This window comes from Rothia sp. P7181, assembly GCF_048513015.1.
Taxonomy (GTDB): domain Bacteria; phylum Actinomycetota; class Actinomycetes; order Actinomycetales; family Micrococcaceae; genus Rothia.
Genome location: NZ_JBLXXZ010000001.1, coordinates 57,672 through 115,118 on the forward strand (window position 1 = coordinate 57,672; position 57,447 = coordinate 115,118).

53 protein-coding genes, 2 tRNA genes and 1 riboswitch (2 of these 56 running past the window's edge) are annotated in these 57,447 nt (G+C 47.7%); of the genes, 22 read left to right on the top strand and 33 right to left on the bottom strand.

What is annotated here, in order from left to right; all coding sequences use genetic code 11:
• The 3 genes from ACN08Z_RS00275 to nth all read right to left on the bottom strand — a co-directional run.
• Positions 1-406, bottom strand: the 5' portion of a protein-coding gene (locus ACN08Z_RS00275; RefSeq protein WP_419102652.1) for a type II secretion system F family protein. It extends 323 nt beyond the left edge of the window; the window shows 406 of its 729 coding nt (coding positions 1-406); its start codon is at positions 404-406; its stop codon lies beyond the left edge, outside the window.
• The gene (locus ACN08Z_RS00280; RefSeq protein WP_419102653.1) at positions 391-1,623 is read right to left on the bottom strand and encodes a TadA family conjugal transfer-associated ATPase; all 1,233 of its coding nucleotides are present in this window, start codon (positions 1,621-1,623) and stop codon (positions 391-393) included. The genes ACN08Z_RS00275 and ACN08Z_RS00280 overlap by 16 nt, the downstream gene beginning before the upstream one ends.
• 309 nt (positions 1,624-1,932) lie before the next feature.
• A complete protein-coding gene (gene nth, locus ACN08Z_RS00285; RefSeq protein ID WP_419102654.1) occupies positions 1,933-2,823 on the bottom strand; it encodes an endonuclease III in 891 nt (296 codons plus the stop codon).
• Between the two features lie 137 nt (positions 2,824-2,960).
• On the opposite strand from nth, the gene aroQ reads away from it, so the two are divergent.
• Entirely contained in the window at positions 2,961-3,416 is a 456-nt protein-coding gene (gene aroQ, locus ACN08Z_RS00290) for a type II 3-dehydroquinate dehydratase (protein ID WP_419102655.1), read from the top strand.
• A gap of 38 nt (positions 3,417-3,454) precedes the next feature.
• Here the strand turns inward: aroQ and ACN08Z_RS00295 are convergent, their stop codons facing one another.
• The gene (locus ACN08Z_RS00295) at positions 3,455-4,711 is read right to left on the bottom strand and encodes a MarP family serine protease (RefSeq protein ID WP_419102656.1); all 1,257 of its coding nucleotides are present in this window, start codon (positions 4,709-4,711) and stop codon (positions 3,455-3,457) included.
• Between the two features lie 327 nt (positions 4,712-5,038).
• Between ACN08Z_RS00295 and ACN08Z_RS00300 the strand changes: the two genes are divergently transcribed.
• Positions 5,039-5,716 (top strand): Crp/Fnr family transcriptional regulator, encoded by a 678-nt coding sequence (locus ACN08Z_RS00300; protein WP_419100979.1) that lies wholly within the window; start codon positions 5,039-5,041, stop codon positions 5,714-5,716.
• A gap of 119 nt (positions 5,717-5,835) precedes the next feature.
• Here ACN08Z_RS00300 and ACN08Z_RS00305 read toward each other — a convergent pair whose 3' ends face one another.
• The 3 genes from ACN08Z_RS00305 to ACN08Z_RS00315 form a co-directional block, all read right to left on the bottom strand.
• Complete coding sequence (locus tag ACN08Z_RS00305) at positions 5,836-6,819, bottom strand: NUDIX hydrolase (RefSeq protein WP_419102657.1); 984 nt, start codon at positions 6,817-6,819, stop codon at positions 5,836-5,838.
• Entirely contained in the window at positions 6,812-7,300 is a 489-nt protein-coding gene (locus ACN08Z_RS00310; RefSeq protein WP_419102658.1) for a RidA family protein, read from the bottom strand. Before ACN08Z_RS00310 ends, ACN08Z_RS00305 begins: the two co-directional genes overlap by 8 nt.
• Before the next feature lie 83 nt (positions 7,301-7,383).
• Positions 7,384-7,587: a hypothetical protein gene (locus ACN08Z_RS00315; RefSeq protein WP_419102659.1), complete on the bottom strand. Its 204-nt coding sequence runs from the start codon at positions 7,585-7,587 to the stop codon at positions 7,384-7,386.
• Between the two features lie 208 nt (positions 7,588-7,795).
• Here ACN08Z_RS00315 and ACN08Z_RS00320 point away from each other — a divergent pair, with 208 nt between their 5' ends.
• The 3 genes from ACN08Z_RS00320 (at position 7,796) to ACN08Z_RS00330 (ending at position 11,114) form a co-directional block, all read left to right on the top strand.
• On the top strand, positions 7,796-9,934 hold the full coding sequence (locus ACN08Z_RS00320) for a transglycosylase domain-containing protein (RefSeq protein WP_419102660.1): 2,139 nt from the start codon (positions 7,796-7,798) through the stop codon (positions 9,932-9,934).
• A gap of 53 nt (positions 9,935-9,987) precedes the next feature.
• On the top strand, positions 9,988-10,938 hold the full coding sequence (locus tag ACN08Z_RS00325) for a metallophosphoesterase (RefSeq protein ID WP_419102661.1): 951 nt from the start codon (positions 9,988-9,990) through the stop codon (positions 10,936-10,938).
• Positions 10,939-11,040: 102 nt separating this feature from the next.
• Positions 11,041-11,114 (top strand) — tRNA-Pro (locus ACN08Z_RS00330).
• Between the two features lie 149 nt (positions 11,115-11,263).
• Here the strand turns inward: ACN08Z_RS00330 and ACN08Z_RS00335 are convergent.
• Positions 11,264-13,411, bottom strand: a complete 2,148-nt coding sequence (locus ACN08Z_RS00335; RefSeq protein ID WP_419102662.1) for an MMPL family transporter — start codon at positions 13,409-13,411, stop codon at positions 11,264-11,266.
• A gap of 233 nt (positions 13,412-13,644) precedes the next feature.
• Here ACN08Z_RS00335 and ACN08Z_RS00340 point away from each other — a divergent pair, with 233 nt between their 5' ends.
• Positions 13,645-15,033 (top strand): cation:proton antiporter, encoded by a 1,389-nt coding sequence (locus ACN08Z_RS00340; protein ID WP_419102663.1) that lies wholly within the window; start codon positions 13,645-13,647, stop codon positions 15,031-15,033.
• A gap of 88 nt (positions 15,034-15,121) precedes the next feature.
• Here ACN08Z_RS00340 and ACN08Z_RS00345 read toward each other — a convergent pair whose 3' ends face one another.
• From ACN08Z_RS00345 to ACN08Z_RS00355, 3 genes are read right to left on the bottom strand one after another with little or no spacing between them, the layout of a single operon-like run.
• The gene (locus ACN08Z_RS00345) at positions 15,122-15,763 is read right to left on the bottom strand and encodes a LutC/YkgG family protein (protein WP_419100986.1); all 642 of its coding nucleotides are present in this window, start codon (positions 15,761-15,763) and stop codon (positions 15,122-15,124) included.
• Entirely contained in the window at positions 15,763-17,397 is a 1,635-nt protein-coding gene (locus ACN08Z_RS00350; RefSeq protein ID WP_419102664.1) for a LutB/LldF family L-lactate oxidation iron-sulfur protein, read from the bottom strand. Before ACN08Z_RS00350 ends, ACN08Z_RS00345 begins: the two co-directional genes overlap by 1 nt.
• A 2-nt stretch (positions 17,398-17,399) precedes the next feature.
• Positions 17,400-18,200: a (Fe-S)-binding protein gene (locus ACN08Z_RS00355; RefSeq protein ID WP_419102665.1), complete on the bottom strand. Its 801-nt coding sequence runs from the start codon at positions 18,198-18,200 to the stop codon at positions 17,400-17,402.
• Positions 18,201-18,687: 487 nt separating this feature from the next.
• Here ACN08Z_RS00355 and ACN08Z_RS00360 point away from each other — a divergent pair, with 487 nt between their 5' ends.
• Together ACN08Z_RS00360 and ACN08Z_RS00365 are read left to right on the top strand one after the other, a co-directional pair.
• A complete protein-coding gene (locus ACN08Z_RS00360; RefSeq protein WP_419102666.1) occupies positions 18,688-20,373 on the top strand; it encodes an L-lactate permease in 1,686 nt (561 codons plus the stop codon).
• Positions 20,374-20,484: 111 nt separating this feature from the next.
• The gene (locus ACN08Z_RS00365; protein ID WP_419102667.1) at positions 20,485-21,243 is read left to right on the top strand and encodes a FadR/GntR family transcriptional regulator; all 759 of its coding nucleotides are present in this window, start codon (positions 20,485-20,487) and stop codon (positions 21,241-21,243) included.
• Between the two features lie 109 nt (positions 21,244-21,352).
• Here the strand turns inward: ACN08Z_RS00365 and ACN08Z_RS00370 are convergent, their stop codons facing one another.
• The gene (locus tag ACN08Z_RS00370) at positions 21,353-22,285 is read right to left on the bottom strand and encodes a phosphoribosylaminoimidazolesuccinocarboxamide synthase (RefSeq protein WP_419102668.1); all 933 of its coding nucleotides are present in this window, start codon (positions 22,283-22,285) and stop codon (positions 21,353-21,355) included.
• 78 nt (positions 22,286-22,363) lie between these two features.
• Positions 22,364-23,647 carry a phosphoribosylamine--glycine ligase gene (gene purD, locus ACN08Z_RS00375; RefSeq protein WP_419102669.1) on the bottom strand — a complete coding sequence of 428 codons (1,284 nt, stop codon included), beginning with the start codon at positions 23,645-23,647 and terminating at the stop codon, positions 22,364-22,366.
• 246 nt (positions 23,648-23,893) lie between these two features.
• Between purD and ACN08Z_RS00380 the strand changes: the two genes are divergently transcribed.
• From ACN08Z_RS00380 to purM, 5 genes are all read left to right on the top strand, one after another.
• Positions 23,894-24,892: an asparaginase gene (locus tag ACN08Z_RS00380; RefSeq protein WP_419102670.1), complete on the top strand. Its 999-nt coding sequence runs from the start codon at positions 23,894-23,896 to the stop codon at positions 24,890-24,892.
• Between the two features lie 9 nt (positions 24,893-24,901).
• A complete protein-coding gene (locus tag ACN08Z_RS00385) occupies positions 24,902-25,294 on the top strand; it encodes a sterol carrier family protein (protein ID WP_419102671.1) in 393 nt (130 codons plus the stop codon).
• 102 nt (positions 25,295-25,396) lie between these two features.
• Entirely contained in the window at positions 25,397-25,711 is a 315-nt protein-coding gene (locus tag ACN08Z_RS00390; RefSeq protein WP_419102672.1) for a hypothetical protein, read from the top strand.
• Between the two features lie 150 nt (positions 25,712-25,861).
• Positions 25,862-27,589 (top strand): amidophosphoribosyltransferase, encoded by a 1,728-nt coding sequence (purF, locus tag ACN08Z_RS00395; RefSeq protein WP_419102829.1) that lies wholly within the window; start codon positions 25,862-25,864, stop codon positions 27,587-27,589.
• A complete protein-coding gene (gene purM / locus ACN08Z_RS00400) occupies positions 27,579-28,721 on the top strand; it encodes a phosphoribosylformylglycinamidine cyclo-ligase (RefSeq protein WP_419102673.1) in 1,143 nt (380 codons plus the stop codon). Before purF ends, purM begins: the two co-directional genes overlap by 11 nt.
• Before the next feature lie 180 nt (positions 28,722-28,901).
• Here the strand turns inward: purM and ACN08Z_RS00405 are convergent, their stop codons facing one another.
• The 5 genes from ACN08Z_RS00405 to ACN08Z_RS00425 form a co-directional block, all read right to left on the bottom strand.
• Complete coding sequence (locus tag ACN08Z_RS00405) at positions 28,902-29,111, bottom strand: DUF3073 domain-containing protein (protein ID WP_419100997.1); 210 nt, start codon at positions 29,109-29,111, stop codon at positions 28,902-28,904.
• 270 nt (positions 29,112-29,381) lie between these two features.
• Positions 29,382-30,317: a Sir2 family NAD-dependent protein deacetylase gene (locus tag ACN08Z_RS00410; RefSeq protein ID WP_419102830.1), complete on the bottom strand. Its 936-nt coding sequence runs from the start codon at positions 30,315-30,317 to the stop codon at positions 29,382-29,384.
• A 26-nt stretch (positions 30,318-30,343) separates the two neighbouring features.
• Positions 30,344-30,469 carry a hypothetical protein gene (locus ACN08Z_RS00415; RefSeq protein ID WP_419102674.1) on the bottom strand — a complete coding sequence of 42 codons (126 nt, stop codon included), beginning with the start codon at positions 30,467-30,469 and terminating at the stop codon, positions 30,344-30,346.
• A gap of 23 nt (positions 30,470-30,492) precedes the next feature.
• Entirely contained in the window at positions 30,493-33,081 is a 2,589-nt protein-coding gene (gene clpB / locus ACN08Z_RS00420) for an ATP-dependent chaperone ClpB (RefSeq protein ID WP_419102675.1), read from the bottom strand.
• 153 nt (positions 33,082-33,234) lie between these two features.
• Positions 33,235-33,801, bottom strand: coding sequence for a hypothetical protein (locus tag ACN08Z_RS00425; RefSeq protein ID WP_419102676.1), 567 nt, complete (start codon positions 33,799-33,801; stop codon positions 33,235-33,237).
• Between the two features lie 85 nt (positions 33,802-33,886).
• On the opposite strand from ACN08Z_RS00425, the gene ACN08Z_RS00430 reads away from it, so the two are divergent.
• The 3 genes from ACN08Z_RS00430 to ACN08Z_RS00440 all read left to right on the top strand — a co-directional run bounded on the left by ACN08Z_RS00430 (position 33,887) and on the right by ACN08Z_RS00440 (position 36,370).
• Positions 33,887-34,552, top strand: a complete 666-nt coding sequence (locus ACN08Z_RS00430) for an HAD family hydrolase (RefSeq protein ID WP_419102677.1) — start codon at positions 33,887-33,889, stop codon at positions 34,550-34,552.
• A gap of 114 nt (positions 34,553-34,666) precedes the next feature.
• Entirely contained in the window at positions 34,667-35,170 is a 504-nt protein-coding gene (locus tag ACN08Z_RS00435) for a Dps family protein (RefSeq protein WP_419101001.1), read from the top strand.
• A gap of 96 nt (positions 35,171-35,266) precedes the next feature.
• The gene (locus ACN08Z_RS00440) at positions 35,267-36,370 is read left to right on the top strand and encodes a VIT1/CCC1 transporter family protein (RefSeq protein ID WP_419102678.1); all 1,104 of its coding nucleotides are present in this window, start codon (positions 35,267-35,269) and stop codon (positions 36,368-36,370) included.
• 28 nt (positions 36,371-36,398) lie between these two features.
• On the opposite strand, the gene ACN08Z_RS00445 is transcribed toward ACN08Z_RS00440, so the two are convergent.
• The 10 genes from ACN08Z_RS00445 to ACN08Z_RS00490 form a co-directional block, all read right to left on the bottom strand.
• Complete coding sequence (locus ACN08Z_RS00445) at positions 36,399-37,331, bottom strand: DUF389 domain-containing protein (RefSeq protein ID WP_419102679.1); 933 nt, start codon at positions 37,329-37,331, stop codon at positions 36,399-36,401.
• 127 nt (positions 37,332-37,458) lie between these two features.
• Entirely contained in the window at positions 37,459-38,718 is a 1,260-nt protein-coding gene (locus tag ACN08Z_RS00450) for a dicarboxylate/amino acid:cation symporter (RefSeq protein ID WP_419102680.1), read from the bottom strand.
• Positions 38,719-39,009: 291 nt separating this feature from the next.
• Positions 39,010-39,927, bottom strand: a complete 918-nt coding sequence (sucD, locus tag ACN08Z_RS00455) for a succinate--CoA ligase subunit alpha (RefSeq protein ID WP_419102681.1) — start codon at positions 39,925-39,927, stop codon at positions 39,010-39,012.
• 14 nt (positions 39,928-39,941) lie between these two features.
• A complete protein-coding gene (gene sucC / locus ACN08Z_RS00460) occupies positions 39,942-41,126 on the bottom strand; it encodes an ADP-forming succinate--CoA ligase subunit beta (RefSeq protein ID WP_419102682.1) in 1,185 nt (394 codons plus the stop codon).
• A 203-nt stretch (positions 41,127-41,329) separates the two neighbouring features.
• Entirely contained in the window at positions 41,330-41,947 is a 618-nt protein-coding gene (locus ACN08Z_RS00465) for a hypothetical protein (protein ID WP_419101007.1), read from the bottom strand.
• A 114-nt stretch (positions 41,948-42,061) separates the two neighbouring features.
• Positions 42,062-44,644, bottom strand: a complete 2,583-nt coding sequence (pcrA, locus tag ACN08Z_RS00470; RefSeq protein WP_419102683.1) for a DNA helicase PcrA — start codon at positions 44,642-44,644, stop codon at positions 42,062-42,064.
• A 155-nt stretch (positions 44,645-44,799) separates the two neighbouring features.
• A tRNA-Arg gene (locus ACN08Z_RS00475) sits at positions 44,800-44,872 on the bottom strand.
• Positions 44,873-44,932: 60 nt separating this feature from the next.
• Positions 44,933-45,157: a hypothetical protein gene (locus ACN08Z_RS00480; RefSeq protein ID WP_419102684.1), complete on the bottom strand. Its 225-nt coding sequence runs from the start codon at positions 45,155-45,157 to the stop codon at positions 44,933-44,935.
• A gap of 206 nt (positions 45,158-45,363) precedes the next feature.
• The gene (locus ACN08Z_RS00485) at positions 45,364-46,089 is read right to left on the bottom strand and encodes a C40 family peptidase (protein WP_419102685.1); all 726 of its coding nucleotides are present in this window, start codon (positions 46,087-46,089) and stop codon (positions 45,364-45,366) included.
• A gap of 3 nt (positions 46,090-46,092) precedes the next feature.
• Positions 46,093-46,250, bottom strand: a riboswitch (cyclic di-AMP (ydaO/yuaA leader).
• Positions 46,251-46,852: 602 nt separating this feature from the next.
• Positions 46,853-47,545, bottom strand: a complete 693-nt coding sequence (locus ACN08Z_RS00490; protein WP_419102686.1) for a metal-dependent transcriptional regulator — start codon at positions 47,543-47,545, stop codon at positions 46,853-46,855.
• A gap of 342 nt (positions 47,546-47,887) precedes the next feature.
• Here ACN08Z_RS00490 and serC point away from each other — a divergent pair, with 342 nt between their 5' ends.
• Positions 47,888-48,988 carry a phosphoserine transaminase gene (serC, locus tag ACN08Z_RS00495; RefSeq protein ID WP_419102831.1) on the top strand — a complete coding sequence of 367 codons (1,101 nt, stop codon included), beginning with the start codon at positions 47,888-47,890 and terminating at the stop codon, positions 48,986-48,988.
• 116 nt (positions 48,989-49,104) lie between these two features.
• On the opposite strand, the gene ACN08Z_RS00500 is transcribed toward serC, so the two are convergent.
• Positions 49,105-50,388, bottom strand: coding sequence for an MFS transporter (locus ACN08Z_RS00500; RefSeq protein ID WP_419102832.1), 1,284 nt, complete (start codon positions 50,386-50,388; stop codon positions 49,105-49,107).
• Between the two features lie 161 nt (positions 50,389-50,549).
• On the bottom strand, positions 50,550-51,086 hold the full coding sequence (locus tag ACN08Z_RS00505) for a DUF3027 domain-containing protein (RefSeq protein ID WP_419102687.1): 537 nt from the start codon (positions 51,084-51,086) through the stop codon (positions 50,550-50,552).
• 61 nt (positions 51,087-51,147) lie between these two features.
• Here ACN08Z_RS00505 and ACN08Z_RS00510 point away from each other — a divergent pair, with 61 nt between their 5' ends.
• From ACN08Z_RS00510 to ACN08Z_RS00525, 4 genes are all read left to right on the top strand, one after another.
• A complete protein-coding gene (locus tag ACN08Z_RS00510) occupies positions 51,148-51,402 on the top strand; it encodes a hypothetical protein (RefSeq protein WP_419102688.1) in 255 nt (84 codons plus the stop codon).
• Positions 51,403-51,468: 66 nt separating this feature from the next.
• A complete protein-coding gene (locus tag ACN08Z_RS00515; protein WP_419102689.1) occupies positions 51,469-52,173 on the top strand; it encodes a response regulator transcription factor in 705 nt (234 codons plus the stop codon).
• 12 nt (positions 52,174-52,185) lie between these two features.
• On the top strand, positions 52,186-53,661 hold the full coding sequence (locus ACN08Z_RS00520) for an ATP-binding protein (protein WP_419102690.1): 1,476 nt from the start codon (positions 52,186-52,188) through the stop codon (positions 53,659-53,661).
• Between the two features lie 162 nt (positions 53,662-53,823).
• Positions 53,824-54,114 carry a WXG100 family type VII secretion target gene (locus tag ACN08Z_RS00525; protein ID WP_419102691.1) on the top strand — a complete coding sequence of 97 codons (291 nt, stop codon included), beginning with the start codon at positions 53,824-53,826 and terminating at the stop codon, positions 54,112-54,114.
• A gap of 92 nt (positions 54,115-54,206) precedes the next feature.
• Here the strand turns inward: ACN08Z_RS00525 and ACN08Z_RS00530 are convergent, their stop codons facing one another.
• Positions 54,207-55,133 (bottom strand): RNase H family protein, encoded by a 927-nt coding sequence (locus ACN08Z_RS00530; RefSeq protein ID WP_419102692.1) that lies wholly within the window; start codon positions 55,131-55,133, stop codon positions 54,207-54,209.
• 111 nt (positions 55,134-55,244) lie between these two features.
• Here ACN08Z_RS00530 and ACN08Z_RS00535 point away from each other — a divergent pair, with 111 nt between their 5' ends.
• Complete coding sequence (locus ACN08Z_RS00535) at positions 55,245-56,069, top strand: 4'-phosphopantetheinyl transferase family protein (protein ID WP_419102693.1); 825 nt, start codon at positions 55,245-55,247, stop codon at positions 56,067-56,069.
• Positions 56,070-56,087: 18 nt separating this feature from the next.
• Here ACN08Z_RS00535 and ACN08Z_RS00540 read toward each other — a convergent pair whose 3' ends face one another.
• On the bottom strand, positions 56,088-57,167 hold the full coding sequence (locus ACN08Z_RS00540; protein WP_419102694.1) for an isochorismate synthase: 1,080 nt from the start codon (positions 57,165-57,167) through the stop codon (positions 56,088-56,090).
• 71 nt (positions 57,168-57,238) lie between these two features.
• A protein-coding gene (locus tag ACN08Z_RS00545) for an SDR family oxidoreductase (RefSeq protein WP_419102695.1) crosses the window boundary here: on the bottom strand, positions 57,239-57,447 show its end. Its footprint extends 568 nt past the window's final position; 209 of the gene's 777 nt are visible here — the last part of the coding sequence; its start codon lies off the right edge, out of view; it ends in the stop codon at positions 57,239-57,241.

Consider the following 57,447-nt stretch of genomic DNA (forward strand, 5'->3'; position numbering starts at 1 on the left):
CGATATACCAACACGAAATTAGCTCTAAACACCGCTGATAAGAATAAGAACGTGCAAGAGATAGGTCTTTAAGAACAGTTACCATCGGAGCCCCTGTATATGCTGCTTGATACATCCGTTGTAAGAGACGTATAGCATCTTCTAAGGCAAGGTAATAGGCTCGTTGCTCTCGCCGTGAAAAGAGAATGTGCGTTTGAGTATGGAGCGGATGTTCACTCAATAAGTTCTCAATGTGTTGGTGCACTGTCTTGAGAATGTTCGGTAGGCGTAACCCCGCTCGAAGTAAAGAACTCATACGCCACGTCATATCTGGCCATAGTTCTTGTTCTTGAACGCTGGGTGTGGTGCTTTCTAAAAGATAGTTTTTCCGACGTTGAGGAACCATATTTTTCAACTGTTGCAGCATAGAGGGTTCCTTTGAACGGTTAAGGTATCTATTTGGGCGTTGCCTTGCTCGGTAGTGATATCTTGTGCAGTGTCTTGAACAGTTTGGTCACGCCAGCTGGCATATTGTTCAAGGAAGATGTGTCCTTCTTCAGACCACATTTCGCAAGAATTTGTACCTTCAGAAGGCGCTGTATATAGCGAGCGTGTTTGAAGTTTCCCATGAGTAAAAACGAGGGTTGAGATGTTGCTCAAAATCCTTTGTTGTCCCCGACGGCTCAGATGAATGATGTAGTCGATTGCGGTATCGGCTTGTAGGCATACAGCGTTTTCGTGCAAATTTCCCATGGCACCCATAGCCATAAGACGTGCCGGAACGGCTTGGGCAGAATTTGCGTGAAGTGTTCCGCCCGCTCCGGTGTGTCCGGTGTTCATTGCGGTGAGCATGTCAATGAGTTCTGCACCACGGCATTCTCCGACGACGAGTCGGCTAGGACGCATCCTTAAAGCATGACGAATAAGAGTGCTGAGAGTGACTTCCCCTTTGTTTTCGCTGTTATGTTGTCGTGTTTGCAAAGAGATGACATGTGGGTGGGTGGGACGTAGCTCTGTTGAGTCCTCAATAATAATGAGACGTTCATGCTCCTGACATTCTGAGAGCATAGCGTTGAGCAGTGTTGTTTTTCCGCTTCCTGTGCCACCGCTAATTAAGAAGTTAGCGCGGAGAGAAAGAATATAACGCAAGATATTTGTAAGTTGAGGGTCTAACATTCCTTGCGTTTCTAGTTCTGCCAGTGAGAACCGTTGAGATGGTTGCACACGTATAGAAAGGTGTGTGCCTCGTTCACATAGCGGTGGTAGTACCGCGTGGATACGATGTCCTCGTGGATTCGTAATATCGGTGCTGAGGTTGCTTTCATCAAGTCGTCCTCCACCAGCTACGATTAGTCGTGTTGCCAAGGCTCGTATTTCTTCTTCGCCGTCAAAGGTAATGGTGGTGCGTTGGAGAGTTCCTGACTTTTCGATCCATACTTCTTGCGGTCCATTGACGTAAATATCGCTCAAGCCTTTTTCATAGAGTAGGGGCTCGAGTTTTCCTAGATGGAAGATGTCGTGTTCTGAAGTGATTTCTAGGTCAGAAAATATGGGTGAGGTGTCTAGCCGTTCCGTTGTAGTGTGCTGTTCTGGTCGGAACTTTTTGAGGAGCATCATTTCGTGCTGGTATGGTGGGGTTTTCACGGGTGCACTATCCTCCTAGACCTGGATATTCGTTGCTGTTTATACATTGAGTCTTCTCGTTGTGGAGCAAGAAAAGTAGTATCAGAGCACAATCTGTGGATAGAGCAGTACCGTAAGAGAAGAGTTTTGAGCTGGTTAGGAGTTCTCCACAACTATAGGGTGAGAAATTTCTAGAGTTTAGGCATAATAGTCATACATTTATGCGTTTTAAACAGCAGAACGGCCCCGCTATGATGGCAGGGCCGTTCTCAGTGATATTTTGGGACCTGTTTTTACACCTTGTATAACAAAAGTTGAGAGGATAAGGCGCTATGCGCTTAGAGTCCATCCTCGTGCCCGTAGCTCTTGACGTGTTGCACCTTGAAGAAAAGCTAGATGCAAACGTTCCCGCCCTGTAGCAAACTCATATTTGAGCAGTTTAGTTGCTTGGGCTTCGTCAGTTTCTCCCTCACCATAGCTAGGGCAAAGGTCCGCTACGGGGCATACCCCACAGGCAGGTTTACGTGAATGGCAGATTCTTCTGCCGTGATAAATCATTCGATGAGAAAGCATTGTCCAGTCTTTTGGTTCAAAGAGCGCTGCAACATCTTTTTCTACACGTTCAGGGTCTGTTGCTTCAGTCATTCCAAAACGACGCGCTAAACGACCAAAGTGAGTATCTACTGTCAGCCCGGGCATTCCAAAGGCATTACCCATGACGACGAAAGCAGTTTTACGACCGACTCCAGGTAAGATAACAAGTTCTTCGATAGTATGGGGCACTTCTCCGTCGTAACGTTCCAGCAATTCTTGAGCTAACCGTACGATAGCTGAGGCTTTAGAACGATAGAATCCCAAAGGCTGTACGATGTTCTCAATCTCGGCTAAAGAAGCTTGTGCCAAAGCTAATGCATCAGGATATGTGGCAAAGAGTGTGGGGGTAACGCTGTTAACTCGTACGTCTGTCGTTTGTGCAGAAAGGACAGTAGCGATTAATAGTTCAAACGGGTTGGTGAAATCTAGCTCTGCCACAGCATAGGGGTAGGTGTCGTCAAGGATACGTTTGATTTTTCGGACACGACGTTTTTTCCCCAGCTCACTTTCTTGAGTACGTGAGCGACGACGCGCCGCTTTTTCTGCTTCAAGGACGGACACTGAACGAATGTGCAGAAGTTCTTGTTCTTGCTCTGTTAATGGGGTGTTATCTGCCTGCTCTTTCACCTTTTTAGCCTACCTGTTCTCTTCTATGGAGTTTTTACGTGCTTGCGGTGTTCAATCTTTTTACGAGGTAAATCACCTCAACCTATAGTTTTAGAAGTATTGTTCTGATTCTCCAGTTGCTCTCGTAGAATGGTGTTATGACTCAGCAACGTATTTTTGTTCTCAACGGCCCTAATCTTAATCTTTTAGGACAGCGTAAACCGGAGGTCTATGGGACGAGCACGTTGAAAGACGTTGAACTCTCTCTGCGGCAACGTGCACAAGAATATGGCTTTGCACTTGAGTTTTTACAGACGAATCATGAAGGTGTTTTAGTAGATCAGGTGCAACGTGCACGCGCTGAGGCTGCTGGAATCATTATTAATCCCGCGGCGTATACTCATACGTCGGTCGCTTTACATGATGCGCTTGAGGCTGTGGATATTCCGGTGGTAGAAGTCCATCTATCGAATATTCATCGTCGTGAACAATTTCGGCATCATTCTTTTGTATCACTTCAGGCAACAGCTGTTTTTGCTGGAGCTGGTGCTTATGGGTATCTGCTTGCCTTAGATTTTCTTGCACATCATTTAGGTAAAGATACCGCATCATAAAATATTAGGTTTCAGATACCTGTGGTGTGCCCCTTATCTTAGTGGTGTACTCGGCATGTGCCGGTCAGTACAGCTTGAGGCGTTTCAGGAATATTTGCTAAGGCCTCTTTGATGGTTGTGGCTGGAATTGCGTAGCCTATTTTGTCTCCGGCGACAGAACGAGCAAAGACCATCCCCACAGCTTCTCCATTCTCAGCGATGAGGGGACCTCCAGAGTTACCGCGAACAATATCTGCATTGATTTGATAGAGGTACTTCACACGAGATAGTTCTTGAGTTTCTGCTTCGATATTTTGGATATTTCCAAGTGCTCTCACACTTGCTGGAGTTATCGTATAAGGCCCACCGCCGGGATAGCCTAAGACGGCAAGAGCCGTTCCAGGTGTTGCATTTTCCCCGAGGGGGATTCCCCTAAGGTTGAGTGCTGGCGCGTAGAGAACGGCGATGTCTTCTTCGTGGTTGTAGTAAATAGGTGTTCCGCTCACGCTGTATCCGTCTCGTTTTTCGAGCAGAATTTGTCCTGCTCCTTGTACAACGTGTGCGTTGGTGAGAACGTACCCGTTGGATGAGACGAACCCGCTACCTTCTGAGGTGTACCCACAGCGAGGGGAATATCCATGAATTTTTACGACAGAGATTCCTGCGTCTTGGATCGTTTCACTCAGCTGTTCAGTGGTGGGAAGTTCTGTGGGTATTGCTGTTGGAAGTAACCCTGGAAGGGCTTGCCCCAAGATTTCTGGCATGTTTGGGGTAGAGCCTTGCGCTGTCTCAGAGTTGTCTATGCCGGTGGTTTTGTATAAGGTGCGGGTGAATCGGTCTTGTAGGGTGTAAATACTTTCTTTAACCGGTTCTGGTGTGTGTTCCAATAAATATGTGATGACTTTTGAGTTATTCATGTTCTGTGTGATGCTGGGAATGCCAAGCGGGAGCATCATGAGAACAACAGTCAAAAGGAGGAATAGGTAGACAACGGCGTTGCCTATTGCCCCGAGAATTCTGTTGATAGGGCGTAGAACGCTCAGCCCAAAGAGTGTTCTTAGGAGTGTTGTCAGTATAGAACCGATGAGTTTTCCGGCGAGGAGGAAGAGTATCAGCGCGAGAATATATCCTAGTTCGTGCAGTTGTTGAGGCAGATTTTGACGTATCCATGGGAATCCGAAAGCAAAGGCACACAGTAATGCGATAAATGTTGCAATAAGGTTGATGAGGATGCCAATGAATCCACGTCGTGCACCTGAAATCATACTCAACAGCAGCAGCCCTAGCAGACCGATATCTAGAATCGTCAAATCCATAATATAACGCACCTTGTCAGACGTGGTTTTATAGGTATTCGCTTGAAATACTCACTCATTATTGTTGAGGTTTTAACGGTACTGGATATCTGGCGATACGGATGTGTTTCACTCTATTTTTACCGTTTTATTGAGTATCTTTTAGTATCTATTAAGAAATCTCTTGGTGGGTTTGAGCTGTACATTGAGAGTTTTTACGGTAGTCTCATTATTGATTATGTCACACCATTTTATGGCACTGAGTGGTTCGAGCGTTATACTTGTCAGTCGGCAAACCCTAAGAATGGGTGGCTTGTAAAAAAATTATCTCAATTCTTGAGGAGAAAAATGGATATCGAGGTTCTACGTCGGGCACCTTTATTTGCCTCACTCGACGACCAAGCTTTTGCAGCACTCACTGAAGACATCACTGAAGTTGATCTCTCCCGCGGAGCCACCCTGTTCTACGAGGGTGATCAGGGCGATCAGCTATACTTCATCATTTCCGGAAAGATTAAACTTGGACGTACTGCTACAGATGGTCGCGAAAATCTTGTAGCAATTATGGGTCCTGGTGAAATTTTCGGTGAGATGGCACTCTTTGATCCTTCACCACGTTCCACCAGTGCAACCGCTGTCTCTGAAACTCGCCTTGCTGGGGTCAAGCATGAATCTTTGCGTAAGGCCATGGAAAAATCACCTCAGATTTCGGTGCAGGTTCTTCAGGCGTTGGCTCGTCGTTTACGCCGCACCAACGAAAACCTTGCTGACCTTGTCTTCTCTGACGTTCCCGGTCGTGTAGCAAAGGCTCTACTTGATTTGGCTGACCGTTTCGGTCGCCCTGCAACCGACGGTATTCTGGTTGCTCACGAGCTGACTCAGGAAGAATTGGCTCAGCTTGTTGGCGCATCTCGCGAAACCGTCAATAAGGCTCTTGCGGAGTTCGTCTCTCGCGGTTGGATTCGCCTTGAGGCTCGCGCTGTTGTTATCTTGGATCTTCAGCGTCTACGTAATCGTTCCCGCTAAAAAGATTCTAAATATTTTTTGAGGATACGTTTATGGGGTGGTAGAGAAAAATTTTTCTCTACCACCCCATATTTTTAGAATCTAGCTTAGAGGTTTAAAACTCAGTTTCCTCTAGTTGCCTACAAAGAGCATTTTTGTCTGTTCTTTGGTTTTTGAGGCAGCGTATATTTGAGGAAATATTCTCCGTCTTGTTCGACCACTTCAGCTTTTTTAGGAAGTACCTCCCGTTTTTTTGCAAGGTACGCTACTGAGGTATTAACTGCTGCAAGATCTTCGAGAATACACAGCGTGGCTGGAACAATGAGCTGTTGTAGAGTTTTTCCTCGAGTGCGTTCATGTCCGATAGTATCGCCCAATACTGTCGTTTCTTGGTGTTCAAGAAGCTCACGTACGTTCACCCAGTCACCCCATAGCCCTTTTGAGGCAAGAAGTTTGGGGTGTTGTCCAACCGGTGCAACGCTAGCAAAATAATGGGTGTCATAGCGTTTATGACGAAAATCTGGGGACTGCCAACGTGCGATCGGACGCAAGAGGTCTGTTCTTAAGGTCAGGCCTCGTTTTGTGAGGTAATCAGCAAAACTTTGGTCGCATTGAGAGATAGCTTCACGCGCAGACATCAAATCTAGTGCTTCAGAGGATGTCTCAACAGTACTTAGTTCATCGCGTCCGGCGAGAAGCATTCCTGTTTCTTCAAAAGATTCTCTCATCGCACCAACAACTGCAGCTTGGGTCGATACAGGGTCTTCTTGTTTGAAAGCGGTAGACCACGTTTTGATGTCTGGTCCAATCCAGGCAAGAGGATCTTGATCACTAGGGATGCATAGCCCTCCAGGGAATGCTAAATCACCTAATGGAGAGTGTTCTGAGCGAAGTGTCAGAATTGTTTCAAGGCCTTCTTTTCCATCTCGGACAAAGACCACAGAAGCAGCAGTTTTAGGTTGGCATGGGGTATGTTGACGGTCGTCTAACCATGCCTGAGCTGCTGATGCGTATTCGTCAGGGAGCTTAAAAAGCCTCTCAGGAGATCGAGAGATATTGGGGGTCTCGGTGGTACGTTCACGAACGACTTTTAGCGCCCCTGTATACAGTGTTTGATTAGACATATTCTACGATGAGTTCAACTTCCACGGGTGCATCAAGTGGTAAGACAGCAACGCCCACAGCAGAGCGTGCATGAACCCCTTGTTCGCCTAAGATGTCGTGCAGTAGCTCAGAAGCTCCGTTAATAACTTGAGGTTGCTGGGTAAATTCTGGGGTGGAGGCAACAAAACCGACAACTTTAACGATACGTTTGATGCGGTTGAGGTCCCCTAGAACAGAGTGGACAGCAGACAGTGCGTTCAAAGCAGCGATACGTGCACATTCTTGAGCTTGTTCTAGGGTGAGGTGTCCTTCGCCAGTGTTGTGGGAAGAAAGCTTCCCACGGTGTAAAAGCTCACCGTTAACAAAGGGCAATTGCCCAGAAGTGTATACGTAATTGCCGCTCATAACAGCGGGAACATAGGCTGCAACCGGTTGAGGTGTGGTGGGCAGGGTGTAACCTAGCTGTTCGATACGAGATTCAATAGAAATTTTTTCGCTCATCGGGCGTCCTTCTCTGTTTTTAGCTGAACAAAGACCGGCTTCATACCCTGAAGGTTATGAATCCGGTCTATGTTAACTATTTTTTATGATGACGCAACTTTACGTTTGAAGTATGCGATGGGGTTGCCCGCTGTTGGAGCAACCATATTTCCCTGAGGTGCAGCTCCAGCAGGTGCGGTTGAGGGAAGGACTGTTACCAGTTCCCAACCGTCTTGTCCCCAACTATCGAGGATCTGCTTGGTAGCGTGAATCATCAGGGGTACTGTAGCGTATTCCCATTTATCCATAGCCCCCAGCCTAATAGTTATGAGCCTAATTGAAAAGTTTTATGCTCAGAGAAGCACAAATTACTGTAGATAACCGTGTTTTTCGTAGTGTTCTGTTGAGCTTTGAGGCTCTAAATGTGTGAAATATAATGCTGGCAAACCTAAAATCTTTATCGTTATGTGCCCATCTAGACACCTATTTTTCAGGTTCTGCTTGTAGACTGTGGGAATGGCTTCATCGAAGAATGTTCGGAAAAAACGTACTCCGAGCGATTTTATTCAGTTTATTGCGCTGAGTGTTATCGCTGGTTTTGTCGCAGCAGGTATCCTCATTCCCCCTACCGTTGGTATGGGTATTGCTGCAACATCTTCTATTTCTTGGTTTAAAGGTCTTCCTGACGATCTCTCTGAGGGATCCCGTTTTAAGGCGTCAACTCTCTACGCTTCTGACGGTAAGACGAAACTTGCTAGCTTTGAGTCGCAGCGTCGTCGTGATGTTCCGCTAGATCAGATTTCAAAGTATATGAAAGATGCGATTGTCTCAGTTGAAGATCGCGATTTCTATGAGCATGGTGCAGTTTCGCCTCTAGGTATGGCTCGTGCTTTTATCAATAACTTGATTCGCCCAAATAACCGTCAGGGTGCGTCGACTCTTACCCAGCAGTATGTCAATAACCTTCTCATTGAGCAGGCAGAGTACCGCGGTGAAGAGGCAAGTACCTTAGGCTCGAATAAGGGCTATATTGATAAAATTAAAGAGATTAAGCTTGCAATCTCTATGGAGCAGAATAAGTCTAAGGACGAAATCCTTGACGGATATTTGAACATTGTGAATCTCGGTGGCACGAACTACGGTGTTGAGGCAGCTGCTTACTACTACTGGGGTATTAAGGCTAAAGACCTTAACTTGCAGCAGTCAGCACTTCTCGCTGGTATGGTGCAGTCTCCAAACCTCTACCGTCCCGATGTAAACCCTGAACTCGCTAAAGAGCGTCGTAATACCGTCTTAGGTACGATGTTGCGAGATAAAAAAATTACTGAAGACCAGTTCAATCTTGCGGTCAGTTCTGAACTTGATCTTGATATTCACACATCTAAAACAGGCTGTATTACTGCAGGAGATGCAGCATTCTTCTGTGATTACGTCACCGCAAAGATTTATCAGGATGAAGCGTATGGTGCTACCCCTGAAGATCGTCAGAAGAACCTCTACCGCGCCGGTTACACCATTATCTCTACCATGAGCGTAAGCGCACAGAAGGACGCCAAAGCAGCAGTCGAACAGACTCAGCCATCTACCAATAACTTCGATGATGTTAATGCTGCTTTAGTATCGGTAGAGCCTTCTAACGGCAATGTGGTTGCGATGGCTCAGAACTCTCGGTACGGCACAGCCGATGACTTCTCAGCTTCGCTGTATAACTACAACGTTGATTATCAAGATGGTGGAACTCCTGGGTTCCAGCCCGGTTCAACGTTCAAACCGGTTGTTCTTGCTGAATGGCTCAAAGAAGGAAAAGGTATTAACGCAACCATTGACGGTACAGCGTTGAATTATCCGAATTCTTTCCCTTGGCGTGCTTCATGCCTTGAAGGTGGAGTCTTCCACTATGCAGATACACCAGATGGTTTTAGCTTTGCTAACGCAGAAGAAGGCTTCCAACGCTGGGGCACTATTGCTTTTGGTATCAAGAACTCCATTAACTCCTTCTTGTACAGCATGGCGTCTAAAGAAGACCTCTGCGGTGTTCAGGAGATGGCTAAATCTCTTAAAATCTTGACCCCTAAAGTAGGCAAGAGCGGTGGAGAGGTCGCCTTCAACCCTCGCTTCTTGGCTTCTTTGATTGGTGGTTCATCTCAGGTTTCTCCTTTGACGATGGCCTCAGCTTACGCCACCTTCGCAAATGATGGTGTCTATTGTGCTCCCCGCGCGATTAGCACTGTCAAGGATCGTTCTGGCGAAAAGATTAAAACCTACGATAAGAAGTGTCATCAAGCTATTAGTAAAGAAGTAGCTAATGGCGTGAGCTATGTTCTCAAGCAGGTTTTGGTCAGTGGCTCTGGTTATCAGCGTGGTATTGGTTTGCCAGATGCTTCGGCAGCGAAAACTGGTACAACAGACTATTCTCGTCAGACATGGATGATTGGTTACACGCGTGGCCTTTCTACTGCTTCATGGGTTGGTTCTTTGAATAGTGGTTCTCGCTCTCTCAACGGGCTCTCCATTAACGGTAAGCGTCTGAAGTATGTCGATGGTGCAACATATGCTGGTGCTCAGTGGCAGACCTTTATGAAGGAGCAAGCTAAGAACTATAACACTGATAAGTTCCCGCTTCCTCCCAATGAGATGTTAGGAACTCAGCAGTAAATGTGCTTGCTGTTGTTTCTTACAGATAAAACGTTTAAGGAGTTTCCTGTTTGATGGTAACTACCAACACCGTGGCGGTTTCTTCCCGTTCTGTAGCCCGTTCTCTTGCACGAGTAACGGCTGCTGGAGCGTTGGCAGGGGCCGCCACAGTGGCTTATGCCCACTTTTATGAGCTTAACCATTTTACGATTCGTCATGAACAGCTCCCTGTCTTACCTGAAGGCGCTCAAGATTTTAAGATTTTGCATATATCAGATATGCACATGATTCCGGGCCAACAGAAAAAGATTCGTTTCATGCATTCTTTGGCCGAGTTAAAACCTGATTTAGTTATTAACACCGGAGATAATCTTTCTCATCTTGAAGGGTTGCCCAGTCTTTTAGAAGCTCTTGATCCTCTTTTTGATTTTCCAGGTGTGTTTGTACCCGGCTCTAATTGCTATTATGCGCCGATAATGAAAAACCCTGCACGCTATTTGTGGAAGCAAAGCACCGCAGATGAAGGCATTGATGATGCTCGCGTTAAACTTCCGACAGAGCAGATGCATGAGGCTTTTGAACGCCGCGGCTGGGTTGGTCTCATCAATCGTTTTGATGTGATGAACTTTGAGAAGCTACGTCTAGAGTTTTCGGGCGTAGACGACCCTCATATTGGTTATGATGAGCACCCGGGTTTCTCCCCTAGTGCTTTTTCTTCTGATGATTCTCCCTCCGTACGTTTGGGGGTATGCCATGCACCGTATTTACGGACGCTCAAGAGATTTGTTGAGGATGGGGCTCAAGCCATTTTTGCGGGACATACCCATGGTGGGCAGATTTGTCTTCCAGGAGGGCATGCTCTTGTGTCAAATTGTGATTTACCGCCGTCTCGCGCTAAAGGTGTGAGCCTAGAAGATGATGTTCCGGTTCATGTTTCGGCTGGTCTTGGAACTTCTCGTTTTGCTCCGGTTCGGCTTTTTTGCCCCCCTGAGGCGGTTCTTGTGACACTCACGGCCCGTTCATAGCTGTATAACTATGGCAAGGTTATTCATGTTGTCTCTTGTTGCTCTGGTATCTTCTATCAGCTATCATTGAACAGTTGCTTAGGGGCTATACCTAAGAGCAATCGGGATGTGGCGCAGCTTGGTAGCGCGCGTCGTTCGGGACGACGAGGTCGCAGGTTCAAATCCTGTCATCCCGACTTTGTGATTCACTAAGATTTAATAATCTTTATGGTGATGATATACGGTCAATATATGTTTTAGGCTCTCAGATTCTTCTGAGAGCCTAAAACATATCCCCCATAGCATTTTTGGGTTTTAGGGTATTTATTGGAGTTTCAGCGCTGCATTATTCCACATCTAGGGTTTTTGCGGGCCACCATAGCTTCTCCCCTAACTCAACGTAGCTAGCTGGAAGCAACACCATATGAATTAAAAGCACTTGAAGGATTACTGCGCAGGTGAGAATACACGCTAGCTGGGCTAAGAACGTTAGCGAAATAGCAAGAAGATAGATGAATACGGAAAGAAGTATCGCACCGCTTGAAAGCAAGACGGGAATCATCATTCTTAGTGCGTTTCGGGTACCTTCGTCCCAACCGTGGTGAGCGTTTTCCTCTTGAACTCGAGTGAAGAAGAAAACACTATAACTGAGAGAAAGAACCATCATCACAATGAACCCATAAAGGCTCACGTTGGGGTCAGCTCCAGCTCCTGACCATAGAAACTGGCACAGTGGTGAAGATAGTCCTAGGCTCGCTGCATAAGACACTGCAGTAATAACAATCATCAATAGAGCAGGAATAATGGCTCTCAAGCTGATAAAAAGCACAAGGAACATGACGGCGAGCATGAGTGGAATGATGATCTGTTTATCTTGTTGTGCACTCATTTTTACGTCAAGTTCTTTGGCGATTTCTCCGCCGACCATTGCGGTACTGTCGATATTGTTACGGAGTTTTTGACGTATTTCTTTGACGCTCGTGAAGGCCTCTGGCGTACCCGAAAAATACTGTAGGTAGACGTTGAGGAAAACCTTCTTATGCGAGACGTAAGGTGTTTGCTCTGAAGAGATATGTTCTTTGACTTTTCCGTCTTCTGCTAAGACAATCTGCCCTGTTGCTGAGGTGCGAGAGGGAGAAGTAACACGCTCTACCCCTTGGACAGTTGTGAGAGTTTCTACAGTTTTTTTGAGGTCTTTTTCTGAGACGATAACTTGAGCCAACGGTATCATGGGCGCATCAAAATGGTTTTGATAGATTTCTTGCCCAATACGCGCTTGCGAGGTTCCCATAACTTTCTGGTTCTCGGCGGTTCCCATCGAAGGGAAGCTAATGGCTAAGGTTGAAAGAATGAGGACAGGTAGAGCAACTGCCAACCATGTTTTACGAGGTTTGTGGTGTACCTGTTGGATAAGTTTTTCTCGTAGGCTTTGGGCTCTACCCATAAGTTCTGGACGTTGTGGTGTTCTTGCGGGTAAGAGTGAGAATCGGGTGAGTAAAGCAAGTATCGCTTGAAGAAAGCTCAATGAGGCAAGCGTCGCAAAGAGCATACCGATACTGCCCGTAATGCCGAGAGCTTTTGTTGCTTGTATTTGGGAGAACGCGAGGCATAACAACGCAATAGCAGATGTGCCCCCAGAGATGAGGATAGGTCGCCATGTACGAGAGAACGCATGCTGTGCAGCGCGCGATAATGAACGATGCTGTTTGAGCTCTTCACGATACCGCCACACATAAAGGAGTGAGTACGTCATGGAGGCGGTAAAGACGAGAACTAGTAGAGTGCCTTGGGTGGGTGCTTGGATATAGATGACTCCGTGTTCAGCAAGAATCCATAGCGTTAGCAAAGAAGCACAAAGGGCTGCTACGGTGCTAATCATCACCATTAAAGACACTAAGAATGAGCGGAAAATAACCGCTAATAAGATGAGTACGACGGCAACCGCGTACATCATGAAAGTAATATTCATGGACTCTAAGGAGTCAGAGAGGTCTACGGTAAAGGCGGCCGGTCCAGTAACATACCCTTGGATATTTCCGGGTGGGTTCGCAATAGCTCCTTGTATCTTATGGATACTTTTTCGGAGGTTTTGATCTTTTGCGATTGGAATAGTAATTTTTGCGGATTCTTGGTCTTTTGAATATTCCAAAGAGCGCACATTTTTGATATCTAGCCCTTGGTCGCGTAGATATTGAGGTATTCCTTCTAGATAGGCATAGTCAATATTTTGAAATGGCTGGTCTGAGGAAAAAACAATAACTGCGGAGGTGTAGTCCTGAGCATAAAATTCGTTCTTCTCTTGAGCAACACGTGATGATTCGACCGATGACGCGAGTATCGGTTGAGGTGCGTTGATGGCAAGATCAGAGATTTTTCCAAAAAGCGAACCTCCAATAATTGTCAGGGCCGCCCAGAAGACTACTAGCGTTCCTGTGAGCACTAGTTTCCACCATGGAGTGGTTGCTTGAGCCGAAGAAAAATGTTTAGGGGACATACACTCAATCTTAAACAGAGGACAAAATATCTATGTAAAAATTTTAATATACTCACCTGAGAAACACATGAGAAATAGCAGCGTGTAGCATATTATGATGCATCTCTATATATTTCGTGGGGTTCCTTACAGACTATCCTTTCATCAACATCATTCCCACCTTTAGATTCTCACTATGTCAGACTTATAAAGAAAAGTCATGTACACATTTTATTTGCTAAGGAATAGCGCGTATGGGTTCAGTTGAACACCTGATTATTGCCAATGCCAGCAGTGAAACGGCAAATGCATACATCTCCATTTTTTGGATTGCACTTGTGGCAATGCTGTCTCCTCTTCTTTCTGCTCTAACCAAGAAGAAAATTCCTGACGTCGTGATTCTCCTTTTGCTCGGAGCAATCATCGGACCTAACGTTTTGCATCTGGCAGACACCGATAACGGTGTTGAACTCATCAAAGAACTTGGGCTCGGAATCCTATTCCTCATCGCAGGTTATGAAGTCAATACAAAAGCGATGCACTCTCGTCAAGGAGGCTTTGCTTTAGGCACTTGGGCGGTGTGTTTTACTCTTGCGCTCTTAGCATCTGCAAACTTTTTCTCTGAATTCCGCAACGGGCTCGACCATATTGCGGTGTTTGCAATTGCCATGAGTTCTACCGCTCTTGGCACGATTTTGCCCATGGTCCGAGCCAACGGGAAAACTGGTACAAAACTCGGCGACGCTATTATGGTGCACGGCGCATTAGGTGAAGTCATGCCAGTTTTTGCGATGTCAATTTTGTTATCGACTCACTCTAAAGGTTTCGCTGTCCTCATTCTTCTTGGGTTCTTACTCATTGCTCTTATTACAGCGATTCTACCTCGCCGTGCTTTTGCCCATATCCCTGGGCTAGGGCGCACCATGGCTGCCGGAGCAAACCAAACAACCCAGACAATGCTACGTCTTGCAATGTTGATTCTTTCAACTCTCATGATGTTTGCAGCGGTCTTTAACCTTGACGTTGTCTTAGGCGCCTTCGCTGCCGGTATTATTTTGCGCTCGCTCACCCCAGAGTACGCATTTGAGCCCTTTTCTGAACGTCTCGATGTTCTCGGCTTCAGCTTCTTAATTCCGCTCTTCTTCATTTGCTCTGGCATGGGAATTGATCTTAAGAGCATCGCGAAATCTCCGGTAGCTCTAATCCTCTTTGTGTTGGCGTTACTTATTCTTCGTGGCCTACCGGTGTTCCTTGCTGAACGATTCTTCGACACCGGTTCGGGGCTACAAACGCTCAATGAGAAGGTTCAACTTGGTTTATATGCTGCCGCTGGTTTGCCCATGATTGTTGCGGTAACTGAAGTGGCACTTTCTCATGAGCTCATCACAGAATCAGCGGCTTCACTATTAGTCGGCGGTGGAGCTTTGACGATTCTCATTTTCCCGCTCTTGGCCTCTGGTCTAGACGCAATTTTCCGTGATAAAGACGCTGTTATCGAAGAGAAAACAACAAAAGATAAAATTACCGAGAAGAAGCGTCAACGTCATCAGTCTTCACAATTATCGACCAGTTCGTTGCCGGTAATTTCTCAGGGTCCTGATGGTCGTGGTATTGATCCGACGAAGAAACCTGTAGAGTCCTAAGATTTTTGGGATTAAACGTATTGGGTGGTTCCCCACAAGATTGTGGAGAACCACCCAATACGTTTAATGAGTTAGTATTTCACCTCAATTATTTGAGGATAATAACGTCCAGAGTTCGTGGACCGTGCACACCCTCAACACGAATCAACTCAATATCTGAGGTTGCTGAAGGTCCAGAAATCATCGTAATAGGACGTTTATAGGAAACTCGTGCGATAGCTTCTGGAATGAGTTCTACGATGGTGTCCTCTTTAACAACACAAATATGGTGGTCGGGAACGAGTGTAATAGCTCGTCGTCCTTCATCAGGGTTCGTGTTCAAGAAGATGGTTCCTGTTTCTGCACATGAAACAGTAGAGTTAGTCACCACTGCGTCGATACGGTCAAGCTCTTTGAGCGAGAGCGTCCCCGCTTTTTGAATGTTACCAGCGTCGAAAACACGAGAACGAGTGGCGGTATCTTCGGGAAGCCAGTTCGTGTTGATACCGGTAGGCACCACGTAACGGGAAGCTTTTTCTAGAAGCTGGTCGATACGGTCAACGATGCTCTCTTCTGTTTCGTGGTAAACATTCGCTTTATAGTCGATGAGACGGTCAACGAGCATTTCGATGGTGTCTTCTTTGCTCAGTTCACTGACTCGACGATAGTTGCGGATTGGCTCAGCTGGCTGGGGGTTATCTGAAAGTGAGGCACGAATACGGGCGAGGATATCTTCTTTAGCGGTGCTCATTATTCGCTCTCCTTTGCGTGGCGCGCAGCCTGAGCTTCTCCTGCTGCTCGCGCATTAGCTTTTACTTCTTCGACCTTGCCACGGTTAGCCTCTATGAGCGCTTGAATGTCTACGCGTTCTCCGCCCACACGTTCAGCAGCAACGCCGCGTTCTTTCTTCCACCAGTTGCGGAAGGATTGTTTGGGAGGCTCTGGGATGTCACGGTATTTTGTCCATCCGCCGACAAGACCGGGAAGTTTAGAAATCTTGTGGTCTCGTCCGGTGATAATACGGGACATGGGCAGACCCTTTTCAGCCAAAGACATCAATTTGCCGGAGCTAAAGAGTACTTTAGCGCCAAACATCATAGCGTCCATCTGTGGGTGAGGATGCTTCTTGCCACCCTTGAAATCACCTTGTGCTTTTTCGAAGTCGACGGCTTTACCGCGTAGGTGAACGAGTACGTCAGGAATGTTAATCTTGACGGGGCAGGCTTCGTAGCATGCTCCGCAGAGGGAAGATGCAAACGGTAGTGAAGAGTTGTATTCGTTCTCGATACCACCAAGCTGTGGTGAGAGGATTGCACCGATAGGGCCGGGGTAGGTTGAGCCGTATGCGTGTCCGCCTGCGCGTTCGTAAACGGGGCAAACGTTCATACATGCCGAGCAACGGATGCAGTGTAGTGCTTGACGGCCTACTTCGTCGTTGAGGACGGCGGTTCGTCCGTTATCGATGAGGATGACGTGCATGTTTTGGGGTCCGTCACCGGGTGTTACACCGGTCCACATGGAGGTGTAGGGGTTCATGCGCTCACCGGTTGAGGAACGTGGCAAGAGTTGTAAGAACACTTCGTAGTCGCTGAAGGTGGGAAGAATTTTTTCGATACCCATGAAGGTGATGAGGGTATCGGGAAGGGTCAGGCACATACGTCCGTTACCTTCAGATTCAACGATAGTGAGGGTTCCGGTATCGGCGATACCGAAGTTTGCGCCAGATACTGCAACTTTAGTGTTCAAGAACTTGTCGCGAAGGCGGATACGTGATGCTTCTGCCAGTTCTGCGGGGTTATCCGAGAGGTCCACTTTGACGCCTTCAATTTTTCGTTTGAAGATGTCACGAATTTGGGTTCGGTTGAAGTGAATTGCTGGAACAAGAATATGTGAGGGGCGGTCTTCTGCCAGCTGCACGATTTCTTCTGCCAAGTCAGTTTCGATGGCGTTGATGCCTTTTTCTTCAAGAAATTCATTGAGGCCCATCTCTGCAGTTGCCATAGATTTAATCTTGATGATTTCGTCTACGCCTTCGGCTTTGATGAGGTCATAAGCAATTTGGTTTGCTTCGCTGGCGTTGCGTGCCCAGTGAACGTGTCCGCCGGCTGCGGTGAAGTTCTTTTCGAACATTTCTAGGTATTCTGGCAGGTTTGCAAGAACACGTTGTTTAATCATGGAGCCGGCGGTGCGGAGGTCTTGCCAGTCTGGCAATTCGTTGATGACGTCGGCACGTTTATTACGGATTTTGTGGGTTGCAAATCCGAGGTTTGCGCGAAGCTGTTCGTTGGTAAGTTCTTTTGCCGCGTATTTTGGGAATTCTTCGAACTCGAAGATGTTTCCTTCACCGTGATACACACGAGGCATTCCAAGTGATACTGCTGTCATAATTATTTACCTCCTGCGGCTGCTAGTTCTACGGGGCCAGAGACTTTCAGCGGGTTTTCTTTAGTGGATGCAAGAATCTCGGCGAAGTGTACGGTTTTGACAGGTGAGCCTTTTCGGCTAAGTGCACCACCGATGTTCATTAGGCATGATACGTCGCCACCGGTGCAGATACTTGCACCAGTTTTTTCGATATTGTCTGCCTTGTCAGAAACCATAGCCCCTGAGGTGTCGGCATTTTTGAATGAGAAGGTTCCACCGAAGCCGCAGCATTGGTCGAGTCCTTCAATTTCGGTGTATTCGATTCCACCAACGGTGCGTAAGAGGTCGGCTTGACGGGTGCCGAGTTTGAGTAAGCGCATGCCGTGGCAAGAGTTGTGGTAGGTGACGTGCTCTGGGAAGTATGAGTTGAGTTGTTCGGCAGCGTTAGTGATGCCGAGAACGTCGATAAGTAGCGAGGATAGTTCAAAGGTGCGGGCAGCGATAGTTTCTGCGCGTTGAGCTAGTTCTTCGTCTCCTGCTCGGCGAGCAATCATGGGCTGTTGGTGCCCAAGGGAGGCAACACATGATCCGGAGGGGGCGACTGCTACGTCGAAGTCCCATGAGTCGAAAGCGTTGACGTGTGCTTTAACAACTGGATATGCGTCATCGAAATATCCGGAGTTGACGTGCATTTGTGAACAGCAAGTCTGCCCTTGGGGATAGACAACTTCGTGCCCTAAACGTTCTAAGATTTCCACGGTAGCCTGCGCCGTGCGTGGGTACATGCCGTCGACGAGGCATGTTGAGAATAGTGCAATTCGCATAGCTTTCTCCTTAGATGGTGCGCTACGGACTCATTCGTGGTTCGCACCCAAAATAGAACCCTTGAGTTTGAAAGAGATAGCGCGTGTATATTCTTATCTTTCATTTAACACGAGTTTTAGTACCTCGAACCATTTTGATTAGCGCATTTTTTTATGACTAAATACCTCTTTTGTGCATGCTTTTCACATTGCACCAACAATGTCTCACCACATGAAAGGGTGCATTTTTGCGGGGTGTTGGGGTGTTTTTCGCGGAGTTTCCCACTTTTCCCGATGTAAAAGCTCATTATTTTTGCAAGACACAGGCACTTCCCACATAAATACACACAAACCCTCAAAAACACGAAAAGGGGTTGAGGTCACAATAGTTTTGCAATGGTGATACGCCTCATGTAGGGTTATAACATTCTAGTGGTCAGACCACACATTTTTACATCACACGTCAAACCGCTTACTAGCGGTTTTCTTAGTTCCTTAAAGGAGAGCTATGAATACTTGGTTTGCACAAACCGACGCAGTCGGTGGCAGCCTGGGACTCTCAGCACTCGTAGCATGTCTACCGCTTCTCGCGTTCTTCATCATGCTTCTCGGTGTTAAAGCCCGCGCACACATTGCCGGCCTGACATCCCTCGTCGTTGCTATCATCGTCGCAGTTATCGGATTCGGCATGCCCGCCGACCTCGCCGCAATGTCAGCACTTCGTGGCGGACTCTACGGCGCATTCCCCATCGTCTGGGTTATCCTCATGGCAATCTGGTTCTACCAGATTACCGTCCTCTCTGGCCGTTTCGAAGATCTCCGTCGCACCTTCGACGCTATCGGTGGAGGCGACCTACGTATCCAGGCTATCCTCATCGCGTTCTGCTTCGGTGGCCTACTCGAAGCACTTGCAGGCTTCGGCGCTCCCGTTGCTATTACCGCAACAATGATTCTTGCGCTAGGTGTTAAACCGCTCAAAGCAGCTGTCACCGTACTTATTGCAAACACCGCTCCCGTAGCATTCGGCGCTGTAGCTATCCCCATCACCACCGCAGGTGAAGTAGGCGGCAAAGATGCAACCGTTATCGGTGCAATCGTTGGTCACCAAGCACCCTTCCTCGCATTCTTCGTCCCACTTATCCTTCTCTTCATCCTTGACGGCATTAAGGGCGTTAAAGATGCTTGGGTTCCTGCAGTTGTTATTGGCTTCTCCTTCGGTGTTGCACAGTGGCTCACCGCAACATACTTCGTCTACCAGCTCACCGACGTTGTTGCATGTATCGTTTCCCTCGGTGTAGCAGTTGCATTCTTGCGTGTATGGAAGCCTCGCGGCATCGCAGGTGTTCGCGAGCGCTACGGACTACCTCCGCTAGAAGAAAACGCAAAATCCGAACTCACCGGTATGCGCGTATGGATGGCACTCATGCCTTACGCCGTTGTTGTTCTCGTCTTCGGTATTGCGAACCTAGCGACCCCTGTTGTTACTTGGCTCAAGAGCACCAATCTCGTCGTCAAGATGCCTTTGCTTGAAGATCGCCTTGTTAATGAAGCTGGTGAACACGTCAAGTCCGCATACTCCTTCGCATGGTTGAACAACCCCGGTAGCTTCTTGCTCTTTGCAGGTCTTATCGTTGCTGTCTTGTACATGGTCTTCAACGAAAATAACCGTTACGCTCTCAACTTCGGTGATGTTGTCAAAGAAATCGGTGTTACCGCATACCGTATGCGTTTCTCCGCATTGACCATCGTTGCTGTTTTGGCGCTAGCATACGTTATGAACTTCTCCGGTCAGACCGTTGCAATGGGTGCATTCGTTGCAGGACTTGGACCAATCTACGCATTCCTCGCGCCTTCGCTCGGTTGGATTGGAACTGCTGTTACTGGTTCTGACACCTCCGCAAACGCACTCTTCTCCAAGCTACAGGTTGCTGCTGCGAACAACCTCGCACAGCAGGGTGTTACTGGTGTAACCCCAGAGCTCTTGTTGGCAGCAAACACCACCGGTGGTGTTGTTGGCAAGATGATTTCCCCACAGTCTTTGGCTATTGCAGCAACTTCTGTGGATATGGAAGGTAAAGAGTCCGAAATCTTCAAGACTGTTCTCCCATGGTCTATCGCCATGTTGGTGACCGTCTGTACTTTGGTCTTCTTGCAAACCAACATTTTGCACTTCCTGATTGAAATTCACCACTAAGATACGCCCAAGGTTTTCTCACCTAAAGGTGTTACTTACGGTGGCGGTATCTCAACTTCGGCTGAGGTGCCGCCACCGTTTTATATCATTCCGCCGTACCAAAGAGGAACTGTGAAAGAAAGAACCTTTAGCGTTCTCATCGACTCTGTAGAAACAAAACTTCGTCGTGGCCAACTACGCGTAGGAGATAGACTCCCCGGAGAACGAGCATTAGCCGAACAATACGGTATTTCTCGTGCTTCTGTACGTGAAGGCTTACAAGTTCTTGGTGCTGTAGGTCTTATCCGCTCACAGTCCGGTTCAGGCCCAAAATCTGGAGCTATCGTCGTGTCAGAGCCTTCTGATGCGTTAAGCTGGGCGATCCGGATGCATATTGCAACCAAAACACTTCCTGTTTCAGATGTGGTCACAACACGCATTCTTTTAGAAGGCCATGCGGCACGTATCGCAGCAGTTGGAGAAGATACTGTCAAACGTTCACACGCCTTACAGCGAGCCAAAAGTTATCTTGACGAGATGGATTTTGAAAATATTAGTGATGAGCGTTTTCATTTTTGCGACACCCGTTTCCACTATGAGATTTCTACGCTCAGTGAAAATCTTGCTCTAGAAACTGTTATTGATTCGCTTCATCTGGCAACGGTAGGGTACGTCGAAGAAGCCGTCCCATATTTGCAAGATTGGAAGAATGTCAAAAAAGAGCTTCAGAGACAGCATCGAAAAATTTATGATTCTATCCTTGCTCAAGACCCAGACACAGCCCAGCAAAGCGTAGCGGAACATATTACATGGTTCTATGCGCTCTCCGATGAAGCTCAAAAACATCGTGAATACCACGAGAAAATCCGTGACGGGGTACTCCCCTCATAAATGAGCAGAATAAAAACATATAGACGCTGGCTATCATCTCCCTCGGTGATAGCCAGCGTCTATATGTTTTTTTATTTCTCAATATTAGATTGAGTGTATAGCTTCAACGTTATACGGTAAATGTTGTTTGTGTGAGACGCTCATATGCTTCGATGTAACGTTCACGAGTTTTTTCGACAATGTCCTCAGGTAACGCCGGAACAGCACCTTGACCGTTCCATCCTGAAGCATCAGAGGTAAGCCAGTCTCGAATAAATTGTTTGTCAAAACTAGGTTGGTTTTGTCCTGGCTGATATTTTTCCGCATCCCAGAAGCGAGAGGAATCTGGGGTGAGTATTTCGTCTCCGAGAGTGACAGCTCCCCGATAAGAATCTAAACCAAATTCAAGCTTTGTATCAGCAATGATAATTCCACGATCTCGAGCGATTTCTTCTGCACGAGAATATATTGATAGGGTCAGTTCCTCGAGTCGATCTGCCATGGGCGCACCGATTTCTTCGTGTAATTCTTGACGAGTAATCAGTTCATCGTGTTCGCCGATTTCGGCTTTACCGGTGGGGGTAAAAATAGGAGGATTCAGAACGGAACCGTCTACGAGCCCTTCAGGTAACGTCGTGTCGCCGATAGATCCTGTCTCTTGATACGTTTTAAGGCCAGAACCAGTGAGATACCCGCGGGCAATGCACTCTACCGGAAACATATTGAGAGATTTACAAATCATGGCTCGACCAGCAACCACCTCAGGTACATCGATTGAAAGAACGTGGTGAGGTACCTCGGTGAGCTGGTTAAACCACCACAAAGAAAGTTGCGTCAGAATTTTTCCCTTATCGGGAATCACCGTGGGAATCACCTGGTCAAAAGCGCTCACACGGTCGGAGGCAACAACAAGAACAGAGCCAGCACGCTGTTCGGCATCGTCTTTTATCGATAGCCCAAAAACTTCATCGTGTCCTTCAGCTGGGACATATAAGTCTCGAACTTTGCCAGCATATACGTGTCTCCATCCTGGAATCTCAAGGTGTTCCTCTTTCCAGTTCATAACGCTCCTATAGGTTGTAACGAGTCAAAGTAGGGGTAAATATGTGTGCTCATCAGGTTGTGAGGAGCATATCGATAACTATGAGTATTGTTCTGGGACGGTAATCTGCTGTTGTGAGGCAGCTAGTGCAATGTCTTGACGGTATTGGGCACCTTCCCAAGAAATACGCTGAACACCTTCATAGGCTCGTTCGCGTGCTTGGTTGAGATCATCGCCCAACCCAACGACGGCAAGAACTCGACCTCCGGAGGTCAAAATGTCCTTACCTTTTTGGGTGGTGCCCGCATGAATAACGTAGCTGTCGTCTTTGCCTTTAAGGTCGTCTAGTCCCCTAATGATGTCACCTTTGCGGGGTGTTTCTGGGTAGTTTTCGGCTGCCATAACGACGTCGACGGCATAGCGCGGGTCCCACGATAGTGTGGTGTCTTCGTCAAGACGTGAACATGCTGCTGAATAAAGAAGCTGCCCTAGCGGTGTTTTCAACCGAGCAAGGACAGCTTGTGTTTCAGGGTCGCCAAAACGGGCGTTGAATTCGATGACGCGAATACCGCGAGAAGTAATAACTAAACCGCAATACAGCACGCCTACGAAAGGTGTTCCACGATGTTTCATATGGGTGATTGTTGGTTGTGCTACACGTTCCATCACGGTCTGAACAAAGTTTTTGGGAAGCCATGGGAGTGGGCTATAGGCGCCCATACCGCCGGTGTTGGCGCCACGGTCTTGGTCAAAGATACGTTTGAAGTCTTGTGCTGGTTCTAGAGGGATGCATCGTTCGCCGTCAGAGATGACGAAGAGTGAGACTTCAGGTCCGTCAAGGTATTCTTCAACGACAATATGTGAGCCAGCATTAAAACAGGCTTGTGCATGGGCGAGGGCTTCTTCGCGGCGTGAGGTGACCACTACGCCTTTTCCGGCGGCAAGTCCATCGTCTTTGACGACGTAGGGGGCGCCGAAGGAGTCTATTGCTTCGATGGCTTCGTCCATGGTGTGCGCAATTTTTGCCAGCGCGGTGGGAACTTGTGCCTCTGCCATGATTTCTTTAGCGAAAGCTTTTGAACCTTCGAGGGCGGCGGCTTCTTGGTCTGGCCCGAATACGGGGATGTTCTGTTGGCGTAGCGCATTTGCGACGCCGGCAACGAGTGGTGCTTCTGGCCCGATGACGACGAGGTCGATATCGAGTTGTTGTGCTAGTGCAATAACCTCTGTGGGGTTTTGTGCATCAATTGGGTAGGTAGGGATTTCTTGCGCAATTCCAGCGTTTCCAGGGGCGCTATGCACCTGAGTAACTTGTGGGTCTTTTTGAAGTGCGCGGATGATTGCATGTTCACGCCCGCCGGGGCCAAGTACCAAAACCTTCATTCTCTAAGGCTACGCGAAAAGTTCATCGTTTAGTCTCAGAATCTCTCTAATTTTCTGGAATTACAGTGTATTGAGGTTTTATGTCTTGACATTAAAACAGAAAACTTTTTTCTCAGCCTTTACTCAGCATATAATGATTCTTTTGGTCTTTCCTATCTTGTGGGCGTTTCTGTTATTTTTAGCGGCAGTCTCCTCGGGTGTTAGCTGATCGTCATTGAGTCTACGAATTATGCAATACTGGAGGGTATGCAGACATTTCATGCTCAAGACGCCGCAGAACTTGCAGTCGTTCGCCGTAGCGGGTTCGTTGAATCCCGTCATTTAGGTTCTGCTGTTTTGCTCAACGCAGATGGCTCTCCCCGTATTTCTTATGGTGATATTGATACCCCAATTTTTCCGCGCTCTGCGCTCAAACCGTTTCAAACGATTGCGTCGATGAATGCTGGTGCTGAGTTGCAAGGAGCTCAGATTGCTCTTGCCTCGGGGTCCCATACGGGTTCTTTTGAGCATATGAAGGTTGCCCAGTCTATCCTCAGCGAAGCAGAGCTTGATGATAGTGCACTCCAATGCCCTTCAGTACTTCCTTCAGATCAGCCAAGTTTGAACGCTCTCATTCAGGCTGGTAAAGGGGCTCAGCGTTTAGCGTTTAACTGTTCAGGAAAACATAGTGCCTTTTTATGGGCGTGTGTTAAAAATGGGTGGGATGTTGATCGTTATCTTGATCCAGAACATCCGCTACAACAGCGTGTTATCGAAACTATTCGTCAATGCACCCAAGAGGATATCTCTATGGTAGGTGTTGACGGTTGTGGGGCGCCGTTACCTGCGCTATCTTTACGTGCCCTTGCTCGAGGATATTCTTTGCTCGGGGCAGGCATCGAAAATATTCATGCTGATGCTCGTGTTGCCACAGTAGCTACCGCCATGGTGGATTACCCTGAGTATCTTCAGGGTGTAGATACTCCTTATACTCGATTGTCCGGCCTTTTAGATGCCGTTGTCAAAGGTGGAGCAGAAGGGGTTTTAGCTATTGGTTTACGCGATGGTTCATCGCTATGCATTAAGATTCTTGACGGTTCACACCGTGCTTTAGTTGTTATTGCGTTGAGTATTCTAGAACAAGCTGGACTCATTACTGCTCAGCAGCGAGCGCAGGGTATAGAGCAGTGCACTTCGCCTATTATGGGCGCTGATACTGTTGTTGGAGCTGTTGAACCGGGTGCAGCGTTACAGCAAGAGGTTTAGTCGTAGCAGATGAGCACCCGTCGTAAGATTTCTTTAGAACAGGGAACAGCGTATATCTCTGATATTTTTCGGGTTTTTGAGTCTTCAGCACCGGAGAGCACTTTTGACCAGCTACCGCGTAGTGTGAGGGCTGGGGCAGTTCGTTTTTTGTTAGAGGAATTAGCGCACAGAGTGCCGGGTAATTCTGTTGAGGTGAGGGTTCCACCTTTTGGTGTGACGCAATGTATTGAGGGTCCTCGTCATACTCGTGGGACTCCGCCTAATGTTATTGAGATGAGTCCTTATCTTTGGTGTGCTTTAGCCTGCGGTGTTCGGGGTTGGGAAGAGAGTAAGACTCAGCTGAATGCTTCTGGTGTACGTGCTAATTTGCAGGATGTTTTGCCGTTGTTTCAGGGAGTTTGAGGTTTTGTTTCTTGGACTTTGACGAGGTTCTTGGGGTTTTCCTCTTAGAGTAATAGGGTCATATTTTCTGTTTTTGTATCGTGCCAGAATAGAATAGGTTTGATGAGTACTTCTACCCCACATTCTCAAGGTTCTTCTTCTCAACGCCCGCAGGAGCGTCTTGTTCAGGTGCGTCGTGCGCCTTCTTTGATTGCTTTTGGAGTCACTGGTGTTGTTGTTGGCTTGATGGTTGCCGCCGTATTAACGTTTTTTGTTGGTGGTAGTGATGAGCACACGCGGTCTTCTGTTTTTGGTGTTCTTGCCGTGTGTTCTATGGGCGTTTGTACTGCTATTTTTTTGACGATTGCTCTTATGATTGATAGGTTTACGGCTCGTCGTGCCGAGGTTGTTCGTGCTGTTGCAACCGATGAAGAGTAGTTCTTAAACGAACATATACTCAATTTTTTCTAGAAAGTGGATGTCTATAGGCTAAACTAATACCGTCTTAGCTTCTTTGGTGCACGTCACACACCTTAGATGGTTAGGTCACTATTTTGTTCGGCCCCGACCTTCGAAAAGATGGCAACATTGGTTCGTCCCGACGGTAAACTGACCCACGATCTCGACCCTATTGACCACGGCCCTAAAGATGAATGCGGAGTCTTTGGCGTCTGGGCTCCAGGAGAAGACGTAGCAAAACTCACCTACTACGGCTTATATGCGCTACAACATAGAGGCCAAGAATCTGCTGGTATTGCTACTAGCGATGGAAAACGAATTAACGTCTATAAAGATATGGGGCTGGTATCCCAAGTCTTTGATGAGCACACCCTCAACTCTATGCGAGGGCATATGGCTATTGGCCATTGTCGTTATTCCACGACTGGAGCCTCACATTGGGCCAATGCACAACCTACCCTTGGTGCAACGCCACACGGTACTCTTGCTTTAGCACACAACGGAAATATCACGAACTCTGCCGAACTCTACGACAGAGTTTTAGAAAAAAATAGTGGTGAGACACCCGAACGTGGCGAATTAGCACAAGGAAATACTACAGATACAGCTCTCGTCACAGCTCTTCTTGCGAAACATCAGCACCCTTCTCTCAAAGAAGCCGCATTAGAATTATTACCCACGCTTAAGGGCGCATTCTGCCTTGTCTTTATGGACGAGAACACCCTTTATGTGGCTCGTGACCCGCAGGGTGTGCGTCCTCTTGTTCTAGGAAAACTTCATCATGACGGTTGGGTCGTCGCTTCAGAGACAGCTGCACTAGACATTGTCGGTGCAGCTTTTGTTCGCGAAGTTTCTCCTGGAGAGTTTCTGACCATCACAGAACAGGGCGTTCAATCAGAACAATTTGCCCCTGCAGAGCCTGCTGGTTGTGTTTTTGAGTATGTCTATCTAGCGAGGCCAGATACCACGATTAATGCTCGTTCAGTATATGAGTCACGGGTAGAGATGGGTCGGCAGTTAGCACGTGAGCATCGTGTTGAAGCAGATTTAGTGATGCCTACACCGGAGTCGGGAGTTCCCGCAGCGATTGGTTATGCTGAAGAATCCGGTATTCCTTTTGGTAATGGTTTGGTCAAAAATGCTTATGTTGGGCGTACCTTTATCCAGCCATCACAGACTATTCGCCAGTTAGGTATTCGGCTTAAACTCAATCCGCTACGTTCGGTGGTTGAGGGTAAACGACTCATCGTTGTTGATGATTCTATTGTGCGAGGTAATACTCAGCGTGCACTGGTACGTATGCTCAAAGAAGCTGGTGCGGCAGAGGTTCATGTCCGTATTTCTTCTCCTCCCGTCAAATGGCCTTGTTTCTACGGTATTGATTTTGCCTCTCGTGCTGAGCTCGTTGCTAATACGATGAGCGTTGAAGAAATTGGAAAATCTTTGGGTGCTGATTCTTTAGGGTATATCTCAGAAGATGGCATGATTGCAGCAACTCAACAGCAACGTAAAAATCTATGCACGGCTTGTTTTACGGGTAAGTACCCTATTGAAATTCCAGAACGTATTGGAAAAAATCTCTTTGACGCCCAAGACACCGTTGCAGGTGCTAGCGGACCATTATCCAGTTCTATTGCCGAGGTGACGGCAGAACGTCCGGTACCTCAAAAGCCTGAACGGGCTCAGGCATATTCCATTCATACTCGCCAAGGCTCAGCATCTACAGCAGCAGGCCCCGTGGTGGGTGGGTGTGCGTCACGCTGTGAGCCTGGTCCAGATTCGGAATTAGAGTCTCTTATCTTGCCCGAAGATACGATTTATCCACAAACGACAAAGGAAGACCCCCATGACCACTGATTCTTCACAGATAACGTATGCTTCTGCTGGTGTAGATGTTGAAGCTGGCGACCGTGCTGTTGAACTGATGAAAGACGCGGTTAAAGCTACTCATAGTTCTGCAGTGGTAGGGGGTGTCGGTGGTTTTGCAGGTCTTTTCGACCTCAGCGTGTTGAAAGACTATCGCACACCGTATCTTGCAACCTCAACAGATGGTGTTGGCACCAAAGTTGCTATTGCTCAGACTTTAGATATTCACCATACGATTGGCCATGATCTTGTGGGTATGGTGGTCGACGATATTGTTGTCACCGGCGCTAAACCTCTGTTCATGACTGATTATATTGCAACGGGTAAGGTTGTTCCTGAGCGTATTGCAGATATTGTTCGCGGCATTGCTGAGGGGTGTGCTCTGGCAAAAACCGCCCTTGTAGGTGGTGAAACAGCTGAGCATCCTGGTCTGTTAGGCGAACATGAATACGATGTGGCAGGAGCCGCTACAGGCATTGTTGAGTCAGATGAATTACTTGGCCCAGACCGTGTTCAGGATGGAGATGTTCTTATCGCCATGGCGTCTTCGGGAATTCATTCGAATGGTTATTCTTTAGTACGTAAAGTGGTAGAACATTCTGAGTTCACCCTAGAGAGCCATATTCCAGAGTTGGGGCGGACTCTCGGTGAAGAATTGCTCGAACCGACGCGTATCTACACCGCAGCATGTTTAGAGCTCTTAGAGAAGTTCCCTGTCAATGGTGAAGACGGTCGTACGGGTCAGGGTATTCGCGCTTTTTCTCATGTAACAGGTGGCGGTTTAGCCGCTAATCTGGCACGCGTATTACCGCAAGGATTGATTGGGCTAGTCGATCGTTCTACGTGGGAGGTTCCCGCAATTTTCCGTTTGGTTGAACGTCTTGGTTCGGTCCCTCTGGCAGATATGGAAAGAACCCTCAATATGGGTGTGGGCATGGTTGCGGTTGTTTCATCTCAGGTCGCTGATGAGGTTGTTTTTTCTGCCTCAGAACAAGGCATAAGTTCTTGGATTTTAGGTGAGGTTCGTAAGGATGACGGCTCTTACTCATCGTGCGAGGATTATGTTCAAGGAGCTAAGGGTGTCGATGGTGGCGCTGCTCTTTTGTCGAAGACGTATCTTTAGCTCAACAGGGTGAAGAGTAAAGCTCTTCTTCTCGTCTTATAAGGGGAGAAGAAGAGCTTTATTGTGTAGCTGAGTAGTACCGTTCACCAAGATGTTTTAGGTGCGTTTGTGTATAAAAAAGTAGTGTACCCCGAGGGGCACACTACTTTTTTATTGTCTCAAAATGACTAATCGAGAAGATTAGTCTTCATCAACATAATCGTCAGAATACTTGTCGAGGTATTCTGAGTAGTCGTCCTCATCATATTGATGACCGGATGACTTTCTGGATGAGTTATTTTTGGCACCACTGAGCTCGCGTTCGAGCGCAGAGTAATCGGTCTCGGGGCTGTAGTATTTCATCTCCCGAGCCTGCCGTGTTGCTTTAGCCTTTTGACGGCCGCGCCCCATGGCGTGACCCCCTCTTTATCCATCGTGTCCGGTGGGCCAAGTGTGTGAGCACACAGGTAGCCCCGGAATCCTCTTACAGTCTTTCCTGCTTAAGGGTACATGTTTTTTATTAGCTGTGCTTAATTCGTATCCCTTTGAGAGGAAATTAGTGACGATATTTACTCTTAAAACCGTGAAAGGACACCATTTCTCTCTAGAGAATCTCAAAAAATGTTTTCCAGATTACATATCGTTACGATTCTTCTGTACCACAATGGGGGTTCTTCACGGTCACATCAGTTGAGCGAGAGCAGCAGCCACGTCACTACGCCACATATACGTTGCTTTGCGATCGGCGCGTGTCGGCCCACCATTAATAATTCCTAAAGGCTTCTGGTCTTTATGAGCTTCAAGAGCAAATTTATATCCGCTCATCACTGCTAGTGAACTGCCTACAACAAGTACAGAACGGCAATCACGGTACATCTGCCAAGCTTGTGCTTTTCGTTGGGCAGGCACGTTCTCACCAAAATATACAACATCAGGTTTGAGGAAAGTCTGTTGGCAGTTCACACAGCCAACCATCTGAAAGTCAGAAATAAGTTCATCGCTCAGTGACACATCGCCGTCAGGGTTCACTTGGAGGTTCTGATCTTCGAGACGTTCTAGGTACCCGTAATTTTTCTCCTCAATGCGGAGGTCTAACTCGGCACGATGTTCACGTTTGTGGCAGATAAGGCATACGACATACTCTAAGTCGCCGTGAAGAGCGAGAACGTTCCGTGATCCTGCACGCCGGTGTAATCCATCAACGTTTTGAGTGATAATACCTGCCAGTTGCGAGCGCTCTTCAAGTTTTGTGAGTAGGTAGTGTGCGGCATTAGGTTCAGCTCGTCGCATTCTGCGCCAGCCTACGTAGGAGCGGGCCCAGTATCGTTGACGTGCTTCGTCATCGTAGCGGAATTCTTGGTATGTCATCGGGCGGTGGTTTTTCAAAGAGCCGCTTTCTCCGCGGTAGTCGGGGATTCCTGAGGCTGTGGAAACACCGGCTCCGGTGAGAACGAGGACTTGTCCTTCGTGTAATAGATACTCGATTCCTTCACGGGCGTATTGGGTGTCGTGGGCGGGAATTTCGTTTTCAACGATACGTGCGATGGAGCGTAGTGCTGATTGATGTGCGCGAGCAATTTCGGGGTGGTTGGTGAGCTCAATGTTGGAACTGTACATCGAAGAGCGGGAGGAGGATTCAAAGTTCACTCTCTTATTATCGAGGATGGCTCTGGTGCAGGGTAGTATTCGTTGCCGTGAGAGTGTTCTCGTTCTTCTTGTTGTGGGGTTTTAACGACGTGTTGCCACCCCGTGCGGGGTGGCAACATCATCGAAAGGGGCACCTAAGGGGTTTTTATCGGATGGATTCTAGGTGCAGAGTCTTTGGCTCTTGGTCGGTAACATCCACATGGACGGTGTCTCCTTCGTGGATATCGCCGGCAAGTATGCCCTGAGCTAAGCGGTTTCCGAGCTCTGTTTGAACGAGCCGGCGAAGTGGTCGGGCGCCGTAGGCGGGGTCGTATCCGTTGGTGCCTAACCATTGGATGGCGTTTTCGCTCACGTCGAGGCTGATACGCTTATCTTCTAGGCGGTGTGCCATTGATTGTATTTGTAGTAGCACGATCTTTCCGAGGTCTTCTTCACTCAGTGGGTCGAACATGATGATGTTATCCAACCGGTTGAGGAACTCAGGTTTGAAAGAAGCGTTGACGACGTTCATGACAGCTTTGCTTCGGTCTTCTTGACTTTGCGTTGAGTCAATTAAGAATTGAGATCCCAAGTTTGAGGTCAAGATGAGGATAACGTTTCGGAAGTCCACGGTGCGGCCTTGTCCGTCTGTTAGACGTCCATCGTCGAGAACTTGAAGGAGGATGTCGAACACTTCTGGATGGGCTTTCTCTACCTCATCGAGCAGTACAACAGAGTACGGGCGACGGCGTACTGCTTCGGTGAGTTGTCCGCCTTCTTCGTATCCGACGTATCCGGGAGGAGCTCCTACTAGTCGTGATACAGCATGCTTTTCAGCGTATTCAGACATGTCGATGCGAATCAGCGCGCGTTCGTCGTCAAATTGGAATTGTGCAAGTGATTTGGCGAGCTCTGTTTTACCTACACCGGTTGGGCCTAAGAAAAGGAACGAACCGATGGGGCGGTCAGGGTCGCTAATACCAGCACGTGAACGGCGTACCGCGTCAGCAACAGCTTGAACGGCTTGGTGTTGTCCGATGAGGCGCTTGCCGAGTTCGCTTTCCATGTTGAGTAGTTTTTCGCTTTCGCCTTGGAGCATTTTCCCTGCGGGGATACCTGTCCATGCGCTGATGACTTCGGCGATGTCTTCTGCTGTGACTTCTTCTGAAATCATAGATTCTTCGCGGACTCGGTCTTCTGCTTGTTGAGCATCAGTTAGTTCTTTTTCGAGGGCAGGAATTTCCCCGTAAAGAAGGCGTGATGCTTCGGCCAAGTTTCCTTCACGTTGGGCAACTTCGGCACGGGAGCGTAGCTCGTCGATGCTATTTTTGATGTCTCCGACGCGGTTCAGACCGGCTTTCTCTGCTTCCCAGCGCATATTGAGTTCGCGGAGTTCTTCTTGCTTATCTGCCATATCAGCTCGTAGCGCTTCGAGGCGTTCTTTGGAGGCCTCGTCTTTTTCTTTGGCTAGGGCAAGTTCTTCCATGGTCATACGGTCTACGGCTCTGCGTAAAGCGTCAATCTCTTCTGGAGCTGAGTCAATTTCCATACGTAACCGTGATGCGGCTTCGTCGATGAGGTCGATGGCCTTATCTGGTAATTGGCGTGATGGGATATAGCGTTGCGAGAGGTTTGCGGCGGCAACGAGTGCGGAGTCTGCGATGGCTACTTTGTGGTGTGCTTCGTAGCGTTCTTTGAGTCCGCGCAAGATACCGATGGTGTCTTCGACGCTGGGTTCGCCTACGTATACTTGCTGGAATCGGCGTTCTAAGGCAGCGTCTTTTTCGATGTTCTGGCGGTACTCGTCTAGGGTGGTTGCACCGATGAGTCGAAGTTCTCCGCGAGCAAGCATAGGTTTGAGCATGTTTCCGGCGTCCATGGACCCTTCAGATGCTCCGGCGCCGACGACAGTATGTATTTCGTCGATGAAAGTGATGATTTGGCCTTGGGAGTTTTTGATTTCGTCAAGAACTGCTTTGAGTCGTTCTTCAAATTCTCCACGATATTTTGCTCCTGCGACCATGGATCCTAGATCGAGGGAGATGAGTGTCTTTCCGCGTAAAGATTCGGGGACGTCTCCTGAGACCATGCGTTGTGCAAGTCCTTCAACAACTGCGGTTTTTCCGACGCCAGGTTCGCCGATGAGTACGGGGTTATTTTTAGTGCGTCGTGAGAGTACTTGTACGACTCGTCGTATTTCGCTGTCGCGGCCGATGACGGGGTCGAGTTTTCCGCTTCGTGCTATGGCTGTGAGGTCTGTTCCGTACTTTTCAAGAGCTTGAAAAGTTCCTTCGGGGTTTGGAGTATCCACTTTTTTACCTCCTCGTATGTTGGGGATGATTCCTTCAATGGTTTGTGCTGTAGCTCCGTTATTTTTTAGGAGTGTGGCTGCGGCGTTTTGTCCCTGAGCGATTCCTAGCAAGATGATTTCTGTAGAGATATAGCTATCTCCAAGTTTTTGCGCTTGCGTTTGGGCATTTTCTAGTGCGTGGAGAACGTCTTGGCTTATTTGGGGTTTTGCAACTGTTGCTCCAGAAGTTGTGGGAAGAGTTTTAATCTGTGCGGAGACTTTTTCAGATAGTTCGTCGAGGTTTACCCCTGCAACTTTAAGTGTTGCTGCGGCGAGGCTCTGGCGAGTATCTAGCATCGCTTTTAGTATATGCTCTGGCTCTATTGATGGGTTTTTGAGAGTTTGAGCGTAGCTATTTGCTTGGTTGAGCAGTTCTTCTGATGCGCTTGTTAATTGCATGTTCATATAGTGTCCTTTCTGTGTCGTGTGCTGTTTTATGTTGTCCGAGCACCCCGTTAACGATGCCCGGTTCAACTAACTTGAGTCTACAACGCTCAACTTAGTTTATGCAATACTTCCCAGAAAAAACGTTTTAAAAATATTTACAGATACAAAAGACTATGATTCAAGAAACTCATAGTCGCTAGACTCGCGAGCCATCCGCTCTTCATCTTCTTCGGTAATACCCGCACTCAGTTTCGCAGAACGCCGGCAATAATTCAGCGCAAGAAAAAAGACTGCGAAGGCACTCACAAAAGTCAGGATTCCAGCAGTGTTACCAAAACCAGCAGCCAATCCAACGTAGTGTTCGCCAAATATTTGAGAGAGCGCAGAGATTGTTTTCCCATCACGCCGGTCAGGACACAACACCCCAAAGGTAAAAGCCCAAAACCACGTAAGGCAATGCATATAAGCTAAAGACACAGGCAAGGAACGCCCATTTGAATACCTACAAGCGTCACGATAACCCCAATAACACCCGCACAGCAGAATAACCAAAAGACTAGGGGTAATACTTATAGCAAAAATCCACGTCAGTTCGCCTTGCGCACCAAAAAGGATTCTCCCAAAGCTAACCCATAAGGCGCTCAAGAAAGCACCAGGCACAGAGAGCCTATATACGAGACGCCCAAAAACGCTCTGATGCCTTATCAAAGTATTCTCATTGGAGGGTGTTGTAGTCACTATTCCATGTTAAAACACACAGCCCTCAAAGACGAACAACTCATGGTGCAACACACTTCAAGGCAACCTCCGATAGAGTAAACGTATGAGCGATACACAATATCTAACACCACCCGAAGCTGTTTTCTTTGACCACGATGGGACGCTTGTAGACACCGAACCCATCTGGGAACAAGCCAAACAAGCAATAGCACAAGAACATCACGCTTTTTGGACAGCACAAGATACCGCCGATTGCTTAGGAAAATCTATTGACGCTTCTTTGATTCGATTACAAGAAAACGGCGTACCTCTAGAGCTTCAAGAGATGAAAGCAGAGCTTCAGAAGCAGGCTGAAACAATTTTAGAGACTCATGCCATTTCTTTAATTCCTGGAATACCAGAGGTTCTTCAAGAACTTCGCAAGGCGAACATTCCCGTTGGCATTGTCACCAATGCCATCACTCAAGTAGCAGAGCATACCGCCAGCTTATCCCCCGAAACTTTTTCAGTAATTATTGGTGATCAACAAGTTACCAACCCAAAGCCACACCCTGAGCCTTATCTACAGGCCGCAAAGCAACTCGGCGTTAATCCTCAGCGTTGCGTGGCAGTGGAAGACTCTCCTTCAGGTGTTCAAAGTGCACTATCTGCAGGCATGAAAGTTATTATTGTCCCAGGTGAGATAGATGTTATTGAAGCCAAAGGGACGACTAAGGTTAGCCATACTAACCTATCTCTTAAGGATATCCTTATTTTGAGTAATTCATAATAAGGCTTGCAAGAGCCTTCTATTCTTGATATATTCGTAATAACGAAGCGTTGGAAATCCCACATTTATCCAACACTTCACAGAACATCACAAATACACAGGAAGGCAACAACAATGGCAAACACTGCATCATTTACCGTACCAGGAATCACCGAAAACTCAGGACATCAGGTCGGAGAACTCCTCCAGATGCGCCTCCACGCAATGAACGACCTCCAACTCGTACTCAAACACGCTCACTGGAACGTTGTCGGACCATCTTTCATCGGCGTTCACGAAATGATTGACCCACAGGTATCCCTCGTACGCACCTACGCAGATGACATTGCAGAACGCATGGCAACTCTCGGAGTAGCACCTAACGGACTAGCCGGAGACCTCACCGAACAGCGCACCTGGGAAGAATACCCCCTCGGCCGCGCTAAGGCACTTGATCACCTCCGCGCACTCAACGAGGTATACACCCGCATCATTGAAGACCACCGCGTAGCCATCGCAAAGGTCGCAGACATCGACCCCGTCACCGAAGATTTGCTCATCTCTCAGACCGCAGAACTCGAAAAATTCCAGTGGTTCGTACGAGCACACCTCGAAGACGGCGAAGGCAACCTCGTCTAAGGTCTAAAGCACCTCTCTAGAGAGAAACCTAACAACCGGCTGTACACCATAAAAACTTATGGTGTACAGCCGGTCTCTCGTTATAAGGTAAAAACCATGGAGCAAGAACAGCACGAACCAACACCCCAAGAGATCAAACGCTGGAGACGATACCTCGCTGAAGAAATATCTGAAGCAAAAATCTACGCGTCCTTAGCACAACGATCACAAGGCACCGAAGCTGAAATCCTCCACGAAGTCGCCACCGCAGAACAACGTCACCAAAACCATTGGAGACAGCTCCTAGGAGCACATGCAGAACCCACACCACGCCCCTCTATTAGTGCGCATATCCTCGAGTTCTTAGCAAAACACTGCGGAACCGTCTTCGTCCTCGCACTAGCTCAACGTGCAGAACAACGCTCCCCCTACGCCCACGACCCCCACGCAACCGAAGCCATGGCAGCAGATGAAGCTGTACATGAAGAAATAGTCCGAGCATTATCTACCGCCGGACGTGAAAAACTATCAGGTAATTTTCGTGCAGCTGTCTTTGGAGCTAACGACGGACTCGTCTCTAACGTCGCCCTCATCATGGGAATTGGAGCCAGTGGAGCCAGCTCAGAATTTATTCTCCTCTCCGGCATTGCAGGACTACTAGCCGGAGCCCTATCCATGGCAGCAGGAGAATTCGTCTCCGTCAGATCTCAACGAGAATTACTCGACGCCTCAAACCCCACCCAAATCACCCTCAACGTCGCAGACCAACTCGATATCAACCAAAATGAACTCAAACTCATCTATAAAGCACGAGGAATGAGCGAAGAAGCCGCAACGCACCGAGCACAAGAACGCTTCGGACAATTCTCGTGCGACTGTGACCCATCATTGTCCTACCAAGAAAACAGCAATACCCCATCAACAGAATCACACACCACAGCCCTCGGCACAGATATTGGAGCGGCAGCAGCATCCTTCTCATTCTTCGCCTCTGGTGCACTCATCCCCATACTCCCCTACGTCTTCGGAGCATCCGGAACATTCGCAGTCTTCCTATCGTTACTTCTCGTATCCACAGCCTTAGGCATTACGGGAGGAATTGTCGGACTACTCTCAGGTGCTTCCCCCCTCAAAAGAGGACTACGACAAATCGCCATCGGACTATCTGCTGCAACCATCACCTACATATTAGGCCTACTATTTGGCACCGGAGTCGCCTAATCACCCCCCCACCAAAACGATACCCACCTTATGAGCTAAGCACTCCAGAGTCTTTGAGCGACTGCACATTAGCTCTCCATAATGCTCGCTGAATCAAAAGCATCACAATTCCAGCAACACACATTCCTAAAACATTAATTACCAGTTGAGCAGCAGAGCCCACCATCTCTTCGGAAGAACCAATAGCAATTCCTAAGGCAAGATTCCCCACTGCTGGAATCGTCGTCACCGAAATAAAGACACCAATAAGCGCACTAGATTGGTGGGTGTCTAAAGCCCAAACACCCACTGCACCAGCAAGAACCGCAACCAAAAAAGACCAAATATTAGGACGCCAAATAAAACCGGTCTGAGGCCGTGCCCCTAACACATCCAATGGTGTAAAAAGCCCCAGATAAAGAGCAATACACGCTAACAACGTAACCACTACAGTTGCTAATAAATATCCGCCCCATAAAGTGCACAAACTCCGCACAATTAAAGAACGTTCCTTAAAAGCGACCCCTGTACACAAAGCAGCCACCGGAGCAAAGTCAGGGCCAACAACCATCGCACCCACCACCAAAATAGCGGAATCTGTCAAAACAGCAATCGCAGCAAGAATCACAGCAACAACAATAAATACCCCATAGGTGAGGCTGAAAAAACTTGAATTCTGGGCTTGTGCGAGCTGATTAGCCCACATTAAAGTATTCCGTTCATGCCGAGTCAGCATCGAAGAGTCCTGAATGCCAACAGGGCGAATCTCTTGAATACTCACATCCGAATATTCAGAAAGCAATTCTAGACAGTTCTCCAAGGCATCTTCTGAAATACACCATTCAATCACATCTTGAGCATCATCTTGAACCGCTCCAGAACGAACCCTCAGCTGAGATACCTCAGCAATCGCATGAAGCCGCCGAAAGACTTCTGTACTCATACGGGGAGAAACATCAACACGTAATTGCATTATTCCCATATATTCCACCTACTTTTCGTGAAGGCATCTCTCTGCGGATAGCGCAACGCCCCTGTGCCCACTATATAAAATATATGGTAAGCACAAGGGCGTTTCACACTATCGCACAATAATGTTCACAAAAGAACTAGTCGTGTTTGACTTCCTCAATATATGCGTCTGGATCAAACGGAACATATTCTTGGTTAGGGGCAACACGGGATTCACGCTCATCAAGCTTTGAACCAAGAATACGGTTCATGATCAGCGCAATAGCGCCATCACCAGTCACGTTAGTTGCTGTTCCAAAAGAATCAAGAGCAATATACGTTGCAATCATCAAAGCAACCTGTTGATCGTTGAAACCAAGCATAGACTGCAAAATGCCAACAGCTGCCATAATAGCGCCACCGGGCACACCCGGCGCTGCAACCATCACAATACCGAGCATGCACACAAAACCAATCCACTGGCCCGTAGTCACATCAATATGCTGAGTGAAAGCAATAGCAATAGCAAAAGCTGTAATCTTTGAAGTAGAACCAGCGAGGTGAATTGTGGCGCATAAAGGAATAACGAAGTTTGCAATAGGATGACGAACACCGTTTTTAAGCGTCTGACGAAGCGTCACCGGAATCGTCGCCGCAGAAGAAGACGTACCTAGCGCTGTCAAATACGCGTCTTTCATTGTCCATACAGCGGTCAAAGGGTTTTTACCAGAAATAGCTCCGGCAATACCGTATTGGGTACCTAAAATAACAACTTCAAGAAGAAGTACCAGCACAACAACAACTGCCAAGGTTGAGATGACTTGAGCAGCTTCTCCAGAAGCACTCAAGTTCAAGAAAATACCAAAAATGTGTAATGGCAAAAGTGGAATAATAACGCGCATAATCAGAGCGTTAATAATTTCTCTAAATTCTAGAAAACCACGGCGCAACACTCCACGAGGAACAATAGAAAGCCCGATACCAATAACAAACGCAAGGATGAGAGCCGTCATGACGCCAAACGGTGGAGGCATCTGAATAGTGAAGTAACCAGAAGCCGCAGATAGCGTTTCTTCAGTAGCAGTAACGTTGTTAAAGGTGGAGGTGTCGATAAGTTTGGGGTACGCCAGCAAAGCAACAACAACCGTCAAGAAACCGGCAAACAAAGTAGAAGAATATGCCAAGGCAGCGGTTAAACCTAGCCATTTTCCTGCGCCTCGACCCAAATCACCGATAGCAGGAACAACAAGTCCAATAATAATCAGAGGAATAGAGAACGATAAGAATTGAGAAAAAATATCGTTATACGTATAAAAAATCCGAGAGATTTCTTCAGGAAGTAATTGGCCAAAAATCAGACCAAAGACTATTGCAAGAATAACCCAAGGTAAGATTCCATATTTTTTGAGCAGAGACATAAGCTTCATTCAGTTTAAGACGAGTATTGTCTCCAAAATCTTCCCACTAGTTCGTACAGCTTCCAGACAACACACTGCATATTCACCAGTTCTGTGGTTCAACTAACGAAGATTATGGGGTACACCGCGTAAAATCTCCGTAATCTTCATCCCTCCCCACAATTCCTCCATATCACAAAACCCCTAGAGCACACGCACCTTATCGATGAATATACGCTAGGGGTTTTGGTTCAAGACGGGAAGTGAAATTCTATAGGGATATTTCTACTTCCCCTAAGGCTCTTACCATTTTTATGACTGAGCAAAAATCTCACGCATCAGCTCAGCAGCCTCAGACGGGGTTTTACCCACTTTGACGCCCGCGGCTTCAAGAGCTTCTTTCTTAGCTTGCGCTGTTCCAGAAGAACCAGAGACAATAGCTCCAGCATGGCCCATTGTTTTACCTTCTGGAGCGGTGAAACCTGCAACATAACCTACGACAGGTTTTGTGACGTGTTCTTTGATGAACTCTGCAGCGCGTTCTTCAGCGTCACCGCCAATTTCACCAATCATCACGATTGCTTCAGTCTCAGGGTCAGCTTCAAAGGCTTCTAACGCATCGATATGTGTTGTACCGATGATGGGGTCACCGCCAATACCGATACAGGTTGTGAACCCGATGTCACGTAGCTCAAACATCATCTGGTATGTCAAAGTACCGGACTTTGATACAAGACCGATTTTTCCTTTTCCGGTGATATTCGCGGGAGTAATACCCACCAAAGATTCTTCAGGTGTGATAATACCGGGGCAGTTTGGTCCAATGATTCGAGTCACCATCTTGCCGTTTTCATCAACAGAGTTCTTCGCATGTGCCCAGAATTCTGCGGCATCCTGCACCGGAATACCTTCAGTAATGACCACGACTAACGGCATTTTTGCGTCAATAGCTTCAATGACTGCGTCTTTAGAAAAAGCTGGAGGAACAAAAATTACGGATACGTCTGCGCCCGTTTTTTCCATAGCTTCAGCAACAGTGCCAAATACTGTTAGTTCAATATTTTCGCCCTGTGCGTTCTGATGCGAAACGGTGCTTCCTGCTTTGCGGGCGTTAACGCCACCGACAATATGAGTACCAGCAGCAAGCATACGAGCGGTATGTTTCGACCCTTCAGCGCCGGTGATACCCTGAACGATGACTTTTGAGTCTTTGTTCAAAAAGATAGACATGTCTTATGTACCTTCTAAGAGTTCTGTGTTTGAGATGATGCGTAGGCAAGTTCTGCGGCACGAGCTGCGCCGGAGTCCATGGTTTCTTCTTGATACACAAGAGGGTGGTTAGCTTCTGCGAGGATACGTCGTCCTGCTTCAACGTTATTTCCATCAAGGCGTACTACTAAAGGCTTAGTCGCAGAATCGCCAAGAATTTCCAAAGCACGTACAATACCCTCAGCCACAGCGTCACAAGAGGTGATACCGCCAAAGACGTTGACGAAGACGGATGAAACTTGTTCATCACCGAGAATGATATCTAGTCCAGCTGCCATTACTTCAGCTGATGCACCGCCACCGATGTCTAAGAAGTTTGCAGGTTTGACATTTCCGTATTGTTCGCCAGCATATGCCACTACGTCCAAAGTCGACATCACAAGACCAGCACCATTACCGATAACGCCGACTTCGCCGTCGAGTTTAACGTAGTTGAGGTCGTGTTTTTTAGCTTCTGCTTCAAGGGGATTTTCTGCGGTTTTGTCGGCTAACCCTTGGTGTTCTGGTTGGCGGAACTCTGCGTTATCGTCAAGAGAAACTTTTCCGTCGAGAGCTAGAATTTTTCCGTCTTCGGTTCTTACTAGCGGGTTTACTTCAACGAGAGTTGCATCTTCTTTTTCAAAGACAGCGCCAAGTTGAGTCAACACTTCTGCGACAGGGGTTTGTAGCTCTTGGGAGAATCCAGCAGTCTTAACAATGTTGTGTGCGGTGTCTAGGTCGAGACCAGTTGTGGGGTTGACCTCAACTTTAGCAAGTGCCTCGGGGCGTTCTTTTGCTAGCTGCTCAATTTCCATACCGCCTTCAACGGAGCACATCGCGAGGTATGTTCTATTAGCTCGATCAAGGAGAAGAGAGAAATAGTATTCTTCTGCGATTTGTGCCCCTTGCGCAATCATGACGCGTTCAACGCGGTGACCTTTAATATCCATCCCGAGGATGTTTTGGGCGTGAGTGTATGCTTCTTCTGGGGTTTTTGCGACTTTGACGCCACCGGCTTTGCCGCGCCCGCCAACTTTTACCTGTGCTTTGACGACGGTTACTCCGCCAATCTTTTCGGCTGCTGCTTTTGCTTCTTCAGGTGTTGTCGCGACGATGCCTTCAAGCACGGGCACTCCGTGCTTTTCAAACATGTCGCGTGCCTGGTATTCAAACAGATCCACTAGATTCCTTCTTCGTTGAAGTAGTGCTGGCAGTGATGCATGCCAGCGTTCTTTCTTCTTGGATATTGTTTCTACCCCACTAAAGAGAGGTAGAGCACAATATCTTCTTCAAGACACTTTAGCTCAAAGGAGGAATAGATGCAGGTCTATGCGACAAGAACCCCTATTTTCTTCTTAAAACCTTGGCTTTGACTAGTAGATAATCAATTCTTAACTTTTTCAATAGTGTCAAGTAACGTCACTAAGAATGGTGCTGTTGTAGAAGAACGTGGAACCATCAGATATTCAAAACGGTCGATACGCCACAACATAAGTTCAGCTTCGCCCACGTTACAACGCCACCCCATACCAATATCAAATAGTTCTGGTGTAGCGTCATCTTCAAAAGTGACACAGCGGGCAAGCACTTCAGGAGCTTCTTCACCAGATAGCTCAATAACAGTTCTATTGGCAGATACGTCGAGGACAAGCCCCGGTTCTGAGCCGAGGGCACGATCTAGGGCACGCCCCAATTTTATGGGGTCTACGTGAGTAGCGATGAGGAAAGTATCCTCATGAACCCACAGAGCCGCCACAATTTGACGCGTACCGTAAAGGATCTCTCGTGCTTGAGAATCCCCCGTAACTTCACCGCGATGACGAGGAAAGTCGATGCCAAGCACCTGAGACATGCGTGCTGCAGCAACAGAGTCTGGTGCAACTTGAATACGTACCAATGTTAACGACGAAATTTCTCGAACCTGCACGCTCGTATCGCTTACAGCATTCATTGCTTCGGTGAATTCAGAAGCAACAGAAGGCACAGTATCTCGTTCAGGCATCAGTAATCCTCCACAATGACGGTGAAAACTCACCCCTATTTTATCGGTATTCTTCACGGCGTATCGTCAAACCAACAATCGCACCGAAGATTATGCACACAGCTAATAAATTACCTAAAGTTTCTTTAACGGCGCATAGCGCAAGAGGAGGCGTTTTTCTTCTGAACCAAAACGCACCTTTGCAACGGTTTTATCTCCGCTTCCTTCTAAGGCAACAACTTTTCCTTGACCAAAACTTTGGTGCAAAACCTCTTCCCCAACGGTTAGTTGAGGTATTTCTTTACGCGGCTGAACACGAGAGACGTTGACGCGACGAGCCGCTTCACGAAGTCCAGTACCTGAACTTTTGTGTAAACCTGTTCCAAGAGCTTCCGTGCGAGGGTGAGAGGAGGTGGTAGACACGGCGTTGAAGCCTTTTCGAGCCCATTCAATAAGGTCTTCAGGAATCTCTTCAATAAAAGGAGAGGGAGGGTTCATCTGACTTTGACCCCAAAGCGAACGACTCTGCGCGCGTGTAATATACAGTTTCTGTCGCGCTCGTGTCAGACCAACATAGGCAAGTCGGCGTTCTTCGCTCATTTCTCCTTCATCGGTCATCGCCCGCTGGTGTGGAAAGATTCCGTATTCCATTCCAGTCAAGAACACCACCGGAAATTCTAGGCCTTTAGCAGTATGCAAAGTCATCAACGTAATGACTCCTTGCGCGCGTGCTTGTGCCACTTCTTCAGCAATTTTTTGGGCACTTGCGGACTGTTCGTCGGTGTTTTCTGGGGCGGCCGGTATTTGGTCAGCATCTGCTACGAGAGCAACGTGTTCGAGGAAATCCGCCAGAGATGCCTCGGGGTTATCGTGTTCGAAGTCTTGGACTGCTTCAACCAATGAGGAGAGGTTCTCAACACGGGATTCGTCTTGGATGTCTTGGGATTCTCGTAGTGATTGTAAGTATCCGCTTTGTTCTAATACAGCTTCTAAGCAGTTTGCTGGAGAGGAGGATTGAACAAGCGTTGAGAGGTCTTGGATGAGTTGCACAAAAGAGGCAATTTTTTTCTGTGCAGCTGCACCGAGTCCTGATATTTCTGAGCATTGGGTGAGAGCTTGCATGAAGGAGCACCCTTGACGAAGTGCATAATCAGCCACAAGCCCTTCACTCTTTGCGCCGATACCACGTTTAGGGACGTTGAGAATACGGCGAGTGTTCACATCGTCATCAGCGTTGACCATAATTCTTAGGTAGCTTAGAACGTCTTTAATTTCTTTGCGTTCGTAGAAGCGTGTACCGCCAACGACTCGATAGGGCAAGCCTTCTCTCATCAGGGCTTCTTCTAAGATACGAGATTGCGCATTGGTCCGGTAGAAAATTGCGACATCTCCGGGACGTATCCCGTGTGATTCGTAAAGACGATCAATCTCAGCTGCAATATATCGCCCTTCACCATGCTCATTTTCGGCAACATATCCAACAATTTTTTCGCCTTCTCCAGAGGCTGTCCAAAGTTTTTTGGGGCGTCGGTCTTTATTTTTTTCGATAACGGCGTTAGCTGCCGAGAGGATATTCTGTGTTGAACGGTAGTTCTGTTCAAGCATGATGGTTCGAGCGGAGGGATAGTCTTGTTCGAAATCGATAATATTGCGAATATCAGCTCCACGAAACGCGTAGATGGACTGGTCAGAGTCACCGACGACGGTGAGTTCTGCTTCGTTTTTGCCGACGAGTTCTCGTACGAGAGCGTATTGTGCGTGGTTTGTGTCTTGGTACTCGTCCACCAAAATATGTTTGAAACGTGTTCGATAGTATTGAGCGACTTCTGGAACTGTTCGTAGAAGATGCACGGTCTTTGAGATGAGGTCGTCGAAGTCTAGGGCGTGAGCTGCTTGGAGTCGCTGTGTGTACCCGTTATAGACTTGTGAAACTGCCCGGTCAAAGGGGTTCGCGGGGTTCATCGTCGTTTGAAAATCATAAGCTGTGATGAGCTCATTTTTTAGTTGACTAATCCGTGAGGCAATCGCTTTAGGCGCTATTTTTTGAGTATCTATTGCAGAGTTTTTAGCTAAAGTGGTGATGAGTCTCAGCGAGTCTGCAGAATCATAGATAGAGAACGTCGTCTTCATATCTAGGTGGGATGCTTCTTTACGTAAGACTCTCACACAGAAGCTGTGGAACGTAGAAATCCACATACGGCGCGCAGATTCTCCGACGAGTTCGATAATTCTCTCACGCATTTCGGCGGCGGCTTTGTTGGTGAAGGTAATCGCAAGAATTTCACTTTCATAGGCTCGGCCCGTTGCCAGCAAGTAGGCAATGCGATGAGTCAAGACACGAGTTTTTCCTGAGCCAGCACCGGCAACAATCAGAAGCGGTTTCCCTTGATGGATAACAGCTTCATGTTGTTGTTTGTTAAGACCTTCTAGAAGATTATGGGCTCGGTGATTCTCTGGGGCAGGTTTACGATGAGAGGTTTCAACACCGTATCCACCACTTTGGTAGGACGGTGGCAGGAAATCTAACTCTGCAATATCTTGAGGTACGTCAAGGTTAGGAGTAGGTTCTTCAGTCGGTTCCCATAGTGGTTCGTCGAAGATGGGTTCTTCGTATGTAAAGATGGCAGGCTCCTCTAGGTGCGGAGCTGGAGCAGCATGTTTTTTGGTGTGTTTCTTCGTGCCAGGAGTTAGGCTCTCATCATCAAATAAGTATTCCATCGTGTGAACCAGTCTATCTCGTACACGTGTTCGATGAAAATAGGTAGATTCTTATGATGTTGCGAATATCCGTTAAAGGTTCAATAAACCGCCTTGAGCTGAGCTCATTCACGCACATGGTGTGTCAATACTTCATCCGTAGAGAAGTTTCTTTGTGCCCTCGAATGGATTCGAACCATCGACACCCGCTTTAGGAGAGCGGTGCTCTATCCCCTGAGCTACGAGGGCCAAACTTTATTTAATTATTCCTGCTAAGGGACACACTATACCAATAAATTCTTAGGTGAACTACAGGTTCTTTTTCTTCTTACGGAAAATCATCTGAGCGACGACTAGACCGATGACGATGCCGATACCGCCGGTGATAGAAACCCACATGGCAGCGTTGCCAAGGCTCAGCGCCATGAGTAGACCAATGAGAACACCGGGTACTCCTCCGGCAATCATTCCAACTGCCATGTAGGTAAATTCTTGGTCAGAACCGTTGCTGGGGCTTTCAAACTGAGTAGACATAGTCCTATCTTAGCGTGGATATAGAAATGCGACCCCTGCTGGTCGTACGAGGGTCGCATCACCCGAATAAAATATTCGGTGAGATTTCCTAGATCAGGAAAAGTTATGAATTGTTCACCCAGTAGATGACCAGAGGTGAACTCATAATATTCATGTAGGAGGGGAACATTATAACTGTTCCCCTCACTAGCATGAGTATGTAATTTTTAGAGGCCTGCGTAGGTGTAGTAGCCGGAGACAGGCATGAGTCCGCCACCGTCAACAGCGGTGAGCTGAGTACCCTGAGATGGGTTGAGAGCGGAAATCATCTGACCGTTACCGACGTAGATACCCACGTGTGCGAAGCCGTTAGTGAAGACGATGTCGCCTGGCTGTGGGTAAGCAGTAGGAACAAGCTGACCAACCATTGCGTAGGTGTAAGGGGTCAAGTTGATGCCTGCACGTGCGTAAACGTTAGATACGAAGCCGGAGCAGTCCCAAGCTTTGTAGGAGCGTCCACCCCAGATGTATGCACCGCCGATTCCATCGTATGCAGAGGCAAGAACCTGAGCGCGTACGCCTGCAACATTAGTTGCAGAAGACTGTACAGCAAGACGAGGTGCTGGAGCAGGTGCAGGTGCTGGTGCTGGTGCAGCGGCTGGAGCTGGCGCTGCAACGGGTGCAGGTGCTGGAGCAGGTGCAGCTTCTACAGCTGGCGCAGGAGCGCTTTCAACGGTAGCGCCCCAAGTGGTGATGTTCTCGTAAGAAACTTCAGGAGTGGTGTAAGTAGTAAGGGTTGCTGAGTAATCAACAGGAGCAACGGTGTTTGCTACACCGAATGCGTTAGCAGGTGCAATAGAGCCTGCTAGAGCGGCACCAGCAACAACAGCGATACCTGCGTTGCGTGCGATGTTAGATTTCTTTGGTGCCATGTGGCGTGCAGTGTTAGCCATGTTTATTTTCCTCCATTGCCTCACGAGGTAAGCTGTCGGGTTCGAGTAGAAGGTTCACTCGGTTACTGATATTCCAGTAACTTCACCCCTAGGGCTCTTCATCTAAGAACCCAAAAGGATGGGTCCCCCGCTTCTGCCAAGCATGTCATGATGTTTTCGTTACCTCAGTGTGAACAGTGGCAGAACTAGGCGATCTGTTCTGAGGGTGCCTCTCCGACCAGTGATTGGCACGTTGAAAACACTACTACACCTTCAACTCAAATGTCACGTTTTGGTTACGAAAACATGTTTTTGTCTCACGAGGCGAGCCCACAAAAACACATTAAAGCCACGGCAAATCATGTGGTATTTTTTCTTTTCTTGCTCTAAAAACCTATTTTCTAGTGCAAACAAAGGCTTTAAGGGTTTGTGCAACACAGGAGAACCAACATTAAAAAGGTCACGAAATGATTAAAAAAAATATACGAGGTATGTCTCACACCCGTGTCCTTTTCGTGACTTTTGCCCCAGATAGACCCCTCGAAGCATCGTCAGCACCAAAAAATAAAGGCTCAACAAGCTACCTGCCAACAGCAACAAGAGCCATAGAGAAGCATTAAAAAGTTGAGGTGGGGTACCCTCCACAGGAGTACCCCACCTCAACCAGATAAAAAGCTTCCACATATTCGGACAAATCCAAGGAGGCTCTCACCGATAAGAAGTTCAACCACTCATCAGTATCCTGCCTTGTATCAAAAGGTGCTCAGCGTTCTCCAAAAGATATCTACCGCTTGACGATAATCGCTTCAGCAACATCCGCAGAAAGTGTCACTTCCTGATCCTCACCATCAGCACGGACAATAACAGCCCCTTGTGGTGCAGATGCGATAGAAACCGTAGCACCATAAATAATGCCCGCATCCCCTAGACGACTCATCAATTCAACGTCAGTTTGAATAAACTCGGGGAAACGAGAAATCGTGAAACGATCTTCTACACGAGAATCTTTAGCCGCAATACTCATAGAGACAGTGCGTTCATCGTTATTTTCGCTCTTCGCTCCCAGCTCTTCAAGACCAGGAATAGCATTTCCATACGGAGAAAATTTTGGATTATTGAGGAGCTCAACTAAGCGACGTTCAACACGCTCACTCATTACGTGTTCCCAACGGCAAGCTTCCTCATGGATATACGCAATGTCTAAGCCGATGATATCGGCTAACAAACGCTCTGCAAGACGATGTTTACGCATCACTTCTACAGCCTTTTTACGACCCTGCTCTGTTAATTTCAAAGAGCGGTCAGAAGAAACCTCGACAAGACCATGTTTCTCGATGCGAGCAACAGTCTGCGAAACGGTTGGGCCAGAGTGTTCTAAACGCTCTGCAATACGAGCGCGCATAGGGACGATGCCCTCTTCTTCTAGTTCAAGAATAGTCCGTAGATACATCTCAGTAGTATCAATTAGGTCAGTCATATGTCTTAACTCCCTTCTCTGGCGCCAAACCAGTGAGCAAATAACTCTTAACCTGAGTATATATGCACTTCACGTTGTAGGGCGAACAGGGGATACAACCCTTCATGAATATGACAAATCTATAAATTTTCGCTGTGCTCACCACACAATGAACATGCCATAGAAAGTAACGCTCAAGACCTCAGAAAATATTATTCCTTTTCAGAGAATGAAACACTCTCTTTTCTTCAAGCAAGGCACAATAGAACATAACCGGACGTTAAAACCGGTGTCAGTACGTATACGGTGAGTTCACCATGATTTGGAGAATCAGTGACACAGTTTCCTTCTATCCCAGTCGATATGCTTCCTCAGGACGGACGTTTTGGGGCAGGCCCTTCAAAAGTACGCCGTGAGCAAATTTCAGCTCTCACCCGTGCAGCTGAGCTTCCACTTCTTGGAACGTCACACCGACAAGCACCAGTTAAAAATCTTGTTGAAGAAATTCGACAGGGCTTATCTCACATGTTCAACGCGCCAGAAGGCTACGAAGTCGTGCTCGGTAACGGTGGGGCAACAGCTTTTTGGGATGCGGCAACTTTTGGGCTCGTCAAACATAAAGCTCAACATCTAAGTTTTGGAGAGTTTGGTTCTAAATTTGCGCAGGCAACTACAAAAGCTCCTTTTCTAGAAGAATCTTCCATTATTGAGGTGCCTGCTGGTAGTTGTCCATCTGCTCAAGCGGAACAAGGCGTCGATGTGTATGCGTGGCCTCATAACGAGACTTCTACAGGCGTCGTGGCACCAGTTATTCGCCCCGAGGGTATCAGCTCAGAGGCGTTGGTTGTTATTGACGCAACAAGTGCCGCTGGCGGTATTGACGTTGATTTATCTCAAACAGATGTCTATTACTTCTCCCCTCAAAAGAACTTTGCTTCTGATGGAGGATTGTGGGTAGCCTTCTTCTCTCCAGCAGCTATTCATCGCGCATATGAAATTGCTCAGTCTGGACGCTGGATACCTGATTCGTTGAATCTTGTCACGGCAATCGAGAACTCTCGAAAAAACCAGACCTATAACACCCCTGCACTGACGACTTTGGTGATGTTAGCGGAGCAGATTCGTTGGATTAATAACAACGGTGGCTTGTCCTTTGCTGCTGGACGTACCGCAGACTCTTCGCAGAGAGTTTATCAATGGGCAGAAAATTCTTCCTTTGCAGAACCTTTTGTGCAGAACTCTGCAGAACGCTCTCAAGTGATTTGCACTATCGATTTTTCAGAGCAGGTTGATGCTTCGTATGTTGCGCAAGCACTTCGTCGTAACGGTGTTGTGGATACTGAGCCATACCGTAAACTTGGACGAAATCAGCTACGTATTGCAACTTTCGCGGCGATTGATCCAGAAGATGTTTCAGCGCTCTTAGAATGCATTGATTACGTTGTTGCTCAAAAGAGTGCGTAACCGTTCATAATGTAAAGGTTCTTAAAGAGTATTTTGAACCTTGATATAGGTCTTTTTGGGGCGCTGTCTGATGTTCAGACAGCGCCCCAAAATTTAGAGAGGAAAGCATCGATAAATTATCGTGGCTGCTGAATTTCTAGAGCTGTTGTCACAGGGTCAAGAGGTTCTTCTTCGGTACGTTTGAAAACAAACTTCGTTTTTCGAGAGCGGTCAAAGACGAGTTTGAGTTTTTCTGAACGGTAGTACCATAGCAGCCCAATAAGACCTGCCAGAATACCTGATAATGCTGCAATACCAAGACCCCAACGCGCACCCCAGTGGTCGTTGACGAGGCCAACAAGAGGTGCCCCGACGGGCGTGCCGCCTAAGAAAACTGCGATATATAAACTCATGACTCGTCCACGCATCTGTGGTTCAGTCGTGACCTGAACGTATGCATTCGCTGAAGTAATAATCGTCAAGGCGCAAAGGCCCATGGGTATGAGTGTTATGGAAAAGAACAGCAGGTTAGGAGAAAGAGCCGCGCATAAGGCAGACAGCCCAAAGGCTGCTGAAGCCCCAAAAATAAAGCGCAGGCGAGGACGTTCTCGCCGTGCGGCGAGGAGAGTTCCAATGACAGAGCCGATGGCCATAGTGGAGTTAAGAAAGCCGAATTCTCCAGCACCTTTATCAAACTCTGTTGTTGCCATTGCCGCGATGTTCATTGCGGAGTTAAGCCCGAAGGTTCCCACCAGAAAAACTGCTACCATCACTGCCAAAATATCGGGGCGTTTTCTGACGTATGCGACGCCGTCGCGGATACGTCCGGTTGAACGATCCGCCCGAGGAGTGGGGCGAAGCTCTCGAGTTCGAATCAACGAGATTGCAGCAAGCATGATGAGGAATGTTGCAGCGTTGATGAAAAAGACTGGCCCAGTACCCAAAAGAACAACAAGAATACCGGCACATGCTGGGCCGATAAGACGTGCAGAATTAAAGGATGTGGAGTTGAGGGCTACAGCGTTAGGCAAGTCGTTATCGTGAACGAGCTCAGAAACAAAGGTTTGGCGGGCAGGAACTTCGAGAGAGACGATGATTCCAGCGACGAGGGCTAATGCGTAAACGTGCCAAATTTGGATGTGCCCGCTCATCACTAAGAATCCTAGTATGAGGGAGAGAATGCCCATTGCGCTTTGTGTCGTGTAGAGCAGTTTTCGGCGGTCTAGCCTATCTGCAAGGACTCCGGCATAAGGTGCTAAGAAGAGTTGAGGGCCAAATTGTAAAGACATGACGATTCCGAGTCGAGTGGAATCGTTATTAGAGAGTTCGTTAAAAATCAGCCAGTCTTGAGCAGTATGTTGCATCCATGTTCCGATGTTGGAAAGGAATGCTCCGATAAACCACAGTCGATAGTTAAAAATCCATAAAGAACGGAAAGTAGGAGATTTGCCATGTACCGGTTGGGGCCCGTTGCGTTCAGTTGTGAGCGTTGTTGCAGGGGGTGAGGAGGTTTTCTCCTGCGGGAGAGTTTCGGCGTGTGGAGTTCTCTTACTCGTAGAAATCAGTCCTTAGATGTGTGTGGTTATTGTGCGTCGTTGAGGTCTTCAGTTTCGGTGGTGTCTTCGAGGTCGGCGTTTTCGGCGTTTTCTTCTTCGATGGCGCTCATGCGCTCAGACCAAGGAACCCATGCTGGGGCGAGGAGTGCATCGTCTCCGGGGATAAGTCCTACTTCGCATACGGTGGCGATTTTAGAACGCGGTGTTCGAGAAAGTGTCGCAAACCAGAACCAGCCTCGGTATCCGGACATCGTGCATTCAAAGAGGTGTGTGGTGAGGCGTTCTTCTTCTCCACGTAGGTGGTGAACGATACCGATGTTTTCTGCGGAGGTAATCTCTTGGATTCCGGCGAGCGCAATATCTTTTGCTTGAGCAAGAACGGTATCGACTTTGCTAGTTCGACGTCGTTTAGTGGGTGCACCTAGTGTTGGTTCTGCAGTCTGGGTGGTTGCAGGAGGGTGTGCGTTGCTGTCATCGTGAGGGTGTTCAGATAGGGCGGAGCTATGCTCTTCTGAGGTGGATGGCTCCGCGGGGATTGTATCGTTCTTTATCTGTTGGGACATACCTTCTATTAAAGCGTGAAATGAGAAACTTTGCTCGGTGTTTGGTTGATACGGTATGTATATGACTGAGAGTTCTCCCGTAATGTCGTCTTCATTGGCGGTTTCTATTTTGAGTTTTTGTGGTGCTCTATGCACTGTTCTTGGGGTGTTAAGCGGCGTTGTAATGTTATTTCTCATATGGCTTAGAGGTGAGGCTCCTCATGTTTTGACGTGGGGTGCGATGGTGCTGTTGCCGGTGGGGTTTTTGAGTTTGGTGATGTCTCTTGTGGTGGCTATGGTGGGGCGTAAAGCGCAAAGAGGACATTCAAAGTCTTAGCAAAGAGTCAGCTTATATATATCTGTCTTTCAGCAGACTCCCAGCTTTAAGAGTGAGAATAAGACCGTGAACACAAATCAACCTGAAGCAAAATTACTCGTCGTTGACGATGAACCAAACATCCTTGAATTACTTGCAACCTCACTCAGGTTCGCCGGCTTCGAGGTTGTCACTGCATCTAACGGTCGTGAAGCACTCGAAAAAGCAGAGAGTGAAAACCCTGATTTAGCGGTCCTTGACGTGATGATGCCCGACCTTGATGGATTCACCGTCACTCGCAAACTCCGTGCAGCAGGAAGACTCTTCCCCGTTCTCTTCCTCACTGCTAAAGACTCCACCGAAGACAAAGTCGCTGGGTTAACAGTAGGTGGAGACGACTACGTCACGAAGCCTTTTAGCCTTGACGAAGTCGTTGCACGTATCCGTGCGGTATTACGCCGAACACATCAAGGAGAAATAGACGACTCCCGTCTACGCGTCGGAGATCTCATCCTCGACGATGATGCACACGAAGTATTTCGAGGAGACCGAGAGATTGATCTCTCCCCCACAGAATTCAAACTACTACGCTATTTAATGCTCAACCCAAACCGCGTGCTGTCCAAAGCTCAAATTCTTGACCACGTTTGGGAATATGACTTCAACGGGGACGCTTCTATCGTAGAGTCTTATATCTCCTACCTACGTAGGAAGATTGATAATATTCCAGATCAGCCACCAATGATTCATACCAAACGCGGCGTTGGGTATCTCTTACGCACCGCAAAATAAACGTGAGTTATTGTGACTAAGATTCGTCAAAAAATAGGACAACTGGGCGCGCTCTCTTTGCGTACCCAGTTGGTTCTTTTAACTAGCTTGCTCTTAGCCCTAGCAATTTCAGTAACCTCGTTGGTTGCTATATCTGCTCTACGTGGGCAAATGATAGAACAACTTGATGAGGAGATGAGTTCAAACGCTCAAACTCTCACAAGTTATCTCACAGAAGGACCTCATCAACCCAGCACGAGTTCTCTTCTTCGGTATCAAGCGTATCTTTTAGATGACCAAGGAATAGTGCTCTCGTCTTTGGTGGGAGCATCATCCATTCAAAGTTCGACACCAGATCTTTCGGGCTGGACGCATGAGAAGGTGTCCCGTTTTTCTCATAAAGGAATCACCGTTAAATCTGTTAACGGTAAAGCTGAGTGGCGTATTCTCCCCATTGATTATGGGGACCTTGATTATTCTGTCATTATTGCTACACCATTGAGACAAACGCATGCGGTGGTTGCACTAGTTGCTATTTTGACGCTCACTTTTGGTGTAGCAACGCTCTTTGCCTCAGTCGCCATGAGTTGGGTCATGGTAACAAGAGCATTTGAGCCACTAGCTCGAGTTGAAAAAACAGCCGCACGTATCGCGGCAGGTGACCTTTCACAGCGTATGGAAAAATACAACCCATACACTGAAATTGGTCATCTTTCAGCCTCTCTCAACACTATGTTGAGCCATATCGAAAAAGCCTTTGAGGTGCAGAAAAACTCCGAAGTGAAGATGCGTCGTTTTGTGGGCGATGCTTCTCATGAGTTAAGAACTCCTCTCGTCTCTATTCGCGGATATTCTGAGCTATATCGCCAAGGTGCTTTACAAAGTGAAGAAGCTGTAGCAAACGCCATGAGTCGTATTGAAGCAGAGTCGAAACGTATGGGGCAATTGATTGAGGATTTGCTCACCCTGGCTCGTATTGATGAGCGTCGCGAGTTAGAGAATCGCATTATTGATCTTCTTGATTTAGCTCAAGACGCATCCCATGACGCTTTTGCCACGTCTCCAGATAGAACCGTTCAAGTGGTTGGGCTATCAGGACACACTACCCCTGAAAGTGCTTATGTGTATGGAGATGATTCTCGCTTGCGACAAGTCATTGCAAATCTAATGACTAACGCTATTCGCTACACTCCTCAGGGCTCACCTCTTGAGATAGCAGTCGGAACAGTCAGCACGGAAGACGGTCAGCAATTCTCTCAGATTGAGGTTCGAGACCACGGACCAGGTATCCACGGTGAAGACCGCCAGAGAGTTTTTGAACGGTTCTATCGTGCTGATACTTCGCGCACTCGTGAAACGGGAGGCACGGGGCTTGGTCTGGCTATTGTTGCCGGTATCGTTGCCCAGCATGAAGGACAGGTTGAGGTCTTAGAAACTACTGGCGGAGGGGCAACCTTCAGATTACGCTTTCCCAGCTACGCTGGAGATGGCGTTTCGCGTGAAACATAAATTTCACATCTGCGTCTGTGGATTATTAGCTCATACCGCGTTAATAGCACCTATTTATCCACAATTTTCCTAATGAGCTACTGATATGACGTCTATCTCCCTAATGTAAAAGTCAGAAGATACGTTCTTCTACTTCGTTATAGAACATTTTTAGGAGACATCATGGCACAGTTCCTTGTTGACGCAGAGATGATTAGCCAGAAAAGCGCCACGGCACGCGCACAAATTGATTCGATTATCGCAGAAGTTAATGGGCTCACCAGTTCCTTACAAGATTTAGAAGGTTCTTGGACTGGTGCTGCTTCACTCAACTTTCAAGGTGTGCTTGCTCAGTGGAGGGCAACACAACAACAAGTAGAGCAGTCTATTGCTCACATTAATGAGGCGCTCTCACGTGCAGGTGTTAATTATGCTGATACAGAATCAGCAAACGCTGCCATGTTCCTCGGATAGTAAGCGCAGGGGCAGGAACGCTACCAGCTCTAGGCTGTAGTGTTCCTGCCCTAACTTAATCGTGATAAAGCTTAAGGTATTTCCCCAGAATTTTAGGGTTCTTGAGGGCACACGGTATCTTGCCGTGAAGATAATACCCACCCTAACTCACTCGTAGTATCTTGAGTCCATAAGCTGGTACGTATAACCAGAACGTGGCGAGTCCTTACACGAGACAAAAGACGAATCACAGAATCCCCCAGCATCTCACAGCTGATAAAAGTTGGTTCGTCGTGCGCATAAAAAGCACGTGTACGATATTCCACGGCGAGTGAACGTTGTGTGTGTATCCCCTGATATGTCACCCACCAGAAGTTTTCTCCCAATACTTTTTCTAAATACTGTTCCTGCTCATAATAGTGAGGCTGATACAGGGTCTGTTCATAGCCCTTAACGAGTTCAAGAGCATCCTCAATGTTTAAGGTTTCTCTTTCTTGACCGTGAAGGGCAGAGGTAGCCTTCTTTTTTTCTTGTGGCAGAGGAGTCTTTTCATCTGCTGAGGGCAAGTCAAGGTTGAAGCCCGGTCCAGTAGGTGTCGGTGTTCCTTGTTGAAACGACAGGGCAGCATCTCTAGCTCGAGTATCTGCAGCCTCATTCATATCTTGCCCAGAGTGCCCTTTAACCCACACAAATTCGTAGTCCCGCCCTTGCATTGCTTGGTCAAGCGCTTGAATGAGCTCTTGATTCTGAACGGGTTTACCGTCTGCTTTCTTCCACCCTTTTTTCTTCCACCCTGGCAACCATTTAGTCACCGCGTTAATGGTGTACTGAGAATCACAAAGAACTGTAAGTTTACGTTCAGGAAGGTGTGCAGTGGCTTCAAAGAGTTCGAGTACCGCCCGTAATTCACCCTGATTATTTGTTGCGTGCTCCCATCCACCTGCTGACCAGTTATCGTGGTCGATATACCACGCCCATCCAGCCGGTCCAGGATTCATTAATGCTGACCCATCTGTTGCGGCAATAATCTCTTGTGTCATTTCAACAAGACCTTCCTCAAGGACGTAGATTCTTCACACCCTAGCTTATCCGCTCTTATGTGTTTCTGGTGCTACCGGTGTTCAAACATAAAAACATCTAGAATAGCCTGTATGAGCGCATACCCACAGACAGATCGACAATCTGTTCATCTATATATGTTGCCGTCAGCGATTCTTCGCTCAGGACACGGCATCACATGGTTGTCCTATGTTGGTATCGCCGAACAGACGAAAGCAGCCCAGTATCGTAACCCTGAGGATGCACTCAATTACGCCGCGCAACAAACCCTCATGCGGTGTATCGCCGCATGCGCATTAGATATTCGCCCCACCCACGCCGCTCATATTCCTGTCGATAGGACATGCCAGCTGTGTGACCCAAAAGCAACACATGGAAAACCGCGGATTTCTGGTATTAACTTCAATATGTCACGAAGCCACGGAATGGTTGCCGGAGCATATTTTGCAGAAGACAGTCAAGATCCACAGGCTCAATTACTCGGCATCGATATTGAAAGAATGCGCGGAAATCTCCTCGACGGATACGACAAAGTCACTCTCACCGAAGAAGAAAAAACTATCATCGCCGAATGCCCAGAAGAGAACCGAACATTATTAAGGTTGTTACTGTGGACAGCTAAAGAAGCCGTCCTCAAAGCTACCGGACACGGACTTGTAGCAGGCCCCCAAAAAGTTCAGGTGAAACTTCTCGACCCGCCCCAAAACCTACTCGATATCTCTGGCTATAAGGCGACGGGAACTCTCAACATTGAGGGGTACCAACAACAGTTTTATCTGCACTGGTTTGTGCAAGGTGAATTTGTCATAGCCGTAGCGACAAACCAAGACCGTACAGTCAAGGCACACCCCGTTACCAAGCCCTACGACATCAAGCAAAGTATTCCGTTATCCCCACAACGTGTCAAAACGCTATAAGTCTGTTGCCGGCTCACACTATGAAGATACGGTCTTGATATTCAAGGCCTGCCCAAAGGAACCGAGCTTAGTTCCCGTCTCACGGTGTTCACTATCTGGGGTTGAGGCTTTGACGAGTCCAGCTCCTGCAAATAATGTGATGTGGTCAGGTTCAACCTGAGCACATCGCAAAACGAGCGCCCATTGTCCGTCTCCAGAGGGGTCCATCCAGCCTACAAGACCGCCGAAGAATCCTCTTTCGAAGCTTTCTAATTCGCGGATAACCTGACGTGCCGTATGTGTTGGGTAGCCACAAATTGCAGGAGTCGGGTGGATAGCTCGAGCGCCGTCTAAAGCGCTCATACCATCTTTGAGACGTCCTGTAATTTTTGTGGCCAGATGCCATAGTTGCGGAGTGTTAATCAGTTGCGGAGTTGCCGGAACATGAAGTTCTTCGGTCACTGGCGATAGGCATCTTTTGATATCGGCAACAACGGTAGCGTGCTCTGCACGGTCTTTAGCTGAGCGCATGAGTGCTTCACCGATTTGTGCGTCTTCGGTACTCCCGATGGGAGCTGTGCGGGGTGAGCTTCCGGCGAGAGGGAAGGTGGTAAAGACTCCGTCTTCGACGCCGAATACAAGTTCTGGGGAGGCTCCCATTAAGTAGCTTTGGTCGGAGAGTTTCATCGAGAACACATAGGCGCGTGGTTGTTGTGCCCATAGGTTATGGTAAATGTTCTCTAATGTTGGGCGGTCTTCTTCGTAGTAGACATGAAGAAGACGGGAGAGCACCACTTTGTCGAGTTCCCCGTTGTTCATTTTTTCGACAGCTCTCCCAACATTCTGGCGGTATTCGGGGTTGTCGATACCCTCAATACGCGTTGGGCTGGGGCAGGTTTTTTCTTGAACTGTTGGGGCAGGTGTTCGTTCAATCGTTTCGGGAACGTATAGAAGTGCAGGTTCTTGAGGGTCAAATGGGATGACTCCGATAACGCCAGTTCCGCGTTCTTGAGCACGTTTGAGAGCGTCTTTTTCGTTAACTGGTTCTAGCTGTCCGAGTGCTCTGAGGCAAGTGTCTCCATAGGTGAATTGAAAGGCAGGGTACTCGTTTGTGGGCATGGGTTATGGTGTTCTTTCTATCGAGACGGGGACGGTTAGCATGAGGAAGCATTGATTCCCCGATCAAGGTTTTAGAAGGTTGCCCCACCATCAACGGTAAGGCTTTGCATGGTGACGTGTTTAGCGCGTGGGCTTAGAAGGAATGTTGCGACTTCTGCGATGTCTTCTGGTTCTGCGATACGTCCTAGGGGTATTCCTAAACGGTAGTTTTCTAATGATCCTTTAATGGGTGTTTGGCTGCGGTCTTCGCCGTTCCATGAATCGGTGACCATGGGAGTGC

What these genes read in the sequence shown, in the direction of transcription:
- ACN08Z_RS00435 (WP_419101001.1), top strand. Translation starts at nt 34,667, where the DNA reads ATGGCAAACACTGCATCATTTACCGTACCAGGAATCACCGAAAACTCA.
- ACN08Z_RS00430 (WP_419102677.1), top strand. Translation starts at nt 33,887, where the DNA reads ATGAGCGATACACAATATCTAACACCACCCGAAGCTGTTTTCTTTGAC.
- ACN08Z_RS00340 (WP_419102663.1), top strand. Translation starts at nt 13,645, where the DNA reads ATGGGTTCAGTTGAACACCTGATTATTGCCAATGCCAGCAGTGAAACG.
- ACN08Z_RS00410 (WP_419102830.1), bottom strand. Translation starts at nt 30,317, where the DNA reads ATGTACAGTTCCAACATTGAGCTCACCAACCACCCCGAAATTGCTCGC.
- ACN08Z_RS00525 (WP_419102691.1), top strand. Translation starts at nt 53,824, where the DNA reads ATGGCACAGTTCCTTGTTGACGCAGAGATGATTAGCCAGAAAAGCGCC.
- purD (WP_419102669.1), bottom strand. Translation starts at nt 23,647, where the DNA reads ATGAAGGTTTTGGTACTTGGCCCCGGCGGGCGTGAACATGCAATCATC.
- ACN08Z_RS00465 (WP_419101007.1), bottom strand. Translation starts at nt 41,947, where the DNA reads ATGCCTGAACGAGATACTGTGCCTTCTGTTGCTTCTGAATTCACCGAA.
- ACN08Z_RS00325 (WP_419102661.1), top strand. Translation starts at nt 9,988, where the DNA reads ATGGTAACTACCAACACCGTGGCGGTTTCTTCCCGTTCTGTAGCCCGT.
- serC (WP_419102831.1), top strand. Translation starts at nt 47,888, where the DNA reads ATGCTTCCTCAGGACGGACGTTTTGGGGCAGGCCCTTCAAAAGTACGC.
- ACN08Z_RS00350 (WP_419102664.1), bottom strand. Translation starts at nt 17,397, where the DNA reads ATGACAGCAGTATCACTTGGAATGCCTCGTGTGTATCACGGTGAAGGA.
- ACN08Z_RS00510 (WP_419102688.1), top strand. Translation starts at nt 51,148, where the DNA reads ATGACTGAGAGTTCTCCCGTAATGTCGTCTTCATTGGCGGTTTCTATT.
- ACN08Z_RS00485 (WP_419102685.1), bottom strand. Translation starts at nt 46,089, where the DNA reads ATGGCTAACACTGCACGCCACATGGCACCAAAGAAATCTAACATCGCA.
- ACN08Z_RS00490 (WP_419102686.1), bottom strand. Translation starts at nt 47,545, where the DNA reads ATGACTGACCTAATTGATACTACTGAGATGTATCTACGGACTATTCTT.
- ACN08Z_RS00540 (WP_419102694.1), bottom strand. Translation starts at nt 57,167, where the DNA reads ATGCCCACAAACGAGTACCCTGCCTTTCAATTCACCTATGGAGACACT.
- clpB (WP_419102675.1), bottom strand. Translation starts at nt 33,081, where the DNA reads ATGAACATGCAATTAACAAGCGCATCAGAAGAACTGCTCAACCAAGCA.
- ACN08Z_RS00300 (WP_419100979.1), top strand. Translation starts at nt 5,039, where the DNA reads ATGGATATCGAGGTTCTACGTCGGGCACCTTTATTTGCCTCACTCGAC.
- ACN08Z_RS00445 (WP_419102679.1), bottom strand. Translation starts at nt 37,331, where the DNA reads ATGGGAATAATGCAATTACGTGTTGATGTTTCTCCCCGTATGAGTACA.
- ACN08Z_RS00295 (WP_419102656.1), bottom strand. Translation starts at nt 4,711, where the DNA reads ATGGATTTGACGATTCTAGATATCGGTCTGCTAGGGCTGCTGCTGTTG.
- ACN08Z_RS00355 (WP_419102665.1), bottom strand. Translation starts at nt 18,200, where the DNA reads ATGCGAATTGCACTATTCTCAACATGCCTCGTCGACGGCATGTACCCA.
- ACN08Z_RS00315 (WP_419102659.1), bottom strand. Translation starts at nt 7,587, where the DNA reads ATGGATAAATGGGAATACGCTACAGTACCCCTGATGATTCACGCTACC.
- ACN08Z_RS00380 (WP_419102670.1), top strand. Translation starts at nt 23,894, where the DNA reads ATGCAGACATTTCATGCTCAAGACGCCGCAGAACTTGCAGTCGTTCGC.
- aroQ (WP_419102655.1), top strand. Translation starts at nt 2,961, where the DNA reads ATGACTCAGCAACGTATTTTTGTTCTCAACGGCCCTAATCTTAATCTT.
- ACN08Z_RS00450 (WP_419102680.1), bottom strand. Translation starts at nt 38,718, where the DNA reads ATGTCTCTGCTCAAAAAATATGGAATCTTACCTTGGGTTATTCTTGCA.
- ACN08Z_RS00535 (WP_419102693.1), top strand. Translation starts at nt 55,245, where the DNA reads ATGAGCGCATACCCACAGACAGATCGACAATCTGTTCATCTATATATG.
- ACN08Z_RS00440 (WP_419102678.1), top strand. Translation starts at nt 35,267, where the DNA reads ATGGAGCAAGAACAGCACGAACCAACACCCCAAGAGATCAAACGCTGG.
- ACN08Z_RS00360 (WP_419102666.1), top strand. Translation starts at nt 18,688, where the DNA reads ATGAATACTTGGTTTGCACAAACCGACGCAGTCGGTGGCAGCCTGGGA.
- ACN08Z_RS00505 (WP_419102687.1), bottom strand. Translation starts at nt 51,086, where the DNA reads ATGTCCCAACAGATAAAGAACGATACAATCCCCGCGGAGCCATCCACC.
- purM (WP_419102673.1), top strand. Translation starts at nt 27,579, where the DNA reads ATGACCACTGATTCTTCACAGATAACGTATGCTTCTGCTGGTGTAGAT.
- ACN08Z_RS00385 (WP_419102671.1), top strand. Translation starts at nt 24,902, where the DNA reads ATGAGCACCCGTCGTAAGATTTCTTTAGAACAGGGAACAGCGTATATC.
- ACN08Z_RS00530 (WP_419102692.1), bottom strand. Translation starts at nt 55,133, where the DNA reads ATGACACAAGAGATTATTGCCGCAACAGATGGGTCAGCATTAATGAAT.
- ACN08Z_RS00480 (WP_419102684.1), bottom strand. Translation starts at nt 45,157, where the DNA reads ATGTCTACTCAGTTTGAAAGCCCCAGCAACGGTTCTGACCAAGAATTT.
- ACN08Z_RS00310 (WP_419102658.1), bottom strand. Translation starts at nt 7,300, where the DNA reads ATGAGCGAAAAAATTTCTATTGAATCTCGTATCGAACAGCTAGGTTAC.
- ACN08Z_RS00370 (WP_419102668.1), bottom strand. Translation starts at nt 22,285, where the DNA reads ATGAACTGGAAAGAGGAACACCTTGAGATTCCAGGATGGAGACACGTA.
- ACN08Z_RS00320 (WP_419102660.1), top strand. Translation starts at nt 7,796, where the DNA reads ATGGCTTCATCGAAGAATGTTCGGAAAAAACGTACTCCGAGCGATTTT.
- ACN08Z_RS00345 (WP_419100986.1), bottom strand. Translation starts at nt 15,763, where the DNA reads ATGAGCACCGCTAAAGAAGATATCCTCGCCCGTATTCGTGCCTCACTT.
- ACN08Z_RS00405 (WP_419100997.1), bottom strand. Translation starts at nt 29,111, where the DNA reads ATGGGGCGCGGCCGTCAAAAGGCTAAAGCAACACGGCAGGCTCGGGAG.
- ACN08Z_RS00335 (WP_419102662.1), bottom strand. Translation starts at nt 13,411, where the DNA reads ATGTCCCCTAAACATTTTTCTTCGGCTCAAGCAACCACTCCATGGTGG.
- pcrA (WP_419102683.1), bottom strand. Translation starts at nt 44,644, where the DNA reads ATGGAATACTTATTTGATGATGAGAGCCTAACTCCTGGCACGAAGAAA.
- ACN08Z_RS00305 (WP_419102657.1), bottom strand. Translation starts at nt 6,819, where the DNA reads ATGTCTAATCAAACACTGTATACAGGGGCGCTAAAAGTCGTTCGTGAA.
- sucD (WP_419102681.1), bottom strand. Translation starts at nt 39,927, where the DNA reads ATGTCTATCTTTTTGAACAAAGACTCAAAAGTCATCGTTCAGGGTATC.
- ACN08Z_RS00415 (WP_419102674.1), bottom strand. Translation starts at nt 30,469, where the DNA reads ATGATGTTGCCACCCCGCACGGGGTGGCAACACGTCGTTAAAACCCCA.
- ACN08Z_RS00390 (WP_419102672.1), top strand. Translation starts at nt 25,397, where the DNA reads ATGAGTACTTCTACCCCACATTCTCAAGGTTCTTCTTCTCAACGCCCG.